The sequence below is a fragment of the Rhodococcus sp. 06-462-5 genome, assembly GCF_002258315.1.
Lineage (GTDB): Bacteria > Actinomycetota > Actinomycetes > Mycobacteriales > Mycobacteriaceae > Rhodococcoides.
Genome location: NZ_NOYD01000038.1, coordinates 1 through 57,671 on the forward strand (window position 1 = coordinate 1; position 57,671 = coordinate 57,671).

Annotated in this window: 57 protein-coding genes (1 of these 57 running past the window's edge); 38 read left to right on the top strand and 19 right to left on the bottom strand. The window is 65.6% G+C overall.

Annotated elements, in window-relative coordinates; translation table 11 throughout:
• Positions 1 to 267 (bottom strand): carboxyl transferase domain-containing protein (locus tag CH251_RS17215; protein WP_306436848.1); only part of this gene is annotated, 267 nt, incomplete at its 3' end.
• Positions 268 to 363: 96 nt separating this feature from the next.
• Between CH251_RS17215 and CH251_RS17220 the strand changes: the two genes are divergently transcribed.
• The 4 genes from CH251_RS17220 to CH251_RS17235 are packed head-to-tail and all read left to right on the top strand — an operon-like array spanning position 364 to position 3,893.
• Positions 364 to 1,200 (top strand): biotin--[acetyl-CoA-carboxylase] ligase, encoded by an 837-nt coding sequence (locus CH251_RS17220; protein WP_094614467.1) that lies wholly within the window; start codon positions 364 to 366, stop codon positions 1,198 to 1,200.
• A 47-nt stretch (positions 1,201 to 1,247) separates the two neighbouring features.
• Complete coding sequence (locus tag CH251_RS17225) at positions 1,248 to 1,847, top strand: PH domain-containing protein (protein ID WP_094614468.1); 600 nt, start codon at positions 1,248 to 1,250, stop codon at positions 1,845 to 1,847.
• Positions 1,848 to 1,886: 39 nt separating this feature from the next.
• Complete coding sequence (locus CH251_RS17230; RefSeq protein ID WP_037190266.1) at positions 1,887 to 2,567, top strand: response regulator transcription factor; 681 nt, start codon at positions 1,887 to 1,889, stop codon at positions 2,565 to 2,567.
• Positions 2,568 to 2,573: 6 nt separating this feature from the next.
• Positions 2,574 to 3,893 carry a HAMP domain-containing sensor histidine kinase gene (locus CH251_RS17235; protein ID WP_094614242.1) on the top strand — a complete coding sequence of 440 codons (1,320 nt, stop codon included), beginning with the start codon at positions 2,574 to 2,576 and terminating at the stop codon, positions 3,891 to 3,893.
• Positions 3,894 to 3,898: 5 nt separating this feature from the next.
• Here CH251_RS17235 and CH251_RS17240 read toward each other — a convergent pair whose 3' ends face one another.
• A complete protein-coding gene (locus CH251_RS17240; RefSeq protein WP_179272769.1) occupies positions 3,899 to 4,459 on the bottom strand; it encodes a GtrA family protein in 561 nt (186 codons plus the stop codon).
• Positions 4,460 to 4,606: 147 nt separating this feature from the next.
• On the opposite strand from CH251_RS17240, the gene CH251_RS17245 reads away from it, so the two are divergent.
• From CH251_RS17245 to CH251_RS17255, 3 genes are all read left to right on the top strand, one after another.
• Positions 4,607 to 5,860 (top strand): 5-(carboxyamino)imidazole ribonucleotide synthase, encoded by a 1,254-nt coding sequence (locus tag CH251_RS17245; RefSeq protein ID WP_094614244.1) that lies wholly within the window; start codon positions 4,607 to 4,609, stop codon positions 5,858 to 5,860.
• Positions 5,861 to 5,951: 91 nt separating this feature from the next.
• Positions 5,952 to 6,425: a 5-(carboxyamino)imidazole ribonucleotide mutase gene (purE, locus tag CH251_RS17250; RefSeq protein ID WP_094614245.1), complete on the top strand. Its 474-nt coding sequence runs from the start codon at positions 5,952 to 5,954 to the stop codon at positions 6,423 to 6,425.
• On the top strand, positions 6,422 to 6,811 hold the full coding sequence (locus CH251_RS17255; RefSeq protein WP_373454963.1) for a hypothetical protein: 390 nt from the start codon (positions 6,422 to 6,424) through the stop codon (positions 6,809 to 6,811). Before purE ends, CH251_RS17255 begins: the two co-directional genes overlap by 4 nt.
• Here CH251_RS17255 and CH251_RS17260 read toward each other — a convergent pair.
• Entirely contained in the window at positions 6,799 to 7,515 is a 717-nt protein-coding gene (locus CH251_RS17260; protein WP_094614247.1) for a TIGR03089 family protein, read from the bottom strand. The two genes, CH251_RS17255 and CH251_RS17260, sit on opposite strands and share 13 nt — an antisense overlap.
• 59 nt (positions 7,516 to 7,574) lie before the next feature.
• Positions 7,575 to 8,999, bottom strand: a complete 1,425-nt coding sequence (locus tag CH251_RS17265; RefSeq protein WP_094614469.1) for an LCP family protein — start codon at positions 8,997 to 8,999, stop codon at positions 7,575 to 7,577.
• A gap of 444 nt (positions 9,000 to 9,443) precedes the next feature.
• Between CH251_RS17265 and rfbD the strand changes: the two genes are divergently transcribed.
• The 3 genes from rfbD to CH251_RS17280 are packed head-to-tail and all read left to right on the top strand — an operon-like array spanning position 9,444 to position 12,328.
• Complete coding sequence (gene rfbD, locus CH251_RS17270) at positions 9,444 to 10,298, top strand: dTDP-4-dehydrorhamnose reductase (protein WP_094614248.1); 855 nt, start codon at positions 9,444 to 9,446, stop codon at positions 10,296 to 10,298.
• A 34-nt stretch (positions 10,299 to 10,332) separates the two neighbouring features.
• Complete coding sequence (locus CH251_RS17275) at positions 10,333 to 11,244, top strand: glycosyltransferase family 2 protein (protein ID WP_094614249.1); 912 nt, start codon at positions 10,333 to 10,335, stop codon at positions 11,242 to 11,244.
• Positions 11,234 to 12,328: a sugar phosphate nucleotidyltransferase gene (locus CH251_RS17280; protein ID WP_032397655.1), complete on the top strand. Its 1,095-nt coding sequence runs from the start codon at positions 11,234 to 11,236 to the stop codon at positions 12,326 to 12,328. The genes CH251_RS17275 and CH251_RS17280 overlap by 11 nt, the downstream gene beginning before the upstream one ends.
• 13 nt (positions 12,329 to 12,341) lie before the next feature.
• On the opposite strand, the gene CH251_RS17285 is transcribed toward CH251_RS17280, so the two are convergent.
• The 3 genes from CH251_RS17285 to cofD all read right to left on the bottom strand — a co-directional run bounded on the left by CH251_RS17285 (position 12,342) and on the right by cofD (position 15,250).
• Positions 12,342 to 12,800 carry an NUDIX hydrolase gene (locus CH251_RS17285; RefSeq protein ID WP_094614470.1) on the bottom strand — a complete coding sequence of 153 codons (459 nt, stop codon included), beginning with the start codon at positions 12,798 to 12,800 and terminating at the stop codon, positions 12,342 to 12,344.
• 108 nt (positions 12,801 to 12,908) lie between these two features.
• Positions 12,909 to 14,279 carry a coenzyme F420-0:L-glutamate ligase gene (locus CH251_RS17290; RefSeq protein ID WP_094614250.1) on the bottom strand — a complete coding sequence of 457 codons (1,371 nt, stop codon included), beginning with the start codon at positions 14,277 to 14,279 and terminating at the stop codon, positions 12,909 to 12,911.
• Complete coding sequence (cofD, locus tag CH251_RS17295) at positions 14,276 to 15,250, bottom strand: 2-phospho-L-lactate transferase (protein WP_094614471.1); 975 nt, start codon at positions 15,248 to 15,250, stop codon at positions 14,276 to 14,278. Before cofD ends, CH251_RS17290 begins: the two co-directional genes overlap by 4 nt.
• A gap of 709 nt (positions 15,251 to 15,959) precedes the next feature.
• On the opposite strand from cofD, the gene CH251_RS17300 reads away from it, so the two are divergent.
• Positions 15,960 to 16,193 carry a WhiB family transcriptional regulator gene (locus CH251_RS17300; RefSeq protein WP_027496498.1) on the top strand — a complete coding sequence of 78 codons (234 nt, stop codon included), beginning with the start codon at positions 15,960 to 15,962 and terminating at the stop codon, positions 16,191 to 16,193.
• A 31-nt stretch (positions 16,194 to 16,224) separates the two neighbouring features.
• On the opposite strand, the gene CH251_RS17305 is transcribed toward CH251_RS17300, so the two are convergent.
• On the bottom strand, positions 16,225 to 16,704 hold the full coding sequence (locus tag CH251_RS17305; protein ID WP_037189920.1) for a metallopeptidase family protein: 480 nt from the start codon (positions 16,702 to 16,704) through the stop codon (positions 16,225 to 16,227).
• A gap of 72 nt (positions 16,705 to 16,776) precedes the next feature.
• Between CH251_RS17305 and CH251_RS17310 the strand changes: the two genes are divergently transcribed.
• The 14 genes from CH251_RS17310 to secA all read left to right on the top strand — a co-directional run bounded on the left by CH251_RS17310 (position 16,777) and on the right by secA (position 35,477).
• The gene (locus tag CH251_RS17310; RefSeq protein ID WP_179273397.1) at positions 16,777 to 17,190 is read left to right on the top strand and encodes a DUF3499 domain-containing protein; all 414 of its coding nucleotides are present in this window, start codon (positions 16,777 to 16,779) and stop codon (positions 17,188 to 17,190) included.
• A gap of 199 nt (positions 17,191 to 17,389) precedes the next feature.
• Positions 17,390 to 18,772 (top strand): phosphomannomutase/phosphoglucomutase, encoded by a 1,383-nt coding sequence (locus tag CH251_RS17315; RefSeq protein WP_094614251.1) that lies wholly within the window; start codon positions 17,390 to 17,392, stop codon positions 18,770 to 18,772.
• A gap of 71 nt (positions 18,773 to 18,843) precedes the next feature.
• Positions 18,844 to 19,986 (top strand): tobH protein, encoded by a 1,143-nt coding sequence (locus CH251_RS17320; protein WP_094614252.1) that lies wholly within the window; start codon positions 18,844 to 18,846, stop codon positions 19,984 to 19,986.
• On the top strand, positions 19,986 to 21,215 hold the full coding sequence (gene manA, locus CH251_RS17325) for a mannose-6-phosphate isomerase, class I (RefSeq protein WP_094614253.1): 1,230 nt from the start codon (positions 19,986 to 19,988) through the stop codon (positions 21,213 to 21,215). Before CH251_RS17320 ends, manA begins: the two co-directional genes overlap by 1 nt.
• Before the next feature lie 149 nt (positions 21,216 to 21,364).
• Complete coding sequence (locus CH251_RS17330; protein ID WP_094614473.1) at positions 21,365 to 22,882, top strand: amino acid permease; 1,518 nt, start codon at positions 21,365 to 21,367, stop codon at positions 22,880 to 22,882.
• 228 nt (positions 22,883 to 23,110) lie between these two features.
• The gene (locus tag CH251_RS17335; protein ID WP_256979141.1) at positions 23,111 to 24,214 is read left to right on the top strand and encodes an alkane 1-monooxygenase; all 1,104 of its coding nucleotides are present in this window, start codon (positions 23,111 to 23,113) and stop codon (positions 24,212 to 24,214) included.
• Positions 24,215 to 24,335: 121 nt separating this feature from the next.
• Positions 24,336 to 25,820 (top strand): adenosylhomocysteinase, encoded by a 1,485-nt coding sequence (ahcY, locus tag CH251_RS17340; RefSeq protein ID WP_032397661.1) that lies wholly within the window; start codon positions 24,336 to 24,338, stop codon positions 25,818 to 25,820.
• Positions 25,821 to 25,840: 20 nt separating this feature from the next.
• Positions 25,841 to 26,506 carry a dTMP kinase gene (locus CH251_RS17345; RefSeq protein ID WP_094614255.1) on the top strand — a complete coding sequence of 222 codons (666 nt, stop codon included), beginning with the start codon at positions 25,841 to 25,843 and terminating at the stop codon, positions 26,504 to 26,506.
• Positions 26,507 to 26,510: 4 nt separating this feature from the next.
• Positions 26,511 to 27,188 (top strand): MtrAB system response regulator MtrA, encoded by a 678-nt coding sequence (gene mtrA, locus CH251_RS17350; protein WP_027496508.1) that lies wholly within the window; start codon positions 26,511 to 26,513, stop codon positions 27,186 to 27,188.
• Positions 27,185 to 28,885: an MtrAB system histidine kinase MtrB gene (gene mtrB, locus CH251_RS17355; protein WP_094614256.1), complete on the top strand. Its 1,701-nt coding sequence runs from the start codon at positions 27,185 to 27,187 to the stop codon at positions 28,883 to 28,885. Before mtrA ends, mtrB begins: the two co-directional genes overlap by 4 nt.
• A 35-nt stretch (positions 28,886 to 28,920) precedes the next feature.
• Positions 28,921 to 30,663: an MtrAB system accessory lipoprotein LpqB gene (lpqB, locus tag CH251_RS17360; protein ID WP_143537815.1), complete on the top strand. Its 1,743-nt coding sequence runs from the start codon at positions 28,921 to 28,923 to the stop codon at positions 30,661 to 30,663.
• A gap of 47 nt (positions 30,664 to 30,710) precedes the next feature.
• Positions 30,711 to 31,394: a ComF family protein gene (locus CH251_RS17365; protein ID WP_094614257.1), complete on the top strand. Its 684-nt coding sequence runs from the start codon at positions 30,711 to 30,713 to the stop codon at positions 31,392 to 31,394.
• 200 nt (positions 31,395 to 31,594) lie between these two features.
• Positions 31,595 to 32,263 (top strand): ribosome hibernation-promoting factor, HPF/YfiA family, encoded by a 669-nt coding sequence (hpf, locus tag CH251_RS17370; RefSeq protein ID WP_094614258.1) that lies wholly within the window; start codon positions 31,595 to 31,597, stop codon positions 32,261 to 32,263.
• 307 nt (positions 32,264 to 32,570) lie between these two features.
• Positions 32,571 to 35,477, top strand: coding sequence for a preprotein translocase subunit SecA (gene secA / locus CH251_RS17380; protein WP_094614260.1), 2,907 nt, complete (start codon positions 32,571 to 32,573; stop codon positions 35,475 to 35,477).
• A gap of 37 nt (positions 35,478 to 35,514) precedes the next feature.
• Here secA and CH251_RS17385 read toward each other — a convergent pair whose 3' ends face one another.
• Entirely contained in the window at positions 35,515 to 36,090 is a 576-nt protein-coding gene (locus tag CH251_RS17385) for an Rv3235 family protein (RefSeq protein ID WP_143537811.1), read from the bottom strand.
• A gap of 186 nt (positions 36,091 to 36,276) precedes the next feature.
• Between CH251_RS17385 and CH251_RS17390 the strand changes: the two genes are divergently transcribed.
• From CH251_RS17390 to CH251_RS17410, 5 genes are all read left to right on the top strand, one after another.
• Entirely contained in the window at positions 36,277 to 37,722 is a 1,446-nt protein-coding gene (locus CH251_RS17390; RefSeq protein WP_094614475.1) for a wax ester/triacylglycerol synthase family O-acyltransferase, read from the top strand.
• Between the two features lie 11 nt (positions 37,723 to 37,733).
• Positions 37,734 to 38,258, top strand: coding sequence for a hypothetical protein (locus CH251_RS17395; RefSeq protein WP_094614262.1), 525 nt, complete (start codon positions 37,734 to 37,736; stop codon positions 38,256 to 38,258).
• A 124-nt stretch (positions 38,259 to 38,382) separates the two neighbouring features.
• The gene (locus CH251_RS17400) at positions 38,383 to 39,498 is read left to right on the top strand and encodes a ferredoxin reductase (protein WP_032398293.1); all 1,116 of its coding nucleotides are present in this window, start codon (positions 38,383 to 38,385) and stop codon (positions 39,496 to 39,498) included.
• Between the two features lie 108 nt (positions 39,499 to 39,606).
• Positions 39,607 to 40,908 carry a fatty acid desaturase gene (locus CH251_RS17405; RefSeq protein WP_094614476.1) on the top strand — a complete coding sequence of 434 codons (1,302 nt, stop codon included), beginning with the start codon at positions 39,607 to 39,609 and terminating at the stop codon, positions 40,906 to 40,908.
• A gap of 122 nt (positions 40,909 to 41,030) precedes the next feature.
• Positions 41,031 to 42,281, top strand: a complete 1,251-nt coding sequence (locus CH251_RS17410) for a fatty acid desaturase (protein ID WP_094614263.1) — start codon at positions 41,031 to 41,033, stop codon at positions 42,279 to 42,281.
• 52 nt (positions 42,282 to 42,333) lie between these two features.
• Here CH251_RS17410 and rsgA read toward each other — a convergent pair whose 3' ends face one another.
• From rsgA to ybaK, 3 genes are read right to left on the bottom strand one after another with little or no spacing between them, the layout of a single operon-like run.
• Positions 42,334 to 43,368, bottom strand: coding sequence for a ribosome small subunit-dependent GTPase A (gene rsgA / locus CH251_RS17415; RefSeq protein WP_179273396.1), 1,035 nt, complete (start codon positions 43,366 to 43,368; stop codon positions 42,334 to 42,336).
• On the bottom strand, positions 43,320 to 44,636 hold the full coding sequence (gene aroA / locus CH251_RS17420) for a 3-phosphoshikimate 1-carboxyvinyltransferase (protein WP_094614264.1): 1,317 nt from the start codon (positions 44,634 to 44,636) through the stop codon (positions 43,320 to 43,322). Before aroA ends, rsgA begins: the two co-directional genes overlap by 49 nt.
• Positions 44,637 to 44,642: 6 nt before the next feature.
• Positions 44,643 to 45,134: a Cys-tRNA(Pro) deacylase gene (gene ybaK / locus CH251_RS17425; RefSeq protein WP_094614265.1), complete on the bottom strand. Its 492-nt coding sequence runs from the start codon at positions 45,132 to 45,134 to the stop codon at positions 44,643 to 44,645.
• 90 nt (positions 45,135 to 45,224) lie between these two features.
• On the opposite strand from ybaK, the gene CH251_RS17430 reads away from it, so the two are divergent.
• Positions 45,225 to 46,007 carry a sigma-70 family RNA polymerase sigma factor gene (locus tag CH251_RS17430; protein WP_230596997.1) on the top strand — a complete coding sequence of 261 codons (783 nt, stop codon included), beginning with the start codon at positions 45,225 to 45,227 and terminating at the stop codon, positions 46,005 to 46,007.
• A complete protein-coding gene (gene rsrA, locus CH251_RS17435; protein WP_094614266.1) occupies positions 46,004 to 46,300 on the top strand; it encodes a mycothiol system anti-sigma-R factor in 297 nt (98 codons plus the stop codon). The genes CH251_RS17430 and rsrA overlap by 4 nt, the downstream gene beginning before the upstream one ends.
• A gap of 71 nt (positions 46,301 to 46,371) precedes the next feature.
• Here rsrA and CH251_RS28295 read toward each other — a convergent pair whose 3' ends face one another.
• Positions 46,372 to 46,446 (bottom strand): 50S ribosomal protein bL37, encoded by a 75-nt coding sequence (locus tag CH251_RS28295; RefSeq protein ID WP_370878772.1) that lies wholly within the window; start codon positions 46,444 to 46,446, stop codon positions 46,372 to 46,374.
• A gap of 119 nt (positions 46,447 to 46,565) precedes the next feature.
• Between CH251_RS28295 and CH251_RS17440 the strand changes: the two genes are divergently transcribed.
• Positions 46,566 to 46,781, top strand: a complete 216-nt coding sequence (locus CH251_RS17440) for a biotin/lipoyl-binding carrier protein (RefSeq protein WP_008717734.1) — start codon at positions 46,566 to 46,568, stop codon at positions 46,779 to 46,781.
• A 21-nt stretch (positions 46,782 to 46,802) separates the two neighbouring features.
• Complete coding sequence (locus CH251_RS17445; protein ID WP_094614267.1) at positions 46,803 to 48,281, top strand: sensor histidine kinase; 1,479 nt, start codon at positions 46,803 to 46,805, stop codon at positions 48,279 to 48,281.
• A 130-nt stretch (positions 48,282 to 48,411) separates the two neighbouring features.
• Here the strand turns inward: CH251_RS17445 and CH251_RS17450 are convergent, their stop codons facing one another.
• Both CH251_RS17450 and CH251_RS17455 read right to left on the bottom strand, forming a co-directional pair.
• The gene (locus CH251_RS17450) at positions 48,412 to 48,666 is read right to left on the bottom strand and encodes a WhiB family transcriptional regulator (protein ID WP_032366305.1); all 255 of its coding nucleotides are present in this window, start codon (positions 48,664 to 48,666) and stop codon (positions 48,412 to 48,414) included.
• A 265-nt stretch (positions 48,667 to 48,931) separates the two neighbouring features.
• Positions 48,932 to 49,885 (bottom strand): diacylglycerol kinase family protein, encoded by a 954-nt coding sequence (locus CH251_RS17455; RefSeq protein WP_094614479.1) that lies wholly within the window; start codon positions 49,883 to 49,885, stop codon positions 48,932 to 48,934.
• A gap of 93 nt (positions 49,886 to 49,978) precedes the next feature.
• Here CH251_RS17455 and CH251_RS17460 point away from each other — a divergent pair, with 93 nt between their 5' ends.
• Entirely contained in the window at positions 49,979 to 50,407 is a 429-nt protein-coding gene (locus CH251_RS17460; RefSeq protein WP_094614268.1) for a hypothetical protein, read from the top strand.
• Between the two features lie 9 nt (positions 50,408 to 50,416).
• Here CH251_RS17460 and CH251_RS17465 read toward each other — a convergent pair whose 3' ends face one another.
• Together CH251_RS17465 and CH251_RS17470 are read right to left on the bottom strand one after the other, a co-directional pair.
• Entirely contained in the window at positions 50,417 to 50,893 is a 477-nt protein-coding gene (locus tag CH251_RS17465) for a GNAT family N-acetyltransferase (RefSeq protein WP_094614269.1), read from the bottom strand.
• A complete protein-coding gene (locus CH251_RS17470; protein WP_094614270.1) occupies positions 50,890 to 51,531 on the bottom strand; it encodes an acid phosphatase in 642 nt (213 codons plus the stop codon). Before CH251_RS17470 ends, CH251_RS17465 begins: the two co-directional genes overlap by 4 nt.
• A gap of 181 nt (positions 51,532 to 51,712) precedes the next feature.
• Between CH251_RS17470 and CH251_RS17475 the strand changes: the two genes are divergently transcribed.
• Together CH251_RS17475 and CH251_RS17480 are read left to right on the top strand one after the other, a co-directional pair.
• Complete coding sequence (locus CH251_RS17475; protein WP_094614271.1) at positions 51,713 to 53,179, top strand: DHA2 family efflux MFS transporter permease subunit; 1,467 nt, start codon at positions 51,713 to 51,715, stop codon at positions 53,177 to 53,179.
• Positions 53,180 to 53,238: 59 nt separating this feature from the next.
• A complete protein-coding gene (locus tag CH251_RS17480) occupies positions 53,239 to 54,033 on the top strand; it encodes a ParA family protein (RefSeq protein ID WP_094614272.1) in 795 nt (264 codons plus the stop codon).
• A gap of 21 nt (positions 54,034 to 54,054) precedes the next feature.
• Here the strand turns inward: CH251_RS17480 and CH251_RS17485 are convergent, their stop codons facing one another.
• A complete protein-coding gene (locus CH251_RS17485) occupies positions 54,055 to 55,308 on the bottom strand; it encodes a hypothetical protein (RefSeq protein ID WP_094614273.1) in 1,254 nt (417 codons plus the stop codon).
• 9 nt (positions 55,309 to 55,317) lie between these two features.
• Complete coding sequence (locus tag CH251_RS17490) at positions 55,318 to 56,976, bottom strand: DEAD/DEAH box helicase (RefSeq protein WP_094614274.1); 1,659 nt, start codon at positions 56,974 to 56,976, stop codon at positions 55,318 to 55,320.
• A gap of 293 nt (positions 56,977 to 57,269) precedes the next feature.
• On the opposite strand from CH251_RS17490, the gene CH251_RS17495 reads away from it, so the two are divergent.
• On the top strand, positions 57,270 to 57,671 hold the 5' portion of the coding sequence (locus tag CH251_RS17495; RefSeq protein WP_256979143.1) for a ferritin-like domain-containing protein. Its footprint extends 321 nt past the window's final position; the window shows 402 of its 723 coding nt (coding positions 1-402); its start codon is at positions 57,270 to 57,272; the stop codon falls past the right edge of the window.

Genomic DNA, 57,671 nt, shown 5'->3' on the forward strand with positions numbered 1-57,671 from the left:
GGGCCGGTTCTCGCCCAGTCCGAAGTTCTGGGAGCGGTGGCGGGCGAGGGCGTCGAGTTCGACGAACGAGCCCTCGTCGAGCAGGGCGGTGATCCGCTCGCGGGCGGTCAGCTTGCCTTTGGCGTGGACCTTGTCCACCGCTGCCTCACCGGACGGGATCTCCGCAACCGCGAGACGTTTACGAAGATCGGCCAATTTACCCGCAGTGGTATGGATATCGGGGGCTTCGGCCGACCCGTGTGCAGTGGAATCCTGGACGCTGGTCATGGGGCAACACTTTAACTGCGAGTGTGATCTGCGCCCCGACCGAGGGTGGTTCGCCGAGGCGGTCGGCCTGTCGGACGAGCCCATATGCTGGTGCGCATGTGGACAAACCTCGATCGCCCACCACTGGACGTGCGCGCTCTTCGCCGGGCTCTGGTGGACGGCCCGCAGGCCTCCTGGTCTCGGGTGGACGTGGTGCAGAAAACCGGTTCGACCAATGCGGACCTGATCGCAGGGGCAGCGAACTACGCGGACCGGACGGCACTGATCGCCGAACATCAGGACAGCGGACGCGGCAGGCACGCGCGACCGTTCTCCGGCGCGCCGCGGTCGCAGATTCTGGTGTCGATGCTGTTGAAGTTCCCCGGAATCGATCCGGCCGTGCTCGGGTGGGTGTCGCTCATGACCGGAATCGCACTGGTCGACGCGTTGCGCACCGTCGGTGAAGTCGATGCTCGACTGAAATGGCCCAACGACGTCCTCATCGGTGGCAAGAAGGTCTCGGGCATCCTGGCCGAGGTCGCCGCGCACGGGCCGTCGCCCACTGTCGTCATCGGGCTCGGAGTGAACGTGTCGATGACGGTCGACGAGCTGCCGGTACCCACGGCGACGTCACTGGCGCTGGAGGGGGCCGCGGTCCTCGACCGCGACACGTTGGTTCGGGCGATTCTGCGTGGAATGGCCGCCGAGGTCGACTCGTGGCGGGACTCGAACTGGAACACCGATGCCCTCGCCCACCGGTACCGGGAGAGGTGCGGCACCATCGGGCAGCGCGTGCGCGTCGATCTGCCCGGCGGCGACGAGAAGATCGGAACCGCGGTCGACGTCGACGAGCACGGCCGGATCGTGATCGAGGTCGAGCAACCCGGATCCGATCGGCCGTCGGTGCTGGCCGTGGCGGCCGGCGATGTGACTCATCTCCGACCTCTCTCGTGAGACCATATCGACTCGACGGAAGTCGTAGCGAGTAGTCAGGAGTGCACGTGGGTTATCCACAGGACGCGTTGGCGGACGAGGAAGAGCTCCTGCTCCATCATCACCCCCACTGGAAGATGCTCGTCCTGCCGTCGGTGACCTTCGTGCTCGTCACCGGCCTGGCCGGGGTCGGCCTCGGAATCGCGAGTGCGCGGCTCGAATCGACCGCTGCGAACGCCGCCATGATCGCCACCGCGGTGCTGTGGGCGGCGATCGTCGTGTGGCGGTGCCTGGTGCCGCTGATCAGCTGGAAGTGCACGCACTTCATCGTCACCGATCGGCGAGTGTTGATCAGGCAGGGCGTGCTCACCCACTCCGGCATCGATATTCCGATGAGCCGAATCAGCAACGTGCAGTTTCGGCACGGGCTCATCGACCGGATGTTGCGAACCGGGACGCTCATCATCGCGTCGGCTTCGGACGATCCGCTCGAGTTCGACGACATTCCGCACGTACAACGCGTGCATTCCTTGCTCTACCAGCAGGTATTCGACTCGATGGAGTACCGCCGCGAATCCGTGCACGGCCGGGACGCCGCGTTCGAGCCGATGCCCGAGGACTCGGCAGCCGAGTCCAAGCCCGGTTGGCGAGCTGGGAAACGCAGGTAACACAGGCTGTTCTCACTTTCGAACCGTAGGGTGACCGATGTGACCGACGTGCTGCTTGCCGAAGACGACGAAGCCATCGCTGCGCCCCTGTCCCGAGCTCTCGGGCGCGAGGGCTACACGGTGACCGTCGAACAGACCGGCCCCGCAACCCTTCAGCGCGCGCTGGACGGAAAGTTCGACCTGTTGATACTCGACCTCGGCCTGCCGGGGATGGACGGTCTCGAAGTGTGTCGGCAGGTGCGTGCCAACCGATCCGAGGTCGCCGTACTCATGCTCACCGCACGAACCGACGAGGTCGACTTCGTGGTGGGTCTCGACGCCGGGGCCGACGACTACGTCGGCAAGCCCTTCCGGCTCGCCGAGCTCATGGCCCGCGTACGTGCGTTGCTCCGCCGCCGAGGTGCCGGGGAGGATTCCCCGATCGAGGTCGGTGCCATTCGTCTCGAACCTGCTGCACGACGCGTCCTGGTCGGCGGCACCGAGATATCTCTCGCCAACAAGGAATACGAGCTGCTCAAGGTCTTGCTCGACCACGCGGGCCAGGTCGTCTCTCGCGAGGTGATCCTGCGTGAGGTCTGGGGCGACGCGGAGCTGCGCGGATCGAAGACCCTCGACATGCACATGTCCTGGCTACGCCGAAAGATCGGCGACGAAGGACCCGTCGCCGAGCGTCGTATCGCGACGGTGCGCGGCGTCGGCTTCCGTATCAACAGCGACTAGCGGTCGATGCGGCGTCGAATTCTGGTTTCGATTCTCGCTGTCGTCGTCATGACGGCGCTGCTGCTCGGCTTGCCCCTGATGTACACCGCCTGGCTGTGGGTGGAGGATTTCACCCGCAACGACCTGCAGGCACGCCTGGATCGAATGGCGGCGGAGATCATCTCGCAGGAAGGGTCCGCGGGGCTGATCGAGGGCCAGCTCGACATCGGCTCGCTCCGGTTGGCGATCCCGCAGGGTGGCCGGCTCGTGGTGATCTACCCGACTCCCGAGGATGCCGCATCGCGAGCGGACATCGGGCAGTCGTCCGTGCCTCGACCACTGGTGGAGTCGCTGTCGATGGGTACCTCGGGTTCGCTTCGCCTCGAAGTGCCGTCCGACGACATGCGTTCCCTTCAGCGTCAGGCGCTCGGAGCGGTGACTCTCGTCGTTCTCGCCTCTGCGATGGCAGGCACCGTCGTGGCCGTAGCGACAGCCAAGCGGCTGGCCGACCCGTTGCAGGATGTGGCGCGGCGCGCTGCCCGCCTGGCCGAGGGCGACTTCCGGCCGGACCCACGACGGCACGGTATCGCCGAACTCGATCGGGTCTCGGAGGTTCTCGATTCGGCGACGGTCGAGATCGCCGGACGGCTGCAACGTGAACACACATTGGTCGCCGATGTCTCGCATCAGCTTCGCAGCCGTCTGACCGCTGTCCGACTACGTCTGGACGAGATTTCCACGCATCCGGACCCGGCAGTGGTCGACGAGGCCAACGAAGCGATGGATCAGGTGGACCGACTGACTCTCGCTATCGACGAGCTCGTTCGATCCTCGCGTAGTGACGGCGCGGCCGACGCGCACGAGGTCTCGGTCGTCGACGAACTGATCGGCACCATCGTCGAGTGGCAGCGAAACTTCGAGGACGTGGGGCGGACCCTGGTGATCAAGGGTGACGCTGATCTGAAGGCCTCGGTGACCGGCTCGCGGTTGCGCGAAGCGGTCTCGGTTCTGGTGGACAATTCTCTGGTGCACGGAGAAGGCGCGTGCACGGTGGCGGTTCGGGCCGTCTCGGCCGTCGAGAGCACCGAGGGACGCCGTGAACGACTGGTCTGTGTGGAGGTCTCGGACGAGGGACCGGGGGTGAGCAACGAACTTGCTCCGCACATCTTCGACCGTGGATTCTCCGGAGCCGGTTCCACCGGTGTCGGGCTCGCGCTGGCCCGGGCGCTGATCGAGGCGGACGGCGGCAGGCTGGAACTGCAGCGACGCCGTCCGGCGCTCTTCTCGGTATTCCTGCCTGCGTGGCGTGAACCGTCGGCTGCCGTGCCTCGACGCGAGCCGCGCTGAGCGTCTCAGGGAAGGTCGAGTGCGTCCGCTGCGTCGGTCGGGTCTTCGTTGCGTTCGGCGTCCACTTCCAAGATGGTGCGCGCGTTGTCCTCGGGAAAGGCGAAGCGGCGCAGTGCCCAGAACCGGAATGCCATCTGCAACAGGTTGCCGATGATGTAGTTCAGGACGAAGTCGATGATGACCACCGTCGTCAGGGATTCACTGGTGTCGCGAATGTCGAAGACGTTGTTCGCGATCCACAGGGGACCGGCCGCGATGAGCACGCCGATGCCGCTGATCGCGAAGAAGAGCAGTGCCTCGTGGTGCCGCTCGCGTCCGCCGCGATGCTTGAAGGCCCATTCGCGGTTGAGGAAGTAGCTGAGCAGGGTGGCGAGAACACCCGAGATGATCTTGGCGATCACCGGCTTCTGCTCGAGCACCGTCAAACTCAGCGAGTAGAAGATGACGAGGTCGAATACCATCGTTGTGCCACCGACAATGGCGAACTTGATCAGCTCACTGTGCCGAATCGCGAGGTCCCGAATGGGCGTGGGTAAGCGCTGAAGCACGCTTGCGATCGTCGGCACAACGGTGAAGTCTACGAAACCCACCCCGGATTCGCCGAACCGAGGCTCCGATCATCAGGGTTTCCACAGGTCCTCGCCCAGCAAGTGGCCCGGCGGGCCGGACGCCGGTTCGGACCGAATGCGTGCGACATGACACCATGGTGAGCCGTGACAGGTACCGAACCGCGCCCCACCGCTGCGCGCCCGTCGTCGACCGGAATGCCCGTGGTGACGATGATCGGCGGCGGTCAGCTCGCCCGAATGACTCACCAGTCCGCCATCGAGCTGGGACAGACTCTTCGCGTCCTCGCCGCGGGTGCCGACGAGCCGGCAGCTCAGGTCAGCCCCGACGTCGTCTTCGGGCACCACGACGACCTCGATGCGCTGCGCACGGCCGCAACCGGTTCCAATGCGCTCACCTTCGACCACGAGCAGGTGCCCACCGAGCACCTCGAGACTCTCGTGGCAGAAGGCGTCAACGTACAACCGCCGCCGAGCGCGTTGATATTCGCCCAGGACAAACTGCGCATGCGTCGCAAGCTCGCCGAACTCGGTGCGCCCGGCCCCGCTTACGCGGAGGTGTCGTGGGCGCAGGACGCGATTGCGTTCGGAGACGAGCACGGGTGGCCGGTGGTGCTCAAGGCCGTTCGCGGCGGCTACGACGGGCGTGGCGTCTGGATGCCCGCCGACGCCGAGGAAGCCGAGGCGATCGTCACTGCCCAGCTCGACCTGGGTGTACCGCTCATGGTCGAGGAGAAGGTCGCCATGCGCCGCGAGTTGTCGGCGATGGTCGCACGGTCGCCGTTCGGCCAGGGTGCCGCGTGGCCCGTCGTGCAGACCGTGCAACGCAACGGCCAGTGCGCCGTCGTGCTGGCACCTGCTCCCGACCTCGACGAGGACGTGGCCACGTTCGCAGGCCGGTTGGCCCTCGACATCGCAGGCGCTCTCGGCGTCGTCGGAGACCTCGCCGTCGAACTGTTCGAGACCACCTCGGGCAAGCTGCTGGTGAACGAACTCGCCATGCGACCCCACAACTCCGGTCACTGGACCATGGACGGGTGCCGCACCTCGCAGTTCGAGCAGCACCTGCGTGCGGTACTCGACTACCCGCTCGGTGACACCGATCCACTCGCTCCGGTGACGGTGATGGCCAACATTCTGGGCGCGCCCGAAGCCCCCGAGATGACGATGGACGAGCGGCTGCATCACCTGTTCGCCCGCATGCCCGATGCGAAAGTGCATCTGTACGGCAAGAGCGAACGCAAGGACCGCAAGATCGGCCACGTGAACATCCTGGGCGCGCAGTCGGGTTCGCTCACCGACCCCGCCTACGTGGCCTCGGTGCGCGAGCGAGCCGAACGCGCAGCGCACTGGATGTCGCACGCCGAATGGACCGACGGATGGGACCCTCACCATGACTGACAACACTCCTGCCCCCGATGGTCGTTCCGCAGGCTCCACTCCTGCCCCCGATGGTCGTTCCGCAGGCTCCACTCCTGCCGTAGGCCTGATCATGGGCAGCGACTCCGACTGGCCGACGATGGAAGCCGCGGCAGAAGCGCTCGCGGAGTTCGGAATTCGGTTCGAGGTCGGCGTCGTCTCCGCTCACCGCACCCCGCAGCGCATGCTCGACTACGCCCGCGATGCCGCAGGCCGCGGGATCCGAGTGATCATTGCCGGGGCCGGGGGAGCGGCCCACCTGCCCGGCATGGTCGCGTCGGCGACGCCCCTACCGGTCATCGGCGTTCCGGTGCCGCTGAAGTACCTCGACGGTATGGACTCGCTGCTCTCGATCGTCCAGATGCCCGCCGGCGTTCCCGTGGCCACGGTCTCCATCGGTGGCGCACGCAACGCAGGGCTGCTCGCGGTCCGGATTCTCGGTGCATCCGATCCGGCTCTGCAAGAACGGATGGCTGCTTTCCAGGCCTCGCTCGAGGCCATGGTGCTGGAGAAGGACAAAGCGCTGCGCACCACTCTGCTCGGGTGAGCGCAGCCGTGTCACGCAGCGAGCAGATCGAGCGCGCAGGTCGCGGTAGTCGGCAGTCCATGCTCGTGACACGGCTGGCGTTGCTCTATGCCCGGCTCTGGCGCGGTACGGCGCAGTTCGACGACGAATTCTCCCTGTTCGTCTGCACCGGGCTGCGCGGTGGATTCGGCCGCGGCGGAACGACATTCGGTGGTGCCTATCTGACAAAAGGCAACACCGCCCGTCGGGTATTGCGGCACGAGGCCGTACACGCAGACCAATGGGCGAACTACGGGCTCACCTTCCCGTTCCGCTACCTCGCCGAAGAAGCGCGGCACCGGGGCCCGGCGAACAAGTACGAGATCGAGGCCGGACTCGCCGACGGCGGCTACCGTCAGCCCGGCTGAGCAGCAGTGGCGGTGACTTTTTCGGTCTCGGCGCGCCGCTGCGACTTCGTCTCGTCCGGATTGGCCACCTGAACCAGTGACGCACCCACGACGAGAACCGAGAGCAGACCGTCGATCAGCTCGTCGGCCGTGGTCCAGGACGCGCTGGAGGCGACCCGGTCCGAGGCCGTCCACGACCGTGCGTCGGCTCGCTCACGAGCGGCAGCGAGTACTTCGTCCACCGAACGCCCGTCCAGCGCCGCGCCTGCGCCAGTGGCTCTGAATTGATCGCCGTGCACCCGCACCGACGTCGCGTAATCGGTCATCCCGATCGGCAGATCGGGGACCGCCTTGCCGAATGCGTCGAGCGAGAACGCCAACACCTCGTCTGCCTCGGGAGACTCGTCGAGTCGATCCCCGGACACCATCGCCACGTCCGCGGAGTCGTCGGCCCCGATGACCACCTCGCCGCCTGCCCACCAGATTCCCAGCAGCGCCGCGGCGGTCTGCCAATGCGCGGGCAACAGGACACTCACCCTGCCACCCACTTCGAAGGCGAATTCGTCGCGCAGCAGGTTGGCGGTCTTGGCAGCCCAGTTCGCGAGGGTCACCGCCGACACCTCGACCCGCTCACCGGTCGCATCGTCGTAGAACGTCACGCGCGGACCGGCCGGATCGGCGGCGAGAATCGGGTCGAGCAGGGTCTGAGTCAGATTCGAAGCCACCCCACGACCCTAGATGACGCTCGACGACCCCGATTCACACGCTCGGCGAGCGGCACCGATCAGTTGACGCACATCGGACCGGTGGAACCGGCGTCGATCGGAGCGGCCGGTGCCTCGGGAACCGCCGTACCCGATTCGGGAGCAATGGTTTCCGCAGTCGCGGCCTGGCCCGAGCCGGGCCCCGCGTAGTCGTTCGCGAGGACCACGCGCACTGTGTCCGCAGGCAGCGAGTCGTCGGCCGTGATCTGCAGATCGCCCAGGGCCGCCGAGACGGCGCGCGCGGCATCGCTGTCCACATCGGCAGCCTGGATACGGCTCGCGGAAATCGACGAGCCCTCGTAGTTGCCGATGGTGCCGTCGACGTATCCCAATGCTGTCAACGAACCGGCGACACCGTTGGCGAGTCCGTCGATGCCGCTGTCGTTCGCGACGTCGACCGTCACCGTCGACGGATCGACAACCGGTGCGTCCGAATCCTCGGCGTTGGTCTCCGCCGAATTGCCGTCGCCGAGCAGTCCTTCGACGTACTTCTTCACCGCAGCCGGATCGACCTGCACGATCGATTCGCCGTAGTCCGTCGTCGCATTGATGTCGACTGCGGGGATCGTCTCGAACTTGACCTTGCCGCCGGCGAGATCCTGCAGGCGAGTGGCGAACTGCAGAATGTCCCAGTCGGAATCGAGCGTCACCGATCGCTGGACCGCAGTGCTGAGCTGGCCCAGTTTTCCGGGGTTGCTCAGCGTCTGGGCGCTGAGCACACTCCGCACGAGCGAGGCCATGAACACCTGCTGGCGCACGATGCGGTCCAGATCTCCGCGGGGAAGATCGTGCCGCTGTCGGACGAAACTCAGAGCCTGCGAACCGGAGAGCTTCTGCTCGCCCGCCGGGAAGTTCGCACCCGACAGCGGTTCCTGCACAGGGTTGTTCAGACATACCTCGACCCCGCCGACGGCATCGGTCAGCAGCACGAAGCCGAGCAGACCCACCTCGGCGTAGTGATCGACGGTGATGCCGGTGAGGTTGGCGACGGAGTCGATGAGGGCCTCGCGCCCGGCTTCGGTTGCCTGTGATTCGGCATCGGCATCGGTGACACCCTGCTCCACCAATTCGAGCCGCTTGTTCTCTTTCGTCGCGCCGTACGCAGCGTTGATCTTCGACATCCCGATACCGGGAACCTCGACGTACGAGTCTCGCGGGATGGAGATCGCAGTGGCCGACGAACCGTCGTTCGGGACGCGGATAAGCACGATCGTGTCGGTGTTGGACGCCACCTCTTCGCCAGCGTTCAGAGACGCGAGCTCAGCGGGAGACAACGCGTTGCCGTGGGCATCCGTACGACTGTCGGTGCCGACCATCAAAATGTCGACGGCACCATCGGCGGCTCCGCCGAGACCGAGACCACCCGCGGTGGCGATGTTGGAGCGCAGGCTGTCGACACTGCGCCATGCGAAACCGGTCACCAGCAGAACGAGGATCGAGAGCACCGCGACCGCGACGTGGGTCGCAGGCCAGCGGGTACTGCCGACGCGAGGCGACCCGCCGTCGGATTCGGGTTGCTCGACGCCACCGCGGGGGCTGCGTCGATCCGGCCGGCGCGATCTGTCCGCACGTTCGCTGCGAGTTCTCTGTCTGCCTTCGCCTCGGAGTTCGTCGCCGACGTATCGGTGGGCAGCGCCCACCTCGTCGCGGGGGCGGCCTGTGGCGCGGGCTCGGGGGCCGTCGGGTCGCCGGGGAGCGCTTCGCCTCGGCGGGGGAGTGCGTTCACCTCCGGGCGTGCCTGGATCTCGTGGCACCGTGACGACCCTCTCTCGTTTCCGGCCGGTCTGAAACACCCGCCTACTTCGTTGTTCTCCCCCCGCCGTTCGAAGGTTACTTGTCACCGGTCGCTGCCTCGCCGAAGCGAACGCGGCGTGCCACACTTGGCAACCGTGAATGCGATCGTGGTGACCGGTGCACACGGCCAGTTGGGCCGCCGAGTGATGTCTCTGGCCGCCGAACGAGGTGACGGTGTCGAGGTGTCCGGATATTCCTCCGCCGACCTGGACATCACCGACCCCGACGCCGTGGCTGCGGCGGTGAGCGCGGGGGCAACGGTGATCAACTGTGCTGCGTACACCGCCGTCGATGCCGCCGAGACCGACGAGGCCAGGGCGTCGGCCGTCAACGCGGACGGCCCTCGAAATCTCGCGCGCGCCTGCGGGCGTGTCGGAGCCCGGTTGATCCACGTCTCCACCGATTATGTGTTCGACGGCACAGCAACCGAACCGTACGAGGTCGATGCGAAGACCGCACCGCAGTCGGCGTACGGACGCACCAAGCTCGCCGGTGAGCTCGCTGTGCACGAGGAACTGCCCGAGGCCGTGATCGTGCGAACCGCCTGGGTGTACGACAACACGGGCAAGAATTTCGTCACCACGATGCGCCGACTCGAAGGTGAGCGCGAGACGATCTCTGTGGTGAACGACCAGATCGGTTCGCCCACGTTCGCCCTCGATCTGGCGTCGGGCCTGCTCGAGATCGAAGCCGACCCTGCTGTGCGCGGACGAACGCTGCACTACACCAATGCTGGGCAGGCCAGCTGGTTCGACCTCGCACGCGCGGTGTTCGCTGGGATCGGTGCCGATCCCGAGCGAGTGCAGCCGTGCTCGAGCGCCGAGTACGTGGTTCCGGCACCTCGGCCCGCGTACTCGGTGCTGTCGCCGACCGCGTGGGTCGATGCCGGTCTGACCCCGGCGCGGCCGTGGTCGGACGCGCTGACGGCAGCCTTGACGCAGTCGACATGAGGGTTCGACGCGAGATCGGGCTAGTCTTGCCCGCGTGAGTTCCGAGCTGGCCGTGGTGACGGTGACCTATTCACCCGGCGAATACCTTGACCAGTTCCTGACGTCTCTACGTGAGGCGACGACGCGTCCCCTTCGGGTGATCATGGCGGACAACGGCTCGGTCGACGGCACGCCCGAGGCAGCCGAGGTCGCGTTCGAGGAGGCGGAGCTGCTGCGCACCGGCGCGAACATCGGCTACGGCGCAGCAGTCAATCGCGCGGTGGCCGCGATCGACCCCGACGTCGAGTTCGTCGTCGTGGCCAATCCCGACGTGCGGTGGCATCCCGGATCCCTCGACGGCCTGCTCGACGCTGCGGTGCGGTGGCCGCGGGCGGGTGCCCTCGGACCGCTCATCCGCGAGCCCGACGGCTCGCGGTACCCGTCGGCACGGACGGTGCCCGATCTCACGTCCGGCGCGGGCCATGCGGTGCTGGGCAAGCTGTGGCCCACGAACCCGTGGACCCGACGGTATCGCCAGGAGAACGAGACGGTGAGTGAGCGACCCGTGGGGTGGCTGTCGGGATCCTGCCTGTTGCTGCGGCGTTCGGCGTTCGACTCGATCGGTGGATTCGACTCGCGCTACTTCATGTACATGGAGGACGTGGATCTCGGCGACCGGCTCGGCCGAGCGGGCTGGCACAACGTCTACGTTCCCGATGTCGAGGTGACCCACTCGAAAGGCCATGCGGCAGGACGGCATCCGGAAGTGATGTTGCCCGCACATCACACCAGCGCGTACCGCTTCCAGGCCGATCGGCACGACCGGACGTGGCAGGCTCCCTTACGATGGGCCCTGCGCGCAGGTCTCGGTCTTCGCTCGAAGATCGTTGTGGCCTCGGCGCTTCGAGCGCGAGCAGTTGACGGACGAGTATCGGACGAGAGAACAGAGGCTGGACATGTCGGATAGTTCCACATCGGGTGCCGCACGTACCGACGCAGTCATCTTGGTGGGCGGCAAGGGAACTCGGCTCCGGCCGCTGACGCTCTCGGCACCCAAGCCGATGCTCCCCACCGCAGGACTGCCGTTCCTCACGCACCTGCTGGCGCGCATCAAGGCCGCCGGTATCGAGCACGTGGTTCTCGGCACATCGTTCAAAGCCGAAGTGTTCGAGCAGCATTTCGGGGACGGATCCTCGCTCGGCATCGAACTCGAGTACGTCTTCGAGACCGAGCCGATGGGCACCGGTGGAGGCATCAGAAACGTACTCCCGCGTCTGCGCGCCGAGAACGTCATGGTCTTCAACGGCGACGTCCTGGGCGGCACCGATCTGACGGCGGTTCTCGACACGCACCGAACCACCGACGCCGACGTCACACTGCACTTGGTTCGCGTCGGTGACCCGCGCGCGTTCGGTTGCGTACCGACGGACGAATCCGGCCGAGTGACAGCGTTTCTCGAAAAGACTCAGGATCCGCCGACCGATCAGATCAACGCGGGCTGCTACGTCTTCAAGCGCGAGATCATCGAGTCCATTCCTTCCGACCGCCCGGTGTCGGTGGAGCGAGAGGTGTTCCCCGCGTTGCTCGCCGAGGACAAGAAGGTCTACGGGCACGTCGACAGTGCGTACTGGCGCGACATGGGAACGCCGGAGGATTTCGTCAAGGGCTCGGCCGATCTGGTTCGCGGCATCGCGCCGTCGCCTGCACTGCACGGTGATCGCGGCGAATCACTGGTTCATCCGGGTGCAGGCGTGGCACCGGGTGCCTTGCTGATCGGCGGAACCGTCGTCGGGCGCGGTGCCGAGATCGGGGCGGGTGCCCGCCTCGACGGTGCCGTCGTGTTCGACGGTGCGATCGTCGAGGCAGGGGCCGTCGTCGAGCGGTCCATCCTCGGCTTCGGTGCACGCATCGGACCCCGCGCACTGGTACGCGACGCGGTCATCGGAGACGGTGCGGACATCGGTGCTCGCTGCGAGTTGCTCCGCGGCGCGCGCGTGTGGCCCGGGGTCAAGTTGCCCGACGGTGGAGTCCGCTTCTCCACCGACGTCTGACGCGAGATCGCCCCTAGCGGCGGCGGGCAAGCGCGACCAGGTGGTCGATCGTCTCCCGTTCGGCGTCGTCGGGCAGTGCATCGACCGGCCACCAGCGTAAATCCGTCGATTCCTCGCTGCGAACTGCCTGTGCGCCGTCCGGAGCCCGGACCAGAAACCTCAGGTCGAGGTGCCGCGTCGGCTTACCGAGGGAGCACGTGATCGGGTGGGTGTGCGCCGAGAGCAGCACCGGATCGACCGTCAGATCGGCTATCCCCGATTCTTCGGTGGCCTCCCGTAGCGCCGCGTCGACAACCGTCTCGTCCGTCGGTTCGCAGTGTCCGCCGAGTTGAATCCACCGACCGACCTTGGGATGAAGCGTCAGCAGCACGTGGGTTCCCGACGTGTCGAGTACCAACGAGGACGCGGTGAAATGGCCGGCCTCGTTGGCGCGGAGGCAGGCGTTCGGGTTGCTGTCGAGAAACGCCAGCATGGTGTGCCGAAGTGATTCGTCGCTCGAGTCCGACGGTGCCCATCGATCGAGCGATGCTCCGACCGAACTCCACAGGGTCGAATGAGGCGGCGTGGACGCGGACACGACTCAGAGCTCCACTAGCGAGGATCCGGGCACCACTGGATCTCGAACGGTCAGCGATTCGCTCGGGTGTCCGATTGCAATGGCTCCCATCGCTTTCCAGTCCGCGCGCAGGCCGAGTTCGGCGCGCACGGTATCGGCGGCGAAAATCGTCGAACCGATCCAGCAGCTGCCCAGATCGCGCACCGCGAGTGCGACGAGCAGCCCTTGGACGGCGGCACCGACCGCAACGGTGAACATCGTGTCCTCCGCGGCCCGACGCCTGTCGTCGGGGTACGAGTGCGCACCGTCGGGCACGCAGAACGGGATCACGATCTCGGGGGCGTCGAACAAGATGTCACCGCGGCCGAGTCTGGCGGCGATCCGCTCCTCGCTCAGCCCGTCTCCGGCCAGATCGGCACGCCATTGCTCGCGCATCGTCTCGAGCAGCCGGCGCCGCACAGCGGGGGTCCTGACCCAGACGAACCGAACCGGACGGGTGTGGTGCGGGGCCGGAGCGGTGAGGGCATCGGCAACGGCCGATCGAACGGCGTCGGGATCGACCGGTTCCTCGGTGAACGAGCGCACCGACCGTCGGAGCAGCAGCGCTTCGCGTCGACCACGATCGAGTGCCTCGGCGGTCCCGAGCCAGAACAGATCGTCCTCGCCGCCGCGCAGCAACGTCGCCGCGGTGGAACCGTCGTCGACGGGAGTCAGTCCGCGCACGACGGCGATCGGAACCCCGCCGAGCTTCCCCTTCACCAAATCGCCCGCAGCAGCGAGCTCGTCGGCGATCGCGACCTCGGTGACGACTAGCTCGTTTCCTTGACCGTCCTCGGCTCCGGCGTATGCATGGACGACGCCCAGGCCCGCCGCACCGATGGCGGCGTCGGTCTGGCCGATCCGCCATGCCCGCCCCATGGTGTCGGTGACGACCACGGCGACCGTCACCCCCAGCAGCGCACCGAGTGCAGAGCGAAGCGCTGCGGCACTGGCGTCGGGGTTCTCCGGCAGCAGCGCCAGTTCGCCGCCGTCGACGTTGGAGCCGTCGATTCCCGACGCGGCCTGCACGATGCCGAGTCGATTCTCGGTGATGAGAGTTCGGCCCTTGCGGGCGACGATGCGCACGGCTTCCTGTTCCACCAGGACTCTGCGGGCGGCATCTCGCTCGTCCGCATCGCGGGGTGCCTGCACCAGACGGCCCTCGACCTTGGACAGGATCTTGCTGGTGACGATCAGGATGTCGCCGTCACGCAACCACGGCGCGCGGTCCGCGACGGTCGCAGCCAGATCGTCGCCCGGCCGGAACTCGGGGAGCCCGGTCACCGGAAGAATTTCGATCGCCCCGCCGGGAGCGTGATCACCCGGTGCGGTGTGTGTGGAGTGGGAGTCGGTCACAGGTCGAGTCCGGCCGCGCGCAGTGCCGTGCGTGCCATCACTGCAGTGGTCTCGGGGTCGGTCATCAGCAACGGAACCGACTGGACGTCCACTCCGTCGACGACCGCCGTGTCGGTGGTGTGCACCAGCCATGCGTCGAGAATGCCGGTACCGCTTCGACTTCCGTAGTGACGACCCACCGCCTGCGCCGTGGTCTCGACTCCGATGACGGACAGGCACTCGTCGGCCATGCCGCGCAACGGCTTACCGTCGACGACGGGGGAGAGGCCGACCACCTTGGCGGCCGTCGTCCGTAGCGCCCCGCGGATGCCCGGTACTGCGAGGATCGCTCCGACGCTCACCACCGGATTGGACGGTGCGAGGATCACGGCGTCGGCCTCGGCGATCGCGTCCACCACTCCCGGTGCCGGAGTTGCCTGTTCGGCACCGATGTTGGCGAAGCTGTGGGTCGGAATCTGTGCGCGGTACCGAACCCACCACTCCTGGAAGTGAATTGCGCGCTGCTGATCACCGCTCGGGTCGTCGGGATCGGTGACGACGACATGCGTCTCGGAGCGATCGTCGGTGACGGGCAGGAGCCGGACTCCGGGTTGCCAACGGTTGCACAGAGCTTCGGTGACGGCGGACAGCGGAAAGCCGGTGCGCAACATACGACTGCGGATCAGGTGCGTGGCGATGTCGCGGTCGCCGAGTCCGAACCAGTCGGGATCGGCACCGTAGGCTGCCAATTCGTCCCGAGCGTTCCAGGTCTCCGCGATGCGACCCCAGCCGCGATCGGTGTCGATTCCTCCGCCGAGGGTGTACATGCACGTGTCGAGATCCGGGCAGATGCGGAGTCCGTGCATCCACACGTCGTCGCCGACGTTGACCACAGCGGTGATCTCGTGCTCGGGCTCGTCGCCGAACAAAGTTTTGAGACCCTGAAGGAACCGAGCGCCACCGACGCCACCGACCAGAACAGTAACTTTCACAACACGCGAGCCTAGTGGGGTTGCGGTGGTGCGGGGTGAGCGCCCACCCGGTGCCGCACCGTCCGCGTGGACCGTTTGCGACGGCGAGAACCGATGCGACACGCAGGGGACGGGCTCCGATCCGGGGAGAGCGCCGATTTCGGGCATGTGATGGTATTGGATTTGCGCGATCGGCTTGACCGCGACACACCTGGACGTGTCTAATCACAGGTATGTCATTCAGTGTTCGCAGCACGAGTTCGATTGCGGCGAACCTGGTTTCGAACACTCGTTCCCTTCCTCTTCGTCCCTGACTGGACGTCGAGTAGAGGTCGAGAGTCGGACCGGCACGTTGGACCAGCTCGATCGAATACCCGCGCGGGGCAAGGTATTCGAGAACACGAGGACCGAAAGTATCTGCGCTACCACAGGTGAGGAGGCGGAAGCGATGTATGACCAGCACGTGACACGTGATCAGCGGGGCGGACCCACTGCACATCTCAGCGCTGTCGACGACGCGCCGCAAACCGAGTCCGGCATCGGCGCAGATTCGAGCGTCTCGATCGACGCGGGTTCTGCGTACGTCCTACCGACGGACGAGGCCGACGTCGATGTCACCGACGCCGACGTCGAACTCGATTCGGATTCCGACGTCGACTCCATGCCGTTCGTCGCCGAGTCGGTTCCACCGGCCAAGCCGTTCCTCAGTCTCGTCGCGGGTTTCGACGAGATGTTCGAGGAAATCGAGGACCAGTGGCAGGAACGCGCCCTGTGTGCGCAGACCGACCCCGAGGCGTTCTTCCCCGAAAAGGGTGGCTCCACCCGAGAGGCCAAGCGCATCTGCCTCGGCTGCGAGGTCAAGGACGAGTGCCTCGAGTACGCGCTCGCCAACGACGAGCGGTTCGGCATCTGGGGCGGGCTGTCCGAGCGGGAACGTCGCAGGCTCAAGCGCGGAATCGGCTGAGTGGTTCGGTTCCGTCTCCCGACGGAGTGATCTACTCCCCGGCCGGGTCGACTTCGTCCGGGTCTATGCCCAGATACGTGGCGACCTGCTCGACCAGAACTTCGAACAGCAGATCTTCCAGATCCTCCGGGTGCTTGGCGCGCCGTTCCAACGGTCGCCGGAACAGCACCACCCTGGCGCGTGTCGTCTCTCCGCGCTTGTCGATCCCGGCGGGTACGAGTCGTGAGAGCGGTACCGGGCCTTCCGCCACCACCTCGGGTGGCCACGTCACCGATTCCGGATCCAACGCCCTGATCTTGGGTACCTCGTCCACGGCGATGTCGAGTTTCGAGAGCTTCTCGTGCCACCGATGATCGATCCGAGCGAACGCCTCGAGCACCAGCCGGTCGAACTTCTCCGCTCGTGAACGCCTGGCCGGGATGTCCTCGGGCAGAACCGGTCCGCGCACGCCGCGGCCGTGCCGGGCCACGGACCGAGAGGTGATCCTGCGCGCGGAAGAGAATCGAGGCATAGGGGGAGGTTATCGCGCTCGTCCGGTGTGTCGGTCGTTCGGTCGGTTGCACCCACCGGATACTCTGCACTCGTGAGATCACTGCGTGGCTGCTGCAGGCCTGGTTGCAACCGTTCTGCCGTTGCGACGCTCACATACGTCTACTCCGATTCCACCGCGGTCGTCGGGCCGCTGGCCACAGTCGACGAGCCGCATTCCTGGGATCTGTGCGAGGTGCACGCGTCGACCACCACCGCTCCCAAGGGCTGGGAACTGGTGCGGTACGAAGGCGGCTACTCGACGTCCAGCCCCGACGAGGACGATCTGACGGCCCTCGCGGAAGCCGTACGCGAAGCGGGTCGCGGCGATCGCGTCCGCTCCGAGGATCGTGAGAGCTCCGACCGCTCGATCGCTCGGCCGTCCGACACCGAACGCCGATCCGCTGCTCCGGCCGTCCGAACGGGCAGGCGCGGGCACCTTCGAGTTCTTCCCGACCCCACGTCCTGAGCCGCCCGAGCACACCGAGTGTGGTGTGCATCGGTCCGACTGGCCGGTCCGTCTGCCGTCTGGCAAGGTTCCGGGAGGAGCAGGACCGAAACGGACCGCGACGGTCCGCCGATACTTGGTGTGAATCGCACCGCTACCGACGCTCGATATCCGACGCCGATGTGCGGCGTCGTGGACAACGATCACCAGGAGAAACTTCGTGGCCCGAACCGCAGAGTCCGTGAACGCCGTCATCAAGGCCTACGACGTCCGTGGCGTCGTAGGCGAGCAGATCGACGAGGCGTTCGTACGCGACGTCGGTGCATCGTTCGCACGATTGGTTCGTGACGAGGCAGGGGCCGCGCGTTCGGTTGTCATCGGGCACGACATGCGTGATTCCTCGCCGGCGCTGTCTCGGGCGTTCGCCGACGGCGTCACCGCGCAGGGACTCGACGTGGTGCACATCGGCCTGGCGTCAACCGATCAGCTCTACTTCGCCTCGGGCCTGCTCGAATGCCCGGGAGCGATGTTCACCGCCAGTCACAACCCGGCGAAGTACAACGGGATCAAGCTCTGCCGCGCAGGCGCGAAGCCCGTGGGCCAGGACACCGGCTTGGCCACGGTGAAGGCCGAGTTGGTGGACGGCGTACCGGAGTTCGACGGCCCGGCCGGGACCGTGACGTCTCGTGACGTGCTGGCCGAGTATGCCCAGTTCCTGCGCGACCTGGTCGATCTGTCGGGTATCCGCTCCATGAAGATCGCGGTGGATGCAGGCAACGGCATGGGCGGACACACCGTGCCCGCCGTGTTCGCCCCGCTGCCGGTGACGATCGAACCGTTGTTCTTCGAACTCGACGGCAGCTTCCCCAACCACGAGGCCAATCCACTCGACCCGGCGAACCTGGTGGACCTGCAGCGATTCGTCGTCGAGACCGGTTCGGAGATCGGCCTTGCCTTCGACGGCGACGCCGATCGATGCTTCGTCGTCGACGAGAAGGGCGACCCGGTGTCACCATCGGCCGTGACCTGTCTGGTGGCCGAGCGCGAGCTGGCCAAGGAGCCGGGCGCGGTCGTCATCCACAATCTGATCACCTCTCGCGCGGTGCCCGAGCTGGTCGAGAAGCTCGGTGGCACGCCGGTCCGCACCCGAGTGGGGCACTCCTTCATCAAGCAGCAGATGGCCGACACCGGAGCGATATTCGGCGGAGAGCACTCTGCGCACTACTACTTCCGTGACTTCTGGGGAGCAGACTCCGGCATGCTCGCCGCGCTGCACGTCCTCGCTGCCTTCGGTGCACAGGATCGCCCGCTCTCGGAAATGATGGCCACCTACGAGACCTACAGCGCTTCGGGAGAGATCAACTCGACGGTCGGTGACGCAGCCGAACGCACCGAGGCGGTCCTCGCGGCGTTCGCGGATCGGACTGCGGGCATCGACCGACTCGACGGTGTCACGGTCGATCTCGCCGACGGTGCCTGGTTCAACCTGCGGGCATCCAACACCGAACCGCTGCTCCGGCTCAACGTCGAAGCACGCACCGCAGCGGATGTCGACGCGCTTTCGACAGAGATCTTGAGCATCGTTCGCGCCGGACTGGAATAGTGGTTACCACGGGTTCATGAGTGGGTATGCAGACGTTTCGAGCGGGTGAGGTAAGGGGAGGTGTCGCAGCCATGACGGCAGTGTCGTCTCTGGTCGATCTCGACGATTCGGATGCTCTCATCGCAGCCGATCGTGAGGGATCCCTGCGCAGCGCAGCGCTCGCGGGCGCGCAGGTGCGTGCCGTCGCGACGGCGGTCGACGAATCGGTTCTCGCCCGGTTGGCCGATCTGCGTCCCCGGAGCGTGGTGATCGTGACCGGCGACGGGCGGAGCAGTCGGGCAGCGTCGTTGCTCGTCGCCGCGCTCGGTGATCGCCTCGGGGTCCCTCTCGTACGCAGCACCGGAACCCCGCCGTGGATCGGCCCACTCGACGTGGTGGTGGTGGCCGGCGACGACGCCGGGGATCCACGTCTGGCCGAGTCGGTGGACGCGGCAGCCCGGCGCGGTGCCGAAGTCGTGGTGGTCGCCCCCGAGGAGGGGCCTCTGCGTGCCGTCCGAGGAGCCAGGGTCATGTGGCTGCCGCCGCGAATCGCGGTCCGCGACCACAATGCTCTGATGCGCTACCTCGCGGCGTTCGTGGCGGTACTCGGGGCGGTTGCCGGCGGATCGTGGAAGACGTTGCTGCCCAATTTGTCTCGTCTTGCCGACCTGCTCGACGCGGAGGCGGTGAGAAACAGCCCGTCCAACGAGATGTTCCACAATCCGGCCAAGGCCCTCGCCAGTGGGTTGAGCGGTCGGCGGGTGGTGCTGACCGGGGGCAGTCCCGCTGCGGTCGAGGTGGCTCGGCACGGCAGCGAGGTGCTGCTGCGCGTGGCGGGTGTCGTCGTCGGTGCGGGGGAGTTGGGCGACGTCATTGCCGCGTCCATCCGGGCGTCCGTCGTCGAATCATCGCGGACCTCACAGACTTTCGACTCCTTCTTTCACGACGAACAACTCGACGGACCACCGCCTGCGCTTCCGATGCGCGTCGTCGTGGTGGCGTCGGACGACGATCGCGCGATGACCGAACGACGAATCGCCGGTGTACCGGAATCGGAGATGTTGCTCGCCGATTCGAGTGAGGCGGTGTTCGGCGGCGAGCGCGCGAGATCCGAATTCGACAACCCCGCACCGGTGCAGGATCCGGATAGACTCTCGGTGCTCGACACGATGTCCGTGTTGGCCACGCGGTTGGACACCACTGCCGCGTATCTGCTGTTGATGGGCGGTAACTAGTGCAGCTTCTGCGAGGCGCGGTTCGGTCCTACGCATGGGGTTCGCGAACCGCTCTGGCTCGGATCCAAGGGCGCCCGGTGCCGTCCGATCATCCCGAGGCGGAGATCTGGCTCGGCGCGCACCCGGCCGACTCCGCGCTCGTGGTGCACGAGGGCGGCAGTACACCACTGATCACGCTGATCGACGACGATCCGGGTACTCATCTCGGTGGCTCCGCGCAGCACTACGAGTCGCGCCTGCCGTACCTGCTGAAACTGCTTGCCGCGGAAGAGCCGTTGTCTCTGCAGGCGCATCCCAGCAGTGCTCAGGCCCGTGAAGGCTTTGCACGCGAGAACGCCGCGGGTGTCCCCATCGACTCTCCGGTACGCAACTACCGGGATCCGAACCACAAGCCCGAACTGATCGTCGCGCTCACGGAGTTCGAGGCGTTGGCGGGCTTCCGGCGGCCCGCCGACACCGTCGAACTACTCGACGCGTTGGCCGTTCCCGCTCTGAGTGGGTATCGAACCCTGCTGGCCGCCCAGCCCGATGCTTCGGGGCTGCGCACCGTGTTCACCTCGTGGATCACGCTGCCCGGCCAGGCACTGGACGACGTGTTGCCTGCCGTCGCCCAAGGATGCATCGACTATCTCTCCGGTCCCGCACGCACGGACGGTGGACGATTCGCCGCCGAGGCCAGAACTCTGCTCGAGCTGGGGGAGTCGTACCCCGGCGACGCCGGAGTGCTCGCGGCGCTGCTGCTCAATCGGGTGAACCTGACTCCCGGCCAGGGTCTGTACCTCGACGCCGGAAATCTGCACGCGTATCTGCGCGGTACCGGTGTGGAGATCATGGCGAACTCCGACAACGTGCTGCGCGGCGGACTGACTCCCAAACACGTCGACGTCCCGGAACTGTTGCGGGTGCTCGATTTCGAGCCGGCCGACATCTCGCCCATCACCCCGGGTGTCGACGATCGACCGACCTACCTGTATCCGACGCCTGCACCCGAATTCGCGCTGAGCCGAACGGCGGTTGCGGCGGGGGAGACGGTCACCGTTCCCGGCTCCGGCCCGAGAATCCTGCTGTGCACGAGTGGCACCGTCCAGGCCGGTACCGAAGGCCGACAGTTCGAGCTGACGGTGCCGCAGGGCAGCTCGGCATGGATACCCGCTGCAGACGAATCCGTCACCGTGACCGCCGATTCGGGCGAGGCCGAGGTGTTCGTGGCCTCCGTGGGCCGCCTGTAGATCGCGTGTTCACGGGCGTCGGCCGATTCGAACCGCGAGATCGGTCGGATCGGGTGCCGGTAGGCAATAGTCTGATGCCACAGTGAATCGAAGTGACGGATGAGTTCGGTGATCCGTCGGCAGATGTGAAGTGGCGATACGGAGACCCGATGACCAGAGCAGACCGGCCCGCGAAGACCCCGCGTACGACGGGTTGGTTCCGGACCAAATCGATCGAGCAGTCGATCCAGGACACCGACGAACCGGACACGAAACTTCGGAAAGAACTCGGTTCCTGGGATCTGACCGTGTTCGGCGTCGCCGTCGCAGTCGGTGCCGGCATCTTCACCCTGACCGCACGGACCGCCGGAAACGTTGCGGGACCGGCAGTGTCGTTGGCCTTCGTGCTCGCTGCGATCGCCTGTGGCCTCGCGGCGCTGTGCTACGCGGAGTTCGCGTCGACGGTGCCCGTGGCCGGAAGCGCGTACACGTTCTCGTATGCGGCGTTCGGTGAGTTCATCGCCTGGATCATCGGATGGGATCTCATCCTCGAGTTCGGCCTCGCTGCCGCCGTGGTGGCCAAGGCATGGTCGCTCTATCTGGGCGATCTGCTCGGTACGGCCGCTCCGGTGCTCGAGATCGGCTCACTGAACTTCGACTGGGGTGCCCTGCTGATCGTGGTGGTCCTGACGGTGCTCATCGCGTCGGGTACCAAGTTGTCCTCACGGGTGTCGCTGGTGATCACCGCGGTGAAGGTCATCGTCGTTCTTTTCGTCGTGGTCGTCGGTGCCTTCTACATCAAGGTTGCCAACTACGATCCCTACATTCCGCCGTCGGAGCCTGCGTCGACCGGCGAGGGGCTGCACCAGTCGTTGTTCTCGTTCGTCACCGGTGCCGGCGGCAGCACCTTCGGTTGGTACGGACTGCTGGCCGCGGCATCGCTGGTGTTCTTCGCGTTCATCGGATTCGACGTGGTGGCAACGACTGCCGAAGAGACAAAGGAACCGCAGAAGGCTCTCCCACGCGGAATTCTCGGATCGCTCGCGATCGTCACCGTGCTGTACGTGGCCGTCACTCTTGTTCTGACCGGAATGGTCAAGTACACCGATCTGGCCGGTGACAGCTCCACGCTGGCGACGGCATTCGAGCTGAACGGTCTGACCTGGGCCAAGAACATCATCTCGTTCGGCGCACTCGCCGGTCTGACGACCGTGGTGATGGTGTTGATGCTCGGGCAGACCCGCGTGCTCTTCGCGATGTCGCGCGACGGATTGGTGCCGCGGGGACTGGCACACACCGGAAGCAAGGGCACGCCGGTTCGGACGACGATTCTGGTCGGTGTCATCGTCGGGCTGCTCGCGGCCTTCGTTCCCCTCGGCACACTCGAGGAAATGGTGAACATCGGCACGCTGTTCGCGTTCGTTCTGGTCTCGGCCGGGGTCCTCGTACTGCGCCGAACTCGCCCCGACCTCGAGCGTGGCTTCCGCGTTCCGTGGGTTCCGCTGGTGCCGATCCTCGCCGTGCTCGCGTGCCTGTGGCTGATGCTCAACCTGTCGGTCGAAACATGGCTGCGTTTCCTGGTCTGGATGGCCGCCGGGGTCGTCATCTACGTCGTGTACAGCAGGCGGCACTCGGTGATGGGGCTTCGAGAAGCCGACAAAATTCGTCACGAGAAGTCGGAGCACTGACCTGCGACTTTCGGCTGAGTTTAGATAGCGTCACATCAGACCGCGGGAATGTTATACCCTCGAAAACAGACTTGGAGGACTCAAAAAGTTCGATGAGAGGGTGTTGCAACAGTGAGTGTGGACGGCCGAATCACTTCTACGGAGGATTCGGGTGTCGCTTTCGGGGGGCGGGATTCGAAGGCCAGTGAACGGTCGGTTCGCTGGCAGGACAACAAACGCTATCTATGGATGCTGGGGCTGTTGGCCCCGGCGTCGGCATTGCTGCCGTCGCAGTTGGTCTACTGGACTGGGATGCCGCTGTTCTGGTGGAGCGGCGTACTGGTGTTCTTCGTGATCATTCCGGTGATCGACCTGATCGCAGGCGAGGACGGGCACAACCCGGATGCCTCGGCCAGTGAAAAGCTGCAGAACGATCGGTACTACCGGTGGTGCACGTACCTTTTCCTGCCCGTTCAGTTCGTCGGACTCTTCGTCGCATGCTGGATGTGGGCGTACGGCGATCTGAACGTGGTGGACAAGATCGGCCTCGCGGTGACGGTGGGCCTGGTGGCAGGCACCGGTATCAATGCCGCTCACGAACTCGGCCATCGCATCGAGCAGCACGAGCGCTGGTTGGCCAAGATCGCTCTGTCCCAGACGCTGTACGGGCACTTCTTCGTCGAGCACAACCGCGGACACCACGTTCGGGTGGCGACGCCCGACGACCCCGCGAGCGCACGACTCGGCGAGAGCGTGTGGACCTTCGTTCCGCGCAGTACCGTCTTGGGTCTCGCCTCCGCCTGGAAGCTCGAGGCGCAGCGACTTCGGCGCAAGGGCCGCTCGGTCGCGAGCCCGACCAATGCCCTGCTGCACACGTGGTTGCTCAGCGTCGTGCTGTTCGGCTCGTTGCTGATCGTGTTCGGCTGGTCCATCGCGCCGTACCTGCTGCTGCAGGCCGTCGTCGGATTCGTTCTGCTCGAGATGGTGAACTACGTGGAGCATTACGCCTTGCTCCGCGAAACGAACGATAAAGGCAGATACGTTCGGTGCTCGCCCCGCCACAGCTGGAACAGCGACAGGATATGCACCAACATATTTCTGTACCACCTGCAGCGACACAGCGACCACCACGCCAATCCGGGCAAGCGCTATCAAACCCTGCTCTCCTGCGACGAGGCTCCGCAGTTGCCCGCCGGCTACGCGTCGATGGTGATCCTCGCCGCAATTCCGCCGCTGTGGCGTCGGGTGATGGATCCGCGGGTATCGGCGCACTACCAGGGAGATATCGCCCGCGCGAACATCCTGCCCCGAAAACGGGCTCGAATCCTGGCGCGAGCCGGACGAAACGGGTAGAGCGGGTTCTCGACGGTCGGTCGATTCGCCGGTTCCACTCCTGCTCGCTCGGGCAGCCGGTGGTGCCGCCGCGCGGACCCGATAGCCTGGGAACAGATACTCAGTCAACAGGAGAGGCAAGATGACGACCTCAGTTACGTCAGGATCGGCACTCACCGTGGATCGCCGCGGTGGAATCGACTTCAAGGTCGCAGACCTGTCGCTCGCGGAATTCGGCCGCAAGGAAATCCGACTCGCCGAGCACGAGATGCCCGGCTTGATCGCGCTGCGTCGCGAGTACGCCGACGTGCAGCCGCTCAAGGGAGCGCGAGTCTCGGGATCGCTGCACATGACCGTGCAGACGGCTGTGCTGATCGAGACCCTGGTTGCACTCGGTGCCGAAGTTCGGTGGGCATCCTGCAACATCTTCTCCACCCAGGACCACGCGGCAGCGGCCGTCGTCGTCGGACCCTACGGCACCGTCGAGGAGCCCAAGGGCGTCCCGGTGTTCGCGTGGAAGGGCGAAAGCCTCGAAGAGTACTGGTGGGCGGCCGAGCAGATGCTCACCTGGCCCGAGCAGCCCGCCAACATGATCCTCGACGACGGTGGCGACGCCACGATGCTGGTTCTGCGCGGCGCGCAGTTCGAGAAGGCAGGTGTCGTCCCGCCGACCGACGACGATCACGATTCGGACGAATACAAGGTGTTCCTCGGCCTGCTTCGTCGCTCGCTCGAGGCGTCGAAGTCCAAGTGGACCGAGGTGGCCGAGTCCGTTCAGGGCGTCACCGAGGAGACCACCACCGGAGTGCTCCGGCTCTACCAGTTCGCGGCTGCGGGAGAGCTCACGTTCCCGGCCATCAACGTCAACGACTCGGTCACCAAGAGCAAGTTCGACAACAAGTACGGCACCCGCCACTCGCTGATCGACGGCATCAACCGCGGCACCGACGTTCTCATCGGCGGCAAGGCTGTGCTGGTCTGCGGCTACGGCGACGTGGGCAAGGGCTGCGCCGAGGCGCTCAAGGGCCAGGGTGCACGCGTTACCGTCACCGAAGCCGACCCGATCAACGCGCTGCAGGCGCTCATGGACGGCTTCGACGTGCGCACGGTCGAGGAATTCATCGAGCAGGCCGACATCGTGATCACCTCGACGGGCAACCTGTCGATCATCACGTTCGAGCACATGCGCAAGATGAAGCACCAGGCGATCCTGGGTAACATCGGCCACTTCGACAACGAGATCGACATGGCCGGGCTGGAGAAGGCCCCCGATGTCACGCGGATCAACATCAAGCCGCAGGTCGACGAGTACCAGTTCAAGGACGGGCACTCGATCATCGTGCTGTCCGAGGGCCGCTTGCTCAATCTCGGCAACGCCACCGGCCACCCGTCGTTCGTCATGAGCAACAGCTTCTCCAACCAGGTCATCGCCCAGATCGAACTGTGGACCAAGCCGGACGAGTACGACAACGAGGTCTACCGCCTGCCCAAGCACCTCGACGAGAAGGTCGCACGCATCCACGTCGAAGCGCTCGGTGGCTCGATCACCAAGCTCACCAAGGAGCAGGCCGAGTACATCGGCGTCGACGTCGAGGGCCCGTACAAGCCCGAGCACTACCGCTACTGACCGACGGGGCCGGTCCGGCAGTGGGAAAACTGTTCGTCATCGAAGGAGTCGACGGAGCGGGCAAGAACACGCTCGCCCGTCGGCTCGTTTCGGCGTGGAAACGTGACGGCCTGTCGATCGAGCGCATCGGGTTTCCCCGGTACGACCGGTCGATCCACGCCGATCTGGCTGCGGAGGCGTTGCACGGCGAACACGGTGACACCGCGGGCAGCGTGCACGCGATGGCTCTGTTGTTCGCGCTCGATCGCCGGGACGCGGGCGACGAGATCCGAGAGTTGCTCTCGGACAACGACATCGTCCTTCTCGATCGGTACGTGGCATCCAATGCCGCCTACACCGCGGCTCGGCTCGGGCAGTCCGCCGACGGCGAGGCCGTCGAATGGATCAGGTCGCTCGAATTCGACCGTTTCGCGGTACCCGTTCCCGACGTCCAGATTCTCCTCGACGTCCCGGTGGCGCTCGCCGCCGAGCGTGCTGCGGCCCGTGAGAGTGCGGACGCCGCTCGCACCAGGGATGCCTACGAGCGGGACGGCTCACTGCAGAGCCGAACCTCGGCTGCGTACGGCGGCCTCGCTGCCTCTCACTGGGTGTCGCCGTGGCGAGTCGTCACCGCCGACGTCGATCCCGATCGACTCGCCGCCGACATGTTCAATCAGCCATCAGGCGTTCGGAAAGTGACACCATAGGACCATGAAGCCTCGGATTCTGGTTGTGGACGACGATTCGGCTCTGGCGGAGATGCTCACCATCGTGTTGCGCGGTGAGGGATTCGAGCCCTTCGTGGTCGGCGACGGCACGCAAGCACTGGCTGCCGTGCGCGAGAACCGGCCGGACCTGGTGCTGCTCGACCTGATGCTTCCCGGCATGAACGGCATCGACGTCTGCCGCGTCCTTCGTGCCGATTCGGGCGTGCCGATCGTCATGCTGACAGCCAAGACCGACACCGTCGACGTCGTCCTGGGCCTCGAGTCCGGTGCGGACGACTACATCATGAAGCCCTTCAAGCCGAAGGAACTGGTCGCTCGGGTGCGCGCGCGCCTGCGCAGGACCGAGGACGAACCCGCCGAACTGCTGTCCATCGCAGACATCGTCATCGACGTGCCGGCCCACAAGGTCAGTCGCGGCGACGAACTCGTCTCCCTCACCCCACTCGAGTTCGACCTGCTCGTGGCGCTTGCCCGCAAACCGCGGCAGGTGTTCACTCGAGAGGTGTTGCTCGAACAGGTCTGGGGCTACCGCCACGCGGCCGACACCCGACTGGTCAACGTGCACGTGCAGCGTCTGCGCGCCAAGGTCGAGAAGGATCCGGAGAACCCCGAGGTGGTGTTGACCGTGAGGGGGGTCGGCTACAAGGCCGGACCGCCGTGATCCGTTTCTCCCATTCTCGGCGGCGAATCAACGGCAAGTTCTCTCCGGTACTGCGTTGGTTTCGTTCGCTGAGTACGACGTTGGGCCATGCCTGGCGTCGTTCACTGCAGCTGCGCGTCGTCGTCTCGACGTTGACGCTGTCCCTGGTGGTCATCCTCATTCTCGGTGTGGTGTTGACCAGCCAGATCACCGATCGACTGCTCGAAGCGAAGCTGTCCGCCGCCACCGAGGAACTCGACCGTTCGCGGACCACCGTCGAGGGCAACCTCGCCGGAGCCGACGATTCGAGCGGGCTCGCGACGCGCCTCGAACGAGCCAGGGCGGCACTGACCAATCAGGATCTGGACGCCGCGTCGACCACCGGGTCGGCCGGATCGTTCGATCCGGTCCTGATCGTGGAAGGCGACGCCACCCGCGCGGAGGCCTCGGTCGGTCCGGTCGATCAGATCCCGAACAGCCTGCGCGACTTCGTCAAGAAGGGCCTGATCAGTTCGCAGTATGCGACGGTGACCGACAGCGACGGCGGGTATACCGGCTCGGCCCTGATCATGGGATCTCCCACCGGTTCCGACATCTCGGCTCTGCAGCTCTATCTCATCTTTCCGTTGGCCAGCGAGGATCGCACGCTCTCGCTCGTGCGCGGCACGTTGTTCATCGGCGCAGTGGTGCTGTTGGTACTGCTCGCGGCGATCGCGATGCTCGTCGCACGTCAGGTGGTCCTGCCCATTCGTTCGGCGTCGAGGATCGCGGTGCGGTTCGCCGACGGCAGGCTCAAGGAGCGCATGCCGGTCCGCGGCGAGGACGACATGGCCAGGCTCGCGATGTCGTTCAACGAGATGGCCGAGAGCCTGTCCAAGCAGATCACCCAGCTCGAGGAATTCGGTAACCTGCAGCGCCGATTCACCTCCGACGTCAGCCACGAACTGCGCACCCCCCTCACCACCGTTCGGATGGCCGCAGACCTCATCCACGACGCCAGCGACGACCTCGAGCCCGCACTGAAGAGATCCTCGGAGCTGTTGGTCAACGAGCTCGATCGGTTCGAGACCCTGCTCGGTGACCTGCTCGAGATCAGCCGCCACGACGCGGGCGTGGCCGAGCTGGCCGCCGAACAGCTCGACCTGCGCATGTGTGCGCGCGCGGCAGTGTCGACCGTGCGGCACCTGGCGCGCGAGACCGGCACCGAAGTGATCGTCGACATGCCCGAGACCGCAGTGATCGCCGAGGTCGACCCCCGACGGGTGGAACGGATCCTGCGAAATCTGCTGGCCAACGCACTCGATCACGGCGAAGGCAAGCCGGTCCTGCTGCGGCTGCGCTCGGACGCCGACGCCGCAGCATTCGTGGTGCGCGATCAGGGTGTCGGTCTGCGACCGGGAGAAGAGAAGCTGGTGTTCAACCGGTTCTGGCGCTCGGATCCCTCCCGCGTCAGGCGATCCGGCGGCACCGGCCTGGGGCTGGCGATCAGCGTCGAGGACGCCCGCCTGCACGACGGTAAGCTCGAAGCGTGGGGAGCAGTAGGCGAAGGCGCGTGCTTCCGGCTCACCCTGCCGCTCGTGCGCGGGCACAAGGTGATCGGATCCCCGCTGCCCCTCAAACCCAGCACCAGGAAATTCGCACAAGGACAACCGATTCCCTCGATCACCGCAGCCAAGACATCCACGCCGAGGACATCCGCGTCGGAGCCCGCGACGTGATCTTCTCGTGTCGGCGCAGCACCCGAGTGCTGGCGATGTGCGGGCTCGTCGTCGCCCTCGTGAGCGGATGCGCCAGCCTTCCCGAGTCGTCCAGTCCCCAGGCCATCGGCACCTTGACCGCCGGTGCCGCGCCCACCAGTGCCCCTGCTCCCGAGCCGGGACGCGAGCCCGATCGCTTGCTGGACGACTTCTTCGAGGCCAGCGCAGTCTCGGCCAACAGGCACCAGGCCGCCCGACAGTTCCTCACCGAGGAGGCGTCGGGAACCTGGGACGACGGCGCACGGACGGTCGTGGCGGACCGGATCGACACCCTTTCCGGCCCGCGAACTGCAGAAACCGCACAGTTCACGATCCGCTCGACGACGGCCGGGATGCTGGCCTCCGGCGGGGAGTATCAGGCCGGCTCGGACACCTTCGACGCCGCGATAGAGATGGCGCGAGTGGACGGTCAGTGGCGGATCTCGAAACTGCCGCCGGGCGTCGTCATCGATCGATCCGCGTTTCTGAACACCTATCAACAGCGATCGCTCTACTTCGTCGATCCGCTCGGTGGCGTACTCGTACCCGATGTGCGGTGGACCAGCGGATCGCAGGACCAGCTCGCCAACCAGCTCGTGCAGCTGCTCATCGACGGCCCCAAGTCGGCGCTGTCGGCCGCGGTGAGCAACGAATTGTCCGACGACGTGAGTATTCGCGGGCCGATCACCAAGGCCGACGGTCAGACCTCACAGGTCGGGGTGGGACTCGGTGGCATCAAGATCGACTTCGGCGGCCTGCAGAACAAGGGTGATCGCGACCGCGAACTGCTTGCCGCTCAGGTGATCTGGACTCTCGCCTCGGCCGAGGTGGCAGGGCCGTACGTGTTGCTCGCCGACGGTCAACCCATCGACACGACGAAGCCCGACGGGTGGACGACCGCGGGCGTCGACTCGTTCGATCCGCTGGGCAGTACCGACGACAGTGTCGGACTGCACGCACTCGCGTCCGGCACATTGCTCCGCGTCGACGAGGCGGAGACCACCCCCGCTCCCGGGTACTTCGGGCAGGCCCGCAATCTGCGCTCGGTGGCGCTGTCCAACGACGGCACCCTGGTGGCGGGCGTCGCGGACACCGGACGGCCCGCCCCCGCGCCGTCGAGCACGCTCATGGTCGGCAGCTACGACGGTGGTGCGTTCCCCGTGGCCGAGGGGCAGTCGATCACGCGGCCCACGTGGGGGGCCGACGACAACGCCGCGTGGGCGGTGATAGACGGCACCAACGTCATCCGAGCTGCCCGCGATCCTTCCACCGGTCAGGTGTCGGTGATACCGGTCGAGGCCACCTCCGTCACGACGCTCGGCAACCGGATCACCGAACTGCGACTTGCCCGTGACGGCGTGCGAGCGGCGCTCATCGTCGACGGCGTCGTGTACGTGGCGACGGTGGTGCGCGAGCCCTCGGGCGTGTACTCCCTGACCGAACCGAGGGCGGTGGCCATCGGACTCGGTAGCGACGCCACGAGTTTGGACTGGAGTACCGGCGACACCATCGTGATCGCGCGGGTCGCCACCGACACACCGGTGGTCGAGGTGACCGTCGACGGCTCCCGGATGGATCCGCTGCCCTCACGCAATCTGACCACTCCGGTGTTGGCTGTCGATGCCTCGCCGGAAACGGAGTACGTGGCCGATGCTCGGGCCGTGTTCGCCCTCAACAATGCCGATCCGGTCGGCGACCGATACTGGCGCGAGGTCACCGGATTGGCCGGAGTCAAAGCGGTGCCGATTCTGCCCGGCTGACGTCGGTCGCGGATGTCTGTCGGTGGGCCCGGGCAGACTCCGCAGCCATGCGGTCGCTTCTCGATCTGATTCTGCCCCTCGAGTGCGCCGGGTGCGGTGTGCCGGGGGAGCACTGGTGCCAGGTGTGTTCCCTGGCCCTGTTCGTCCCGCCCATCGCCGTTCGCCCACGAGTCGATCCCGGTGTGCCGTGCTGGTCTCTCGGTACCTACAGCGGGCCACGCCGCAGTGGTGTGATCGCCCTGAAGGAGAGAGGCCGTCGGTCGGTGGCCCTGCCTTTCGGGCGCGCACTCGCCGAGGCCGTCGGACATCTACGCGACGCAGGCGAGATCGATCCACCCGAGCTGAGTTCGCTGATTCTGATCTGCGCGCCCTCTAGGGCTCGTGCGGCGCGCGCTCGCGGGGGTGATCCCGTGCTGCGATGCGCTCGTATCGCCGCCGAACAGTTGGCACCGGAGCGAGTGCTCGTGCCCGAGTTGCTTCGCATGACCGGCGGAGTCCGCGATTCGGTCGGACTGTCCGCCGGGCAACGGCAGCACAACGTGGCGGGCCGGATCGAGGCCGTCGGGGTGGCGTCACCGCGAGCCGACACACGTGTGATGGGGTCGGCGGACTTCACCGTTCTGCTGATCGACGACGTCGTCACCACCGGCGCGACATTGGCCGAATCGGCAAGAGTGCTAACCGATTTCGGAGTGCCGGTGGCCGGCGCACTGGTGGTGGCCAGTGCGTGAGTGCGAGGTGGAGGGACACGCCGACAACCAATTCGGGGTGAACGGTGGCACACGAGTCGATGACCGACTAACGTCGCGGACACGCACCGACTGGACCAGATGTGAGGTGATGCCCCGGACTTTGATGCCGGAAGGTTCCCCTTTCGGCATGCACACTTGCCACGTCCAACAGTGGGCGTGGCCGATATCTGGAGGTACGCGTGACGACCCCTTCACAAGCCTCGGTTTTCTTCGACGAGAAGCCCTCGGAAGAACCCGCCAAGAGCAATGCGGACGTCGTGGTCAAAGGCCGCAACGTCGAGATACCGGATCATTTCCGGATATACGTCTCCGAGAAATTGGCTCGCCTCGAGCGCTTCGATCCCTCCATCTACCTGTTCGACGTCGAACTGCAGCACGAGCGAAATCGCCGCCAGGCCAAGGCATGTCAACGCGTGGAGATCACCGCGAAGGGCAAGGGCCCGGTCGTTCGAGCCGAAGCGTGTGCCGACAGTTTCTATGCCGCACTCGAAGCGGTGACGTCGAAACTCGAGAGCAGACTCCGGCGCACCAAGGACCGTCGCAAGGTCCACTACGGCGAGAAGCGGCCCGTGTCCGTCGCCGAGGCCACTGCCGAACTCGCCGAGGACGACACGCTGGCACTCGATCCCGAGACGAAACTGGATTCGTTCGAGGACGACCAGAGCGGCCCGGGCCACATCGTGCGAACGAAGATCCACTCGGCCGCACCGATGAGCGTCGACGACGCACTGTACGAAATGGAACTCGTCGGTCACGATTTCTTCCTGTTCCACGACAGCGCAAGCGATCGCCCCTCGGTCGTGTACCGACGGCACGCCTTCGATTACGGCTTGATCAGACTCACCTGACCGGACCGTCAGGGACGGCTCGACTCGTTCGCCGTCCGTGAAATCTTTTCACCGCTGCAGGCTCGACACCGGAGACTCGATCCCCACGTCGAGCCTGCAGTGCTGTGTCGGTGTTGTCCGAATGGCCGACCGGCGATCTCCGACGACCGACAGTCGGGCTGCCGGGTTCGCAGCGACACCGCCTACCATGGACGCGTTCGGGTTACCCGCCGCGCAGAAGTCGTGGTGACGAACCCGTGAGCTCGTGCAGTATGCAGTGTTGTTCGTACCAGTACCCGTGAACCGAGGATCGAGGACGAGAAAGCCCGTGCCGTCGCTGTCGTTTTCCAAGCTGCTCCGTGTCGGTGAAGGTCGCATGGTCAAGCGGCTCAAGAGCATCGCCGACCACGTCTCGACCCTGTCTCCGGACATCGAGAGCCTCTCCGACGACGAACTGCGCGGCAAGACCGCGGAGTTCAAGGAGAGGTACTCCGCCGGCGAGACCCTGGATCAGCTCCTGCCCGAGGCCTTCGCCGTGGCCCGCGAGGCGTCCTGGCGAGTGCTGTCGCAGCGACACTTCGACGTTCAGGTCATGGGTGGTGCCGCCCTGCACTTCGGCAACATCGCCGAGATGAAGACCGGTGAGGGCAAGACACTGACGTGTGTTCTGCCCGCTTACCTCAACGCCATCTCCGGCGAGGGTGTGCACGTGGTGACGGTCAACGACTACCTCGCCAAGCGCGACTCGGAGTGGATGGGTCGCGTGCACCGTTTCCTCGGTCTCTCGGTCGACGTGATTCTCTCCGGCATGACGCCGGTGGAACGCCGCGCCGCCTACGCCGCGGACATCACCTACGGCACCAACAACGAGTTCGGTTTCGACTACCTGCGCGACAACATGACGCACTCGCTCGACGACCTGGTGCAGCGCGGCCACAACTTCGCCGTCGTCGACGAGGTCGACTCGATCCTCATCGACGAGGCCCGTACACCGCTGATCATCTCGGGACCGGCCGACGCGTCGAGCAAGTGGTACGGAGAGTTCGCCCGTATCGCGCCGATGCTCAAGGTCGACACCCACTACGAGGTCGACATCCGCAAGCGGACCATCGGTGTGCACGAGGCAGGCGTCGAACTGGTCGAGGATCAGCTCGGCATCGACAATCTGTACGAGGCCGCCAACTCGCCGCTCGTGAACTACCTCAACAACGCGATCAAGGCCAAAGAGCTCTACACGAAGGACAAGGACTACATCGTCCGCGACGGTGAGGTCATCATCGTCGACGAGTTCACCGGTCGCATCCTGGTGGGACGCCGCTACAACGAGGGCATGCACCAGGCGATCGAGGCCAAGGAAAAGGTGGAGATCAAGGCCGAGAATCAGACTCTGGCCACGATCACCCTGCAGAACTACTTCCGTCTCTACGACAAGCTCTCGGGCATGACGGGTACCGCCGAGACCGAGGCTGCCGAGCTCCACCAGATCTACGGACTCGGCGTCATTCCGATTCCGACGAACCGTCCGATGGTCCGAGTGGACAACGGCGACCTGATCTACAAGACGGAAGAGGCCAAGTTCGACGCCGTCGTCGACGACGTCGTCGAGCGGCACGAGAAGGGCCAGCCGGTCCTCATCGGCACGACGAGCGTCGAGCGCTCGGAGTACCTGTCGAAGCAGTTCACCAAGCGCGGTGTCGCCCACAACGTGTTGAACGCGAAGTTCCACGAGCAGGAAGCGACGATCATCGCCGAGGCGGGCAGGCAAGGCGCGGTGACGGTGGCCACCAACATGGCCGGTCGAGGCACCGACGTGGTGCTCGGCGGCAACCCCGACATCCTCGCCGACCTGAAGCTTCGCAAGCAGGGCCTGGACCCGGTCGAGACCCCCGAGGACTACGAGGCTGCCTGGGAGCCCGCGCTCGAAGAGGTCAAGGCACAGGTCAAGGCCGACGCCGATACCGTGCGCGAGGCCGGTGGGCTGTACGTCCTCGGTACCGAGCGACACGATTCGCGTCGTATCGACAACCAGCTTCGAGGCCGCTCCGGTCGTCAGGGTGATCCGGGCGAATCGCGTTTCTACCTCTCGCTGGGCGACGAGTTGATGCGTCGATTCAACGGCGGCGCACTCGAGTCGATCATGACCCGGCTCAACCTGCCCGACGACGTCCCGATCGAAGCCAAGATGGTGTCCAAGGCCATCAAGAGTGCGCAGACCCAGGTCGAGCAGCAGAACTTCGAGATCCGCAAGAACGTTCTCAAGTACGACGAGGTGATGAACCAGCAGCGCACCGTCATCTACGAGGAGCGCCGCCGCATTCTCGAAGGTGCCGACATGGAGGGCCAGGTCGAGGGCATGATCACCGATGTGATCACCGCCTACGTCGACGGTGCCACCGTCGAGGGCTACGTCGAGGACTGGGATCTGGAACAGCTCTGGACCGCGCTGAAGACTCTCTACCCGGTGGGGATCGACCACAAGGTGCTCGCCGGCGAGAACGAGGACGGCGAGAAGGGCGACCTGAGCCGCGACGAATTGCGTGAGGCGCTGCTCGAAGACGCGCGATCTGCGTACGCCACCCGCGAGGCCGAGATCGACGGTATCGCCGGCGAGAACGGGATGCGCGAACTCGAGCGCCGAGTACTGCTGTCGGTACTCGATCGCAAGTGGCGCGAGCACCTCTACGAGATGGACTACCTCAAGGAAGGCATCGGCCTGCGTGCAATGGCGCAGCGCGACCCGCTGGTCGAGTACCAGCGTGAGGGCTACGACATGTTCCAGGGCATGCTCGACGGCCTGAAGGAGGAGTCGGTCGGCTTCCTGTTCAACCTGCAGGTCGAGGCCACACCGGCCCCGACAGGACCTGCGGCCTCGGCTGGTCTGGCCGTGGCTCCGGGACTGTCCTCTCCGGTGGGCTCCGGCCGCCCGGCACCGGCACCCGCCGCAGCACCGGCACCGACGGCACCGGCACCCACTGCCGCTGTACCCACCGCTCCGGCACCTACCGCCCCCGCAGTGCCCTCGGCTCTGCGGGCGAAGGGTCTCGACGAGCAGGACGAGCAGAGACTGACCTTCTCCGGTCCTGCCGAAGGCGGTGGCACTGCCGTACGCCGATCCGGTCCGTCCCCGTCCGGCAGCGAGTCCGCCGCCGAGGGCACCCGCCGCGAGCGTCGCGAAGCAGCGAGGACTCAGAGCAAGGCACCCAAGAAGGCAGCTCGCTCCAAGCGCAAGAGGTAGTGCACGACGGTCGCGTCGCCGCCGGGCGACGCGACCGTCAGCCCACGTGCAGCGACGTGACCGTCCACCCGGGCCGGCGTGGGTCGATGGCCAGCTCGATTCGGCCGGCGAAGGCGAACGTGCGCGGGCCGCGGGTGTAGGAGCCGAAGATCTCCGCGGAGACATCCGATCGATACGCCACATGTACCCGACGCACTGCAGCGAAGCCGAGTCGTCTGCCCGGCGGCGGGTTCCGCACTATGGTCCGCACCAGGTCGATCATCGAGGCGGTGAACAGGGGCGACAGCTGGTCTGCGCTGCGACGTCGATCGATCACCTCGATCATCATGCGCATCGCGCGGTCGGCGCTCGAACGTGCATCTGCGGGCACCGGTGGCCTTCCGGGAGGCTCGATGCGCCGTCGAGAACGGTTGCTGCGCACGGATGTTCGGTGCCGGGCCTGCGGCGGTTCGGTGGCTGGTGCCGGATCCCACGTGTGCACGGCACCGGAGCAGAGCGGCGGTTCGAACGGAGCGGCACGCGAGAGAAAGCGATGATGTTCGGCGCGGAGTCGCGGGCCGGGGGCCGACGTGTCCGCGATGTCCGGCGGGTCGTTCGATTCGATGACGCTCACACCGACATTGACGGTTCGAGAGCGCGTTCGGTTCCCGTCGAAAACCCTCGATCGGCCCGCGACACGGCCCTCGACCGACCGCGAGACCGACATTTGTCCGCCACGTACTCTAGGTTCGAGCACACTGCGCGCCCGGCCACAGGAAGCGGCGCGTACTTCACGCGAGGACGGGGACTGGAACACGCGATGGCGACCAGGCTGACAGCGCAGGATGCGTCGTTCTACTTTCTCGAGGCCAGTAGCAGCCCTATGCACCTCGGGTCGCTCGCCATCTTCCGCACTCCTCGCAGTGGATTCAGTTACGACCGACTGCTGTCGTTGGTCGAGCAACGATTGGCATTGGTTCCCCGGTATCGGCAGAAGGTGCGTGAGGTCGCCTTCGGTCTGGCCAGGCCGGTATGGGTCGACGACGCGGATTTCGACATCACCTACCACATTCGCCGGTCGGCGCTGCCCAAGCCGGGTTCGGACGATCAGTTGCACGATCTGATCGCGCGGCTGACCTCGCGCCCACTCGATCGCACCCGGCCGCTGTGGGAGATGTACCTGGTCGAGGGGTTGTCGAAGAATCGCTTCGCGGTCTTCAGCAAGTCACACTCGGCGCTGGTCGACGGCGAACACGCGCTCGACATCGGTCAGGTCATTCTGGATGCGAGCAAGAACCCGCCGCCGATGGCCGAGGAACTCTGGATGCCTGCGCGTGAGCCCAAGGATTCGGCGTTGGTCATCGATGCGCTGACCGAGTTGGTGGTGCGTCCCGGGGAGAGCGTCGAGGCTCTGCGCGGCGCGGTCCACGGGGCTGCCGGTGTCGCGGGCGAGGCGCTGCGGGCCGCGGCGAAGGTCGCGGCGGTGCTGCGCACGGCGACCCAGAGCGCACCGTCGAGTCCGCTGAACGCCCCGATCTCGCGAAACCGCAGATTCGCGGTCGCCAAGACCGAGCTCGCCGATTACCGCAGAATCCACAACAGGTTCGACTGCTCGATCAACGACGTGGTTCTCGCCGTCGTCACCGGGGCACTGCGCAATTGGTTGCTCTCTCGGGGTGAGCCCGTCACGGCCTCCTCGACGGTGCGGGCGATGGTTCCCATGTCGGTGTACGTCTCGGCCGATCGGGTCGGTTTCGGAGATGCGGCCGATCGGCCGGCCGAACCGACGGAGGAGGATCGCAGCGAGGTCTCGTCGTTTCTGGTCGACCTGCCCGTCGGAGAATCGAATGCCGTGGTGCGGCTCTCGCACATTGCGCACGCCACCGAGGCGCACGCCAAGCAGAGTCGCGGAGTCACCGCACAGACACTGATGCGCATCTCCGGCTTCGCGCCCGCGAGCCTGCACGCGATGGGCGCGCGAGCGGGCAGTCGGCTCTCTCAGCGGGTGTTCAATCTGATCGTCACGAACGCGCCCGGACCCCAGTTCCCGCTGTATGTGGGCGGAGCGCGCATGCTCGAGATGTATCCGGTGTCGCCGCTGTTCGAGAACCAGGCGATGAGCATCGGGTTGACGTCCTACGACGGCTACGTGTTCTTCGGGCTCAATGCCGATCGAGGTGCCATGCCCGACGTGGACGTCGTGACGGCGCTTCTGCACGAGGCGCTGGAAGAGTTGGTCGACGCCAGCAACGAATCGAGAGTGTGAGGTCATCTGCAATGCGTGTCTACGTTCCGGCGACGCTGGAGTTCTTGAAAGTGTTGTCGGCGGAGGGCGAGTTCAGCCCGGTCTCGCGCACGGCCTTCGCGGTGACACCGACGCTGCGTGAGGCGTACTCGTCCGGCGACGACGAGGAGCTTTCCGAGGTGGCGATGGGGGAGGCCGCTCGGGCCTCTCTACGACTGATCGCTGCCGCAGTCGACGACGAGACCGACACCGGGACGGTCGCCGAAGGAGTGGTGTACCGGCGGGCGGTCATCGCAGCCGATGTGGACGATCCCACTCTGCGCCCCGATCTGGACGATGCCGTCGTCCGGCTCAAGGAACCGTTGCGGATGGACCAGGTCGCGTCGGTCCACGTCGATCTCGAAGGGGCCGAATCGGCGGTGGCCAAGGCTGTCGCTGCGGTCGATGCCGCGGACATGGGTGACGTGGACGCGGAGTTCGTGCTCGGAGACGCCGAGGATCACACGCTCGCGTGGTACGCCCCGCAGGAGTTGTCGTTTCTGCTCGAACTGCTGTGACTCCGCCGTGTTCGTTCGCGCACGATTCGCACCGGCACAGGTGTTCCCGGACCCGAACCTACGGTAGCGTAACCTCGATGACCGCAAGCGGTTCAGTATCTCGATCGAGGGGATGGAACACCCGATGGATCTGAAGAAGTGGCTGGAGGCTCCGGCGGCCGGTGTATCGGCCCCCAAGCGTCCGAGACTGAACATGGTGCGTGGTGCCTTCACCCGCATCACCACCCCCTTGTTGCCCGACGACTACCTGCATCTGGCGAATCCTCTCTGGTCGGCGCGCGAACTGCGCGGCCGAATCGTGCGAGTGGAGAAGGAAACCGCCACGGCGGTGACCCTGGTGATCCAGCCGGGTTGGGGCTTCAATTTCGACTACCGGCCCGGCCAGTACATCGGGATCGGGTTGCACCTCGGTGGGCGATGGCACTGGCGGTCGTACTCCCTGACCTCCCCGCCGAACTGGGAAGACAAGCTGATCTCCATCACCGTCAAGGCGATGCCGGAGGGCTTCCTCTCCTCGCACCTCGTCGGCGGCGTGCCACAGGGAACCATCGTTCGGCTCGCCGCCCCGAAGGGCAATTTCGCGCTGCCCGTGCCGCCGCCGAACAAGATCTTGTTCGTCACGGCAGGCAGCGGCATCACCCCGATCATCTCGATGCTGCGGGCGCTGGATCGACACGGCGACATGCCCGACACCGTGCACATCCACTCGGCACCCACCGAGGACGAAGTCATGTTCGCCGCCGAGATCGCCGCGCTGGAGAAGTCTCATCCCAACTTCACCTCGCACGTGCAGCTGACGCGATCGGACGGCAAGTTCGCACTCGCCTCGCTCGACGAGCTCTACCCCGACTGGCGTACGCGCGATACCTGGGCGTGCGGGCCGGCAGCACTGCTCGAAGAGATCGAGAAGACCTGGAAGCGCGAGGGAATCGAGGACCGGCTTCACCTGGAGCGGTTCGAGATCTCGCGCGCCGACACCTCCGGTGCCGGCGGCACGGTCACGTTTTCCAAGTCGGACAAGAAGACCACCGTCGACGGCGCGACCAGTCTGCTGGAAGCCGGCGAGAACGTCGGCGTTCAGATGCCGTTCGGCTGCCGGATGGGTATCTGCCAGACGTGTGTGGTGCCGTTGACGGCCGGACACGTCATCGACCTTCGCTCGGGTAAGGAACACAGCGAGGGAGACCGCGTCCAGACGTGTATTTCCGCCGCTGCGGGCGACTGCACATTGGAACTGTAGGTCTGTTTTTCGCACACTGCCTTCTCAGGCTGTTCGGCTACGCTTACGTAGGTTGCCCACGTCGAAACCCGATATTTCGGGCACTGCACTCAACTGTTGGAGGACCCGGTGGCTATCACCGACATCAAAGAGTTCGCTCATCTCAGCGAAGCGGACATGGAAGCGTTCGGTCGTGAACTGGATGCGATTCGTCGAGACGTCGAAGACAGCCGCGGCGAGCGCGATGCCGCCTACATCCGTCGGACCATCAGGCTGCAGCGGCTGCTCGAGCTCGGTGGCCGCGCGGTGCTGCTCGGCAGCAAGTATCGACCGGCCTGGATCGTGGGTACGGCGATGCTCAGTGTCGCCAAGATCGTCGAGAACATGGAACTCGGCCACAACGTGATGCACGGGCAGTGGGACTGGATGAACGATCCGGAAATTCACTCCACCTCGTGGGAGTGGGATCAGACCGGGCCGTCGGAGCAGTGGAAACGCGCCCACAACTACTCGCATCACACGTACACCAACATCGTCGGCATGGACGACGACATCGGCTTCGGCATCCTGCGGATGACCCGCGACGAGCCGTGGAAGCCGATCAACCTGGTTCAGCCGCTCGCCAACATCGTGCTGGCCACCACCTTCGAGTGGGGCATCGCGCTGCACGACTACGACGCGCAGAAACAGTTGGACGGCGAGGACGAGAAGGGTCTGCTGAAGTCTCCGGCGAGCCGTGCCTTCGCGCGCAAGATCGCCAAGCAGGTCGGAAAGGATTTCGTTCTGTTCCCGGCACTGTCCGGCCCGGCGTGGAAGTCCACGTTGACCGCCAACGCGACGGCCAACCTGGTCCGGAACCTGTGGGCGTATGCGGTCATCTTCTGCGGTCACTTCCCCGATGGGGCAGAGAAGTTCACGATCGGTCAGTTCGAGACCGAGACACGGCCCGAGTGGTACCTGCGTCAGATGCTGGGCAGTGCGAACTTCGACGCCGGTCCTGTCATGGCGTTCATGAGCGGCAATCTCTGCTACCAGATCGAGCACCACATGTTCCCGGATCTGCCGAGCAACAGGTACTCGGAGATCGCCGAGAAGGTGCACGCTCTGTGCGAGAAGTACGACCTGCCGTACACCACGGGGTCGCTCGGCAAGCAGTACCTGCTGGCGCTGCGGACCATCCACAAGCTGTCGCTGCCCGACTCGTGGCTGCGTGCCACGTCCGACAACGCTCCCGAGACGTCCTCCGAGCGGCGGTGGCGGGTGGGGGATTCGCCTGCTGTTCATGCTCTTCGGATCGATCCGCTCACCGGGCAGCGTCGAGGTCTGCGTTCGGCAATGCAAGAGGCGCGCGTGAGCTTGCGCAACGCCAAGAAGGAAGCCAAGCGTCAGGCCAAGGCTCTTCGTCGATCGGGCGACCGCGTTTCGTTGTGAATCGTCACACAGATTTCCGAGCGTAACCTACGGGACCGTAAGTTACGATACGGTAGGTGACGGAATTGCACATGGCCTGATACGCGAGCTATGTGTTCACGACTGCCAGGAGGTTGTTTCCCATGGCGATTACGGACGTCAAAGAATACGCGCATCTGACCGATGCCGACATCGAGGCGTTGGGCCACGAGCTCGACTCCATCCGGCGTGACATCGAGGCGTCCCGCGGTGAACGCGACGCCCGGTACGTCAAGAACACGATCCGCCTGCAGCGATCCCTCGACATCGGTGGCCGGGCCGTGCTCTTCGCCAGCCGCCGTCGTCCGGCATGGCTCGTAGGCACCGCCATGCTCGGGGTTGCGAAGATCATCGAGAACATGGAGCTCGGCCACAACGTCATGCACGGCCAGTGGGACTGGATGAACGACCCGGAGATCCACTCCACGTCGTGGGAGTGGGACAACACGGGGCCGTCGGCTCACTGGAAGCAGACGCACAACTACATCCACCACAAGTACACCAACGTGCTCGGCATGGACGACGACGTCGGCTACGGTCTGCTGCGCGTCACCCGCGATCAGCGGTGGAAGCCCTTCAACATCGGCAACCCCGTCTACAACCTGCTGCTGCAGTTGTTCTTCGAGTACGGGGTGGCGCTTCAGCACCTCGAACTGGGCAAGGTTGCCAAGGGCCGAGTGCCGCGCGAGGAATTCGAGCAGAAGCGACGCGAGGTGCTCGAGAAGGTCGGCAAGCAGATCGGCAAGGACTACATTCTCCACCCGTTGCTGACCGGTCCCGCCTGGAAGAGCACGTTGACGGCGAACATCGTCGCCAACATGATGCGCAACGTGTGGACCAACACCGTCATCTTCTGCGGCCACTTCCCGGACGGTGCGGAGAAGTTCACCAAGTCCGACATGGAGGGCGAGACTCAGGGACAGTGGTACCTGCGTCAGATGCTCGGCAGCGCGAACTTCAATGCAGGTCCCGTCATGGAGTTCATGAGCGGCAACCTGTGCTACCAGATCGAGCATCACCTGTTCCCCGACCTCCCCAGCAACCGCCTGCGGGAGATCAAGGTGCGAGTGCTGGAACTGGCGGAGAAGTACGACCTGCCGTACACGACCGGTTCGATCGTTCACCAGTACTTCTTGTCCTGGCGAACCATCGCCAAGCTGTCGCTGCCGAACAAGTACCTGAAGGCAACCAGCGACGACGCTCCCGAGACCGCGTCCGAGCGCAAGTGGGCCGACGCGCCCGCAGGCCTGTTCACCGTCGATCCCGAGACCGGCAAGCGTCGTGGTCTGCGCACCGCCATCGCAGAGACGAAGAAGCGCAAGGGAATTCGTAGGCTGGTCGGTAAAGCCGCGTAGTCCTGCGCCGAGTTCGAGCCTGGTGGCAACCGATTCCGACCGGAATTCGTTGCTACCAGGCTTCATTCGTTCGAACGGCTTCGAGGAGCAGGCGCACGGCCGCGACGCGTCGACCAGCGTCTCCGGTGAGCGCGTCGAGAGCGCACTCGGGATCTGCCGGTGGGCCGAGGTGCGTGCATCCTCGGGGGCAGTTCTCGATCGTGTCCGCCAGGTCGGAGAACGCCGCGACGACGTTCTCGGGGGAGATGTGCGCCAGTCCGAACGACCGGATACCGGGAGTGTCGACCACCCAGCCGCCGCCGGGGAGCGGTAGCGCTACCGACTGCGTCGAGGTGTGACGACCCTTACCGACGCCCGAGACCACCCCGGTGGCGCGATAGGCGTCGGGCACCAACCTGTTGACGAGCGTGGACTTTCCGACGCCCGAGTGTCCGATCAGCGCGGTCACCGAGTTCGTCAGCATCGCGGTCAGCTCCGTGAGGTCCTCGGATTGGCCCGCCAGCACCACCGGTACGTCCAGATCGGCGAAGGCCGCGGTGAATTCCTCGGGGGCGGCGAGATCGCTCTTGGTCAGGCACAGAACGGGTTCGAGGCCGCCGACGTACGCGGCCACGAGTGCCCGCTCGACGAAGCCGGTGCGAGGAGGCGGGTCTGCGAGCGCCGCTACGATGAGCAGCCGGTCGGCATTGGCGACCACGACGCGCTCGAACGGGTCGGTGTCGTCCGCGGTGCGACGCAACACCGTCCGCCGCTCCGCCACGCGCACTATTCGGGCCAGAGTGTCGACCTTGCCCGACAGATCTCCGACGATTCCGACCTCGTCTCCCACCACGATCGGAGTTCGGCCCAGCTCACGGGCGCGCATCGTCACGACCGGCCGTGCCGGGTCACCGCCGAGCACGCAACCCCATCGGCCGCGGTCGACGGACACCACCATGCCTGCTTCGGCGTCGTTGTGTTCGGGTCGAGTCTTGGTGCGTGGACGCGAACTCTTGCCCGGACGGATACGAACGTCGGACTCGTCGTACCGGCGCGCGGTCAGGAGCCGACCCCGCTCGGTGTCGATGCGGAGAGCATTGCGTCCCACAGCATCTCGAAACCGGGAAGCGTCTTGGCGGTGGTGCCGATGTCGTCCACCTCGACCCCGGGGACACGCAATCCGACGATCGCGCCTGCGGTGGCCATCCGGTGGTCGGCGTAGGAATGCCAGACGCCTGCGTGCAGCGGAGCCGGATCGATTCGGATGCCGTCGTCCGTTTCGACTGCGCGTCCACCGAGTCGAACGATCTCGGTGGTCAGTGCGGCGAGTCGGTCGGTCTCGTGGCCCCGCAGGTGGGCGATGCCACGCAGAATCGACGGACCTTCGGCCAGTGCGGCGAGTGCCGCGACCGTCGGGGTCAGCTCGCCGACATCGTGAAGATCGAAGTCGATGCCGCGCAACGTATCCGGGCCCTCGACGGTCAGGATGCCTGCGGTCAGGTCGACGCGAGCACCCATCCGGGCGAGTATCTCGCGGAAGACGTCGCCGGGCTGGGTGGTCGATTCGGGCCAATTCGGCACGCGCACTCGGCCTTTCGTCACCACTGCTGCAGCGAGGAAGGGGGTGGCGTTGGACAGGTCCGGCTCGATGCTCCACTCGATCGGCGCAACCGGTCCCGGGTGCACCCGCCAGGTGTTCGCGTCACCACCGGTTTCGGGGGTATCGACTCGCACGCCCGCGCGCCGCAACATGTCCACGGTCATGTCGATGTGCGGCATGGACGGAACGGGCTTGCCGGTGTGGTGGATTTCGATTCCCTCGTCGAATGCCGCCGCGGAGAGCATCAGACCCGAGACGAACTGCGAGGACCCCGACGCGTCGATGTCGACCGATCCGCCGCGTAGCGAACCGGTGCCGCGCATCGTGAACGGCAGAGCGCTGCCGTCGATCTCGGCCCCCACCGCGCGCAGGGCGTCGAGGATCGTGTCGAGTGGACGAATGCGTGCCTGTTCGTCGCCGTCGAACGACACCTCGCCGGCGGCGAGGGCAGCGAGGGGCGGCACGAAGCGCATGACGGTACCCGCCAGACCGCACTGCACCGCGCCTCCGTGCAGCGGTGCCGGAGTCACGCGCAACGTTGTCCTGTCGTCGTCCGCGGCGACGATCTCGATACCCAAGGTTGCCAGGGCGTCGATCATGAGATCGGTGTCACGGCTGCGTAGGGCACCGGTGATCGTCGACGAGCCGGTGGCGAGCGAGGCGATGATCAGTGCGCGATTGGTGATCGATTTCGATCCGGGCAGAGTGACTGTCGCGTCGACGGGTGCGACGGCGGCGGGGGCTGTCCAATTGCTCACCCGTCCATCTTCTCTCATTCGGTGTCAGTGCGCGGCGATGGGCGCGGTTGTGGCGCGGGTGAGCCCGATGAGATCGGTCGGTGCGAGTTCGATTTCCAGTCCCCGGCGACCTCCGCTGCACAGAATCGTCTCGAAGCCGAGAGCCGAGTCGTCGATCGCGGTTGGCAGGGATCTGCGTTGCCCGAGTGGTGAGATACCGCCGAAGACGTACCCGGAGGAGCGCTCGGCGGCAGCCCTGTCGGCCATCGCGATCTTCCTGGTGGACAGCGCAGCGGCCGCGGCCTTGAGGGAGAGCATCGCCGTCACCGGAACGATCGCCACCGCCAGCGAGCGATCTGCTCGTTCCACGACGAGCGTCTTGAAGACCTGTTCGGGTCGAACGCCGAGCCGTTCGACGAGTATTCGGGCTGCCTCCTCGCCGTAGGACTGCGCCCGAGCATCGTGGTCGTACGAGTGCACGGTGTGCGCCACCTTTCGTGCGGTGAGCAGCGCGAGAGCGGGTGTGGACGCAGCCATTCACCGGACTCTAGCGACCGCGCGGGAACACGACGGCACGACGCAGTGTTGTGTAACGACAGATACGGATGCAGGCGGAAGGAATGACGAATGGCAGTGCTGACCGCGGGACGTCCCCTCGTGTTGAAGGGGGTGATCTCTTCGCAGAAGCCGACTACGGGCGCCGTAGCCTGGGCGGTGGAAGCTATCGAAGGGATCAGCGTGACAGAAGCCAGCAATCCCGTCGCTGACGTGGACGACGAGAAGGCAATCGCGGAGCGCAGGGCTGCCGAGACCGAGGCACAGTTGACCGAGCGCTTCGAGCGCGACGCGTTGCCGATGCTCGATCAGCTCTACGGCGCAGCTCTGCGAATGACGCGTAACCCCGCCGACGCCGAGGATCTGGTTCAGGAGACGTTCGTCAAGGCCTACTCGGCGTTCCGGTCGTTCCGTGAGGGCACGAACCTCAAGGCGTGGCTGTACCGAATTCTGACCAACACCTACATCAACTCCTACCGCAAGAAGCAGCGTCAGCCCGCTCAGTACCCGACCGACGAGATCAGTGACTGGCAGCTCGCCGCCACGGCCGAGCACACGTCGACAGGGCTGCGTTCGGCCGAGGTCGAGGCTCTGGACGCGCTGCCGGACGACGACATCAAGGCCGCGCTGCAGTCTCTTCCCGAAGAGTTTCGGATGGCTGTGTACTACGCCGACGTCGAGGGGTTCCCGTACAAGGAGATCGCCGAGATCATGGGCACTCCCATCGGCACGGTGATGTCGCGTCTGCACCGCGGACGCAAGCAACTGCGGGGCCTGCTGGCAGGGGTCGCGCGGGAGCGTGGTTTCAACCGGGACGGCGCAGTCGACCGGCACGAGCAGGAGGTAGTCCAGTGACGGGCACCGGCAGCACCGACGGAGACGAGCAGTTCGAGCGACTCGACTGCTCCGCGGTCATCGCGGACGTATGGGTCATGCTCGACAACGAATGCGACGAGGCCAGCCGATCCCGTCTGCAGAAGCACATCGACGAATGCGGATCCTGCTTCGAAGCCTATGGGATCGAAGAGAAGGTCAAGCGGCTGATCTCACGCAAATGCGGGGGAGACCAGGCACCGGCCGGGCTGCGCGAACGACTCAGTGTGGAGATTCGCCGGACCGTGTTGATTCGCCAGACCGACTCCGAGTAGTCGAGGGTCGTACAACGACGAGGGGCCGAGAAGCAATTGCTTCTCGGCCCCTCGCGGCTTGTGGCAAACCGTCAGCTGTTCGGACGTTTGCCGTGGTTGGCCTTGTTGCCCTTACGAGCACGCTTCTTACGTCCACGCTTTCCCATGATGGGCTCCTCTCGTTTGTTCACTACAGTCTCCCACGTGTGATTGGCTTACTGTGACGGGCCTGGTCTCCGATGGGTGCCCGGCGCAGTTCGTGGTGACGTGAGAGAGGGGTTCGCCGGTGTCGGAGGACGTTCGTGCGGAGATGGTGTCCACGGTATTTCAGGTGGTCGTGGCCCGAGGCGACGCCGTCGAGGTCGGTGACACCCTCGTGATCCTGGAATCGATGAAGATGGAAATTCCCGTGCTGGCCGAGACGGCAGGCACGGTCACTTCGGTGGACGTCGCGGTGGGCGACGTCATTCAGCAGGGCGACCTCATCGCCGTCGTGTCCTGAGCAACGGCCACGTGAGATCTCGTGTCGACTCTCAGTGACCTGCTGGCCGAGCACACCGACCTCCCCGGCGTCGCGGTCGACCATTTGCAACGCGTCGTAGGCGAGTGGCAACTGCTGGCCGATCTGTCGTTCGCCGACGTACTCCTGTGGGTCGGTACCGACGACGTGTCCAGTGGGACTGCCGACGTGCTGTGTGTGGCGCAGTGTCGGCCGACCACCGCGCCCACGGTCTTCACTCACGACATCGTGGGAACCACGATCTCCGAGTCCGAGCACCCTGATGTGATGGTCGCGCTGCAGCAGCGGCAAATCGTGCACGGAGGCGTGGTGACGCGGACCGAGAGCATTCCGGTGCGCTGCGGAGAGCACGTCATCGCGGTGCTGACCCGCGACACCAATCCCGCGCAGCTTCGACCGCCGAGCGCCCTCGAGGTGGCGTACCGGGAATGTGCCGACGACCTGTGTCTGATGATCAGTGAAGGGACGTTTCCCACCCCGGAGGAGCGCACCGATGTGAACTCGTCCCCGCGGGCAGGCGACGGTTTCATTCGTGTCGACACCGAGGGGCGGGTGGACTACGCCAGTCCCAACGCCCTCTCGGCGTACCACCGGATGGGATTGACGACGGAGCTGTCCGGTCGAGATCTGGCGTCTGTCACGCGGTCTCTGGTCACCGACCCGTTCGACTCACAGGAGGTGGCCGACCACATCAGGTCGTCGCTCAGCGGCAACGTGGGGCACCGGATGGAGGTCGATGCACGCGGTGCCACCGTTCTCGTGCGCACGTTGGCTCTGCAGCCACGGGGGAGGTCGGCCGGTGCTGCCGTGTTGATCCGTGATGTCACCGAGGTGAAGCGACGCGATCGTGCCCTCCTCAGCAAGGACGCGACCATCCGGGAGATCCATCATCGGGTGAAGAACAATCTGCAGACGGTGGCTGCGCTGCTCCGACTGCAGTCTCGTCGACTGGAGAACGAGGAAGCGCGCACGGCGTTGTCCGAGTCGGTCCGTCGGGTGACGTCCATTGCGCTCGTGCACGAAATGCTGTCGATGTCGGTGGACGAGGAAGTGGATCTCGACGAGATCGTCGATCGTCTGGTGCCGATCATGCTGGACATAGCGACGGTCAATCCGAGGGTTCGAGTGGTGCGCGAGGGCAATCTCGGAGTCTTCTCGGCCGAACGGGCGACGCCCCTGGTGATGGTGCTGACGGAGCTGGTGCAGAACGCGATGGAGCACGGATTCGACGCCGGGTCGGCCGGTGTCGTCCGCATCGGAGCGGACCGGTCCGCGAAGTGGCTGGACGTGGTCATCCACGACGACGGGCGCGGGTTGCCCACGGGGTTCTCTCTGGAACGCTCGGACGGTCTCGGGCTGCAGATCGTGCGCACGCTGGTCTCGGTGGAGTTGAACGGATCGCTGGGTCTGCACCCCGCATCGGGTGGCGGAACCGACGCGATGTTGAGGGTTCCTCTGGGACGACGTGTGCCGAGGCCCTGATGCACGTTCGGTGAACAGTGCGTAACGAGCTCGCCCGATCGCTCCCGGAACGCTGGATGCCCGTGGAACGCGGAAGGCCCGGTGTCCGCTGTTGCGGACACCGGGCCTTGCCGATTGCTGGTTGCGCGTCCTAGACGGAGCTGCGTGCGCGCGTACGTGCGTTGCGTCGCTTGAGTGCACGGCGCTCGTCTTCACTCATTGCGCCCCATACTCCTGCGTCCTGGCCGGATTCGAGTGCCCAGGACAGGCATTCAGCGGTGACGGGGCACCGAGTACAGACGACTTTGGCATCGGCGATCTGCGCGAGCGCCGGACCACTGTTTCCCACCGGGAAAAATAGTTCCGGATCTTCATCGCGACAAATAGCCTTGTGGCGCCAGTCCATCCTCTGCTCCTTACCGGGCGCCGAAGCGCCGTTTCGTTTCTCTTCTGTTCACGAGTGGGTAACCAATGTTTCCGCACTGTTGCTTGTGAATGCTTTCACGAACTCAGGTGAAGTCAAGGGGTACGCGCGTGACCGTGGTCAAGCTCACTCTGTTAGGCTCGCTTTAGCCTTCTGCGCTCCTTTGTACCCCGAGTGAACACATTTCGCTCGTGATTTCACGAGAAGAGCGCTGTGTGTTGTCGCATATGCCCAGGACGGGCGGCCCTCACCTGCTCGGTGCAACCACTTCCAACGCGTCGGGAGTGGAGAAGAACTCGGCCTCGGTGCGTTCACCCAGGTAGTCCCCGTCCATCTGCAAACCGACCGGCTCCGCCGACGAAATTCGGACACTCGGTACATCGTCGATCCGAATCAGCTTGCGAGACTTCGGCTCTGCGCCCTTGGCCAACAACTGGCGAGAGACCCGCAACGTAGGGAACAAGGCCGTCGAACGCATGCCGAACACGCCCAGACCCGAATCGAAACCAGTACCCGGATTGGTGTGCACCGGCCTCTCGTTCAAATACGTCCACGGACTCGAATTCGACACGAACGCATAGTGCACACCCTCGAACGGATCCTGACCCGGAACCTCGACGGTCAACCGAGCCGGCTGCCGCTTGTGCTTGAAGAATTCCTGCACCGCCGACCGCAGATACCGCGTCGCAGACACCGGCTTGCCGTCCTTGCGACCGGCATCGATCGCCCGACACACATCGGCATCCAAACCCATACCAGCATTGAACGTGAACCAGCGATTGTCGCAGTGCCCCAACCCGATCGTCCGCCGCGCCCGTGCATCGAGCAGCCCGATCAACTGATTCGTCGCCGCCACCGGATCCGCCTCGATACCCAACGAACGAGCGAAAACATTCGCACTACCGCCGGGAACGACCGCAATCGGCGGAATCGCACCGATCGTCACCGCCTGCATCGACGTCGGCAACGGCACCCCGAGCAAACCGTTGATCACCTCGTTGACCGTCCCGTCACCACCGTGAACGATCACCAGACCCATCCCGTCCTCACGGGCACCCCGAGCAAGCTCCGACGCATGATCACGATGAGTCGTCTGCGCCACCGTCACCCGCACCCGACTCGACAACGCATGAGCCAACAGATCCCGAGCCGCAGCCGTCGTGGAAGTCGCATTGGGATTGACGATCAGCAGCGCACGCACGAGCACTGACACTAACCGGGTCGTTCCGCAGGCTCCACTCCGGTCACCTGGGTCGTTCCGCAAGCTCCACTCCCGGTTGCCTAGGCTGGTCGCGTGTCCACCTCACCCGAGAACCTCACCCCGCCGGCCACGTTCAGATCCGCCGGGGCGCTCGTCGCAGCGCAAGGCGTGGCGTCGTTGGTGGCCGCGATTGTCCTACTCGTCCGAGCGTTCTCCGGAGAAGGGGACAACGCCGTGGCCAACGGCTACGGCACCGCAGGGTGGTTCGGCGTCCTGGGTATCGGCGTCGGGGCGGCGGGCGTCGCCTTGATCCTCGGAAAGCGCTGGGGACGGTCCATCGCCACCGTCGTCCAGCTGCTGCTGCTCCCCGTCGTGTGGTCGCTGTTGACCGGATCGCATCAGACCGTCTACGGCATCGCCCTCGGAGCAGTGGTCGTCGGCGTGCTCGTGCTGCTGTTCAGCCCACCGTCCTCCCGGTGGATGGCCGCCGAATACAGCGACGTCGACGACGAGCTCCGCTGAGGTAGCCGTTCAACGCGCCCGGGCGGCCAGCTCTGCCAGTGCATTCTCGGTCAGGCGGAACGTGGTCCACTCGTCCTGTGGCTCTGCACCGAGCGATCGGTAGAAGCCGATCGACGGGGTGTTCCAGTCCAGAACCGACCAGGCCAATCGCGTGTACCTCCGATCGACGCATTCGGCCGCCAACGCGGCGAGCAGCGCGGTTCCGAAGCCTTCTCCGCGCGCGGCGGGCTGCACGTAGAGGTCCTCCAGATAGATTCCGTTGACGCCGTCCCACGTGGAGAAGTTCAGGAACCACAGCGCGCACCCCACCACAGTGCCCTCGTGCTCGGCGACGTGTGCGAACACCGACGGCTGCGATCCGAACAGCGCAGAACGAAGCTGCTCGTCTCGAACGGTGCACAGCGAGGACGACTTCTCGTAGGCGGCGAGTTCGTGCACGAGAGCGGTGATGGCGGGAACATCGGCCTCGGTGGCGCGGCGAATCATCCTGGGTTTCCTTTCGGTGCCGTGGCGGCGGTGAGAATCGACGGGTGCACGTTGTGCGCCACGAGCTGACGAAACGAATGCTCGAAGCCGAGCAACGAATACGCGGCGGGCGAGAGTGCGAAGCGTTTGCCCTCGGTGATGGCGGCCTCGGTCCAGCCGGCGATCAGTGCCCGCGAGAAGTGGCCGTGGCCGACCAGCACGACGTCGCGGCCGCTCAACAGTGGCAGGACAACCGAGAGCACCAGCTCGACGCGCACGGCGATGTCGCCGATGGACTCACCACCCGGGCACGGATGCGTCCAGACGGTCCAGTGCGGCACCGTCTCGTGGATCTGCGTCGAGGTGATGCCCTCGTAGTCTCCGTAGTCCCACTCCGACAACGCATCCCACGTTCGGTCGACCTGCAGGCCCGCCAGCTCGGCAGTTCGACGGGCGCGCTCTCGCGGGCTCGTGATCACCAGGGGATCGCGCAGCTTCAGTAGTCGGAGGAGCGATCCGGCCTCGACGGCCTGTTGCTCGCCGGTACTCGTGAGAGGGACGTCCGTGTTGCCGGTGTGCTTGCCGGCAAGCGCCCATTCGGTCTCGCCGTGCCGGAGTAGAACGACTCTGCCGGCCTCGACGCCGCCGTGTGTGGTCATGGAACGATCATGCCTGCCGTCAGGGTGTGGCCCTTGTCATAGGTGGCCCACGGATGTGTCCGATTTATCGATTGAGTACAGACCTACCGGCCGGTTACTCTCGTTGCGAAATATTCACTCCCTCGGGCGACGCAGCTCTTCCCGTCGTGCCTCCCAGCTCCTTCTCATCGCCTGGAGAACCATGACCGACCTGCAGAAGCCCGCATCGTCCGATGCTCCGGAGAAGCTCGACGGTGCACTGTTGAAGATCGCCGGGGTCGTCGTGCTCGGGGCCATCATGTCGATTCTGGACGTCACCGTCGTCAGCGTCGCGCTCCGTACGTTCACCGACGTCTTCGACACCACGTACGCCAACGCCGCGTGGACGATGACGGGCTACACGCTCGCCCTGGCCACCGTCATACCTCTGACCGGGTGGGCTGCGGATCGGTTCGGAACCAAGCGCCTCTACATCACCGCGCTGGTGCTGTTCGTACTCGGCTCGGTGCTGTGCAGCTTCGCCTGGGACATCACCTCGCTCATCGTCTTCCGAGTGCTGCAGGGACTCGGCGGCGGCATGCTGATGCCATTGGGCATGACGATCATGACGCGTGCCGCAGGCCCCGAGCGGATCGGGCGCGTGATGGCCGTGTTGGGCGTCCCGATGCTCATCGGGCCCATCGCAGGGCCCATCCTCGGCGGCTGGCTGATCGAGGCGGCGAGCTGGCACTGGATCTTCCTCATCAACCTGCCGATCGGCATCCTCGCCCTGATCGCGGCCGTGGTGATCTTCCCCAAGGACAACCCGACTCCGTCCGAATCCTTCGATTTCCGCGGCATGCTGATGCTCTCGCCCGGCCTCGCCCTGTTCCTGTACGGCGCGTCCTCGGTCGTCGAAACCGAAACCGTTCTCGCGGTGAAGGTGCTTGTCCCGGTCATCGTCGGGCTCGTGCTGATCGTCCTGTTCGTTTTTCATGCCCTGCGTGTGCAGCATCCGCTGATCGATCTACGGCTGTTCGCGAACCGATCGCTCACCGTGGCCGTGATCACCACCACTCTGTTCATGGTCGCCTTCATGGGCGCGGGTCTGCTGTTCCCGAGCTATTTCCTGCTTCGCGGCGAAACGACGTTGACTGCCGGGCTGCTGCTCGCACCGCAGGGCGTCGGCGCGATGATCGCGATGCCGATCGCCGGAGTGATCGCCGACAAGTTCGGTCCCGGCAGGATCGTGCTGGCGGGAATGGTGCTCATCACCGCAGGGATGGCGGTGTTCACGCAGGTCGGCACCGACACGTCCTACACCCTGCTCATCGGCGCACTGTTCGTCATGGGGCTCGGCCTCGGTTCGACGATGATGCCCATCATGACGGCCGCGTTGCAGACGCTGACCGACGACACGGTTGCCCGCGGCTCGACGTTGATGAACATCGTTCAGCAAGCGGCCGGTTCCATAGGTACTGCGCTGATGTCGGTGGTGTTGACCGCTCAGCAGAAGCCCGCACTGACTGCGACCAGCCAGGTCGAGGCCTTCGACATCTCGGCCAGGGCGTTCGGCACCACCTTCATGGTCGCGCTGATTCTGATCGTCGCCACGTTCGTTCCCGCCTTCTTCCTGCCCCGAACGAAGCACGTGACCGAGCGGTCCGCGGCACCGATCACGCTGCACTGACGCGCCCGAGAGATGCCGAACCCTCGCTCATCGGCTCGATGTAGGCAAGGATCAGGGCCGTGACGACAATTCTCGCGGTAGCGAATCAGAAGGGCGGCGTCGCCAAGACCACCACGGTGGCTTCGCTCGCGGCCGCGCTGCATGCTCTCGATCGACGAGTCCTGGTGGTCGACCTCGACCCGCAGGGCTGTCTGACGTTCTCGCTCGGACACAACCCGGACAAGCTCGATTCCTCGGTGCACGAAGTGCTGACCGGTGATGCGAAGGTCGAAGACGTCCTGATCGAGACTGCGGAAGGAATCGTGCTGCTGCCGGCGACGATCGATCTCGCAGGCGCGGAAGCGTTGCTGCTCATGCGTGCGGGTCGCGAATTCGCACTCAAACGGGCACTGGCACCGATCCTCGAGGATTTCGATGTGGTCGTCATCGACTGCCCGCCGTCGCTGGGGGTGCTGACCCTCAACGGTCTCACCGCCGCACAGTCGGTGTTGGTGCCCCTGCAGTGCGAGACCCTCGCGCATCGCGGGGTCGGGCAGTTGTTGCGAACGGTGTCCGAGGTACAGCAGATCACCAACCCCGACCTGGCGCTGCTCGGGGCGCTGCCCACACTGTTCGACGCCCGCACCACGCACAGCAGGGACGTGCTCGGCGATGTCTCGGACCGCTATTCGTTGCCGGTGCTCGCGCCGCCGATTCCGCGAACCGTGCGCTTCGCCGAGGCCAGTGCCTCGGGCGCGACGGTACTCTCGGGCCGAAAGAACAAGGGCGCGCAGGCCTATCGGGAACTTGCCGAGAATCTGCTGGCGTACTGGGACGGCGGAGCCGATCTGAAAACGTACGATCCGGCGGAGTAGTAGCGAGCCCGTGCGCTCCAGTCAGCCGAGAGCGACCACGTCGGAACCACGTTGCTCGACGACCACATCGCCGATCACCGACATCTGTATCGGACCGTCGTAATCGCCTCGGTCGACCGGAATTTCGGCCGACGAGACACCGGTGGAGAGGTCGACCACCGAGAGGCCGTCGGGCACGGGCACGAGGAGTCGGCCGGCCATGACCACTCCACTCCCGAGGGCTCCGGGGAGGGTCCACAGAGGACCGAGGTTGTTGGAATCGAATGCCTGGACTCCCGCGCCGGTGAACCAGGTGAGCACCGAACCTGCTTTCGTTGCAGGGAAATTCGGGGAGTCTCTGATAGGGGAGGAGCCGGCCGGGAGAGTGAACTCCGATGTTCTCGCGGCCGTGTCGTCGTAGAGTCCCACCCGGTCGGGTGCACCGTTCTCTGCCGGGATGTACAGTGCGACAACGCTGCCCGTGATCGCGATGATACGACCGGCAGTCGGTGCGTCGGATTCGGGAACGAGTTCCGGTACCACCGTCGACCCGTATTCCTCGGGTTCGCTCGCGTCCTTGGGTGCAGGATTGATCAGCGACAATCGGGCGGCGGCCTCTCCCGGGCACTGTTCGAGCACGGCCGTACGTGAGTTGGTCGACGCCGAGGACAGCAGCGTGCATCCGGTTCTCGGCTGACTACCCGGATTGACCGGGGCATCGACTCGACCGTATTCGAGGGTGCGCACCAGGTCCGACCGCCACAGCTCCATGCGGGTATCGCCCCGCGATGTCACGTAGGTGCCGTCGGAGGACAGGCGGACCGCATCGTCGGCGTCGGACGTGCGCTGGGCCTTGCGTTCTCCGGTCGGCCCGTCCAGTTCGGTCACCTGAGAGCAGCCGCGGTCGTCGCGGTAGACCGCAACCGCCGTGTTCCACGACGCGACCACCGAGCAGAGCGGGAGATCGCGTGTGTACGACCAGGATTGCTCACCCGAACGTGGATCGCGGCCGAGGACGGAGCCACCGTCCGCAGTCACCACCGTGGATCCGGTGACGACGGGAAGCGGGGTTCGCGTCGAATCCGTCGCGGCGCTCGGTGCGCGCCACAATTCGGTGAGCGTCGTGGGCACCGCGGTGGCGGGTTCGGCCTGAGGCAGTGGTTCTTCGGCCGGGTTCGAGGCAGTTCCGCGAGCATCACCGGTGAACCAGGCGATGCTCGCGGCAACGACCACCACCACTGCGATGACGGCGGCGACGACGAGGTCGGTTCTCGTCCGACGTTCTGGAGCCAGCACGGCGGGAGGTTACTCCGATGCGCTCGCAGTCGACGGTCCGGCATCGGCGGACGATCCACTGGGACGACGACGCCTGCGGCGGCGCGGAGCAGTCTTGGTGACCGTGTCTGCGGACACCGCATCCGATGTATCCGATTGTTCGGCAACCGAATTCGCGGCAGGTGCGGAATCGGTCTGTGCGGCGGCGTTGTCGCCGTCCTGTCCTGCGCGGGTGCGACGGCGACTGCGCGAGCGGCGCGGCTTGGTCGCCGACGACGCGTCGGTCGCAGGCGCTGCCGTAGCCGTCTCGCTGTCGTCTTCCGCCTTCTCCGGGGCACGCGACGGTGCCTTGCGCACGGTACCGGTGGCGTCGGTGGCGATACCGAGGTCGGTGAACAGGTGCGGCGAGCTCGAATAGGTCTCGACCGGATCCGGCATGCCGAGACCGAGCGCCTTGTCGATCAGCTGCCAACGGGGGATGTCGTCCCAGTCGACCAGAGTGACCGCGATACCGGTGCGTCCTGCGCGGCCGGTGCGGCCGATGCGGTGCACGTAGGTCTTCTCGTCCTCGGGGCACTGGTAGTTGATGACGTGAGTGACGTCGTCGATGTCGATACCGCGTGCAGCGACGTCGGTAGCGACCAGCACGTCGATCTTGCCCGTCCGGAACGACTTGAGGGCCTTCTCGCGCTGGACCTGGCCCAGGTCACCGTGCACGGCACCGACCGAATATCCGCGCTCGGCCAGTTCGTCGGCGACCTTCTGGGCGGTGCGCTTGGTGCGGGTGAACACCATCGTCGCGCCGCGACCTTCGGCCTTGAGGACCTTGGCGACCATCTCGACCTTGTCGAGAGCGTGGGCCCGGTAGACGTGCTGGGCGGTGCGGTCGTGGACAGCCGAGGACTCCGCCTCTTCGGCGCGGATGTGCGTCGGCTGCGTAAGGAACGTCCGGGCCAGGGTGATGATGGGGCCGGGCATGGTGGCGGAGAACAGCATCGTCTGACGCTTGTCCGGAACCATGCCGAGGATGCGTTCGATGTCGGGGAGGAACCCGAGGTCGAGCATCTCGTCGGCCTCGTCGAGAACGAGGACCCCGACCTTGCCGAGGATCAGGTGATTCTGCTTGGCGAGGTCGAGCAGTCGGCCCGGGGTGCCGACGACGACGTCGACGCCGCTCTGCAACGCGCTGATCTGCGCCTCGTACGGACGACCACCGTAGATGGAGAGCACCTTGACGGGGCCGTTCGCGCCGCTGAGGTACTTGGACGCGTTCTCGAGGTCGGAGCTGACCTGAACGCAGAGTTCACGCGTCGGCACGATCACCAGTGCGCGGGGGGTGCCGTCCAGCGGAGAGGTGCCGGAGTTGTCGGTGGCGAGTCGGTGCAGCAGGGGCACACCGAAGCCGAACGTCTTGCCCATTCCGGTGCGTGCCTGACCGATGAGGTCGTCGCCCGCGATGGCGAGCGGCAGCGTCAACTCCTGGATGGCGAACGTGCGCTCGATTCCCATCTCGGAGAGGGCGCGAACGATGGTGGGGTCCACGTTCAACTCGGCGAAAGTGGGAGGTACGTGAGTGTCGTCCAGCTGCGCCGACACTGTGGTGTCGCCGGTGTCGGACTCGTGGTCGATTGCTGTGTTGCTCAGGGGACTGGCCTTCCTCGTGGTCGAACGTGCGCACGAGGAGGGCATAGGCCTATTGCCGGCCGAAGTCGATGCCCTCGATCCGATGTGATGTCGCCGTCAGCCTCAGCGCGGCCGCGAACTGCGATGTCCGCTGCGGCGAAGCTGTCGAGGCGACCCGGATCAGGTGCGCACACATTATCGATGACCGTCGCGTACTTCTTCGGTCCGTTCCATCGGTCCGTGAGCGACGATCGAGCACCATGGTAGCTTGCCGAACGGAATTCTCCATTGTCGGCAGGTCGCGGCAGGTCCGGCGCGCGCCGAGACGAGGCGCCGGGCACCGGACTACGATTGCCCGCATGGGAGCCCATTCGTCGGAGCCGTCGTCCGCAGTTTCACCCACCACTCTCGTCGAGTCGGACCGAGTCGAGCCGGCGATCGCGCACGATCACCCCGGTATTCCGGATCTGTTCGCAGTGCTCGCCTACGGCGAGATCTCGGCGTTCTATCGCCTGGCCGAGGACGCCCGGATGGCTCCGTCCATGGAAGGTCGCGTCGCGCTGGCGAGCATGGCGGCCGCGGAGATGAGCCACTTCGAGACGTTGCAGAAAGCCCTGTCGGACCGTGGCCTCGACGTCTACGCCTCGATGGATCCGTTCGTTCGCGCGCTGGACGAGTACCACGAGTCGACGACGCCGTCGACGTGGTTGGAGTCGTTGGTCAAGGCGTACGTGGGTGACGGCATCGCGGCCGATTTCTAC

Coding starts and splice junctions, on each gene's coding strand:
- CH251_RS17220 (WP_094614467.1), top strand. CDS start 364: ATGTGGACAAACCTCGATCGCCCACCACTGGACGTGCGCGCTCTTCGC.
- CH251_RS17235 (WP_094614242.1), top strand. CDS start 2,574: ATGCGGCGTCGAATTCTGGTTTCGATTCTCGCTGTCGTCGTCATGACG.
- purE (WP_094614245.1), top strand. CDS start 5,952: ATGGGCAGCGACTCCGACTGGCCGACGATGGAAGCCGCGGCAGAAGCG.
- CH251_RS17280 (WP_032397655.1), top strand. CDS start 11,234: ATGTCGGATAGTTCCACATCGGGTGCCGCACGTACCGACGCAGTCATC.
- CH251_RS17285 (WP_094614470.1), bottom strand. CDS start 12,800: ATGCTGGCGTTTCTCGACAGCAACCCGAACGCCTGCCTCCGCGCCAAC.
- CH251_RS17300 (WP_027496498.1), top strand. CDS start 15,960: ATGTTCGAGGAAATCGAGGACCAGTGGCAGGAACGCGCCCTGTGTGCG.
- CH251_RS17305 (WP_037189920.1), bottom strand. CDS start 16,704: ATGCCTCGATTCTCTTCCGCGCGCAGGATCACCTCTCGGTCCGTGGCC.
- CH251_RS17320 (WP_094614252.1), top strand. CDS start 18,844: ATGACGGCAGTGTCGTCTCTGGTCGATCTCGACGATTCGGATGCTCTC.
- CH251_RS17330 (WP_094614473.1), top strand. CDS start 21,365: ATGACCAGAGCAGACCGGCCCGCGAAGACCCCGCGTACGACGGGTTGG.
- CH251_RS17335 (WP_256979141.1), top strand. CDS start 23,111: ATGCTGGGGCTGTTGGCCCCGGCGTCGGCATTGCTGCCGTCGCAGTTG.
- ahcY (WP_032397661.1), top strand. CDS start 24,336: ATGACGACCTCAGTTACGTCAGGATCGGCACTCACCGTGGATCGCCGC.
- mtrA (WP_027496508.1), top strand. CDS start 26,511: ATGAAGCCTCGGATTCTGGTTGTGGACGACGATTCGGCTCTGGCGGAG.
- lpqB (WP_143537815.1), top strand. CDS start 28,921: ATGTGCGGGCTCGTCGTCGCCCTCGTGAGCGGATGCGCCAGCCTTCCC.
- CH251_RS17365 (WP_094614257.1), top strand. CDS start 30,711: ATGCGGTCGCTTCTCGATCTGATTCTGCCCCTCGAGTGCGCCGGGTGC.
- CH251_RS17390 (WP_094614475.1), top strand. CDS start 36,277: ATGGCGACCAGGCTGACAGCGCAGGATGCGTCGTTCTACTTTCTCGAG.
- CH251_RS17395 (WP_094614262.1), top strand. CDS start 37,734: ATGCGTGTCTACGTTCCGGCGACGCTGGAGTTCTTGAAAGTGTTGTCG.
- CH251_RS17400 (WP_032398293.1), top strand. CDS start 38,383: ATGGATCTGAAGAAGTGGCTGGAGGCTCCGGCGGCCGGTGTATCGGCC.
- CH251_RS17410 (WP_094614263.1), top strand. CDS start 41,031: ATGGCGATTACGGACGTCAAAGAATACGCGCATCTGACCGATGCCGAC.
- aroA (WP_094614264.1), bottom strand. CDS start 44,636: ATGAGAGAAGATGGACGGGTGAGCAATTGGACAGCCCCCGCCGCCGTC.
- ybaK (WP_094614265.1), bottom strand. CDS start 45,134: ATGGCTGCGTCCACACCCGCTCTCGCGCTGCTCACCGCACGAAAGGTG.
- CH251_RS17430 (WP_230596997.1), top strand. CDS start 45,225: ATGGCAGTGCTGACCGCGGGACGTCCCCTCGTGTTGAAGGGGGTGATC.
- CH251_RS17450 (WP_032366305.1), bottom strand. CDS start 48,666: ATGGACTGGCGCCACAAGGCTATTTGTCGCGATGAAGATCCGGAACTA.
- CH251_RS17465 (WP_094614269.1), bottom strand. CDS start 50,893: ATGATTCGCCGCGCCACCGAGGCCGATGTTCCCGCCATCACCGCTCTC.
- CH251_RS17470 (WP_094614270.1), bottom strand. CDS start 51,531: ATGACCACACACGGCGGCGTCGAGGCCGGCAGAGTCGTTCTACTCCGG.
- CH251_RS17475 (WP_094614271.1), top strand. CDS start 51,713: ATGACCGACCTGCAGAAGCCCGCATCGTCCGATGCTCCGGAGAAGCTC.
- CH251_RS17490 (WP_094614274.1), bottom strand. CDS start 56,976: ATGCCCTCCTCGTGCGCACGTTCGACCACGAGGAAGGCCAGTCCCCTG.